Genomic DNA, 57,671 nt, shown 5'->3' on the forward strand with positions numbered 1-57,671 from the left:
ATCCGCCACAGTATTGAACTGCTGCAGGCCTGAATCCTGCTGCATCCCGCATTTATCCGTTTATCTGTGTCTGAAAAGACGTTATGGCCCGCTGCTGGGCCATTTTTTTTATTCTGAAGAACCGTCTGCTGCTGCCTGCGATGCCTGATGCTTCAACAGGCGCAGCGTGCAGAAAAACGCGACACAGACCAGCAGCGCCGTGAGTAGATAGACGCGTGAGACATCCGCATAATTCATGATGAATCCGGCCAGTGGCCCGGTTATCCCCAGCGACAGATCCATAAAGGCGGTATAGGTTGCCAGGGCGCTGCCCTGATTCTGCTGCGGCACCACTTTTACCGCCACCACGCCCAGCGCCGGGAACACCAGAGAAAACCCGGCCCCGGTCAGAAAAGCACCCGCGTTTGCCATCAATGGATTACCCGCGGCGGCGACCAGAAATAGTCCGACCGCTTCAACCGCCAGACAAACGCTGGCGACCCGCAGACCGCCGTGGCGGTTAATCGCATTGGGAAACAGCAGGCGTGCGCCAACAAAAGCCATGCTGAACAGGGAAAGCGCAAAAGCGGCGCCTTGCCATCCTTTATCCTGATAGAACAGGGTAATAAAGGTGGCAATAACGCCAAAACCCGCCGATCCCATCGCCAGAATCGCACCAAAACCGGCGATTTTTCCCAGCACAGCCCGAAACGGCAGCGGTCTGGCGCGGCTGGCTTTTACAGCCGGACGCGGCACGGCGCAGACGATGCCCACGACACAGATGGCAACAATAACCAGTGACAGCCACAGCAAACCGCCTGCCTGAAAGATCACTACGCCGAGCGGTGCGCCAATGGCCATCGCACCATAGGTGACGATCCCGTTCCAGGATATTACCCGACCAATGTGCAGTGAACCCACCCTCGCCACTCCCCACAACGAGGTGCCGGTGCCGGTAAAACTCTGGCCCACGCCCAGAATCAACCGGCCCACGCAGAGCAGGATCAGGCTCCACATCGGTGATGCGATCAGGGCCGCCAGCAGAATACACAATCCGCTGATCAGACAGCCTGCCAGGCCCGTCACCACCACTTTTTTGGGTCCCCAGAGATCGGCATAGCGACCAGCATGTGGCCGGCTCAGCAGCGTCGCAACATATTGCAGGCTGATCACCAGGCCGGCCCAGAACGCGCTGAAGCCCAGCTGGTCATGCACCCAGCCTGGCAATACCGCCAGCGGCAGACCAATGGTGAGATAGCTGGCAAAGTTGTAGGCCACAATAGAGAGGATCAGCAGAGAGATATTCAGGTTGCCATGTGGGGTAGTCGGTTCCGCTGCAGGCTGTTCAGGCATGCGTCCTCACGATCGTATTTAGCTGAATGATAAGGTTTATCCCTTAACTATACCCGCTTTCGCCTCCTGCGCATCACAATGGCACGGTTATCTGGCGAACACGACAGCCCGGAGGTGCTGCAGATAACCGGACGAAAACAGCCACAAGGGAGAGTGGCTGTTCTGTTGCTATAGCTGAGTGCTGTGGCGCTAATACTCTCGCCACTTTGCCGCCGCGCTTTACCGTTTCTCTGATAAATCAGATTGTTAATTTTCTTTCAGCTACACTTTCAACAGCCAATTTACGTTATGAGAGAGAGAATGAGCGAGCTGCAACGGGAAAAGATCGGACAAAATATTCTGATAAAACTGGCGATGCTGGTCATCATCCTCGCCGGGGTTCGGGCAGCGTCCGATATTCTGGTTCCGCTTTTGCTGGCGGCGTTCTTTGCAATTGTACTCAACCCGCTGGTGACGATGCTGATGCGCCGGGGCTTTCGCCGTGGGCTGGCCATTGGCCTGGTCATCACGGTGATCTTCTGCGCCCTTGTGCTGCTGGGCGCCATCATCGCCAGCTCAATGAGCGAGTTTTCCGACCTCTACCCGCAACTGCGCGCCACGATGGAGCAGAAAATGACGGTGCTGCAACATCTGGCGGCAGGCTTTCATATCAATATCTCAACAGATGCGCTGGTTCAGCGTTTCGATCCTAACACTATGATGAACCTGGCAAGCGTGGCGCTGAGCGGCTTTTCCGGTGCGATGACCAATACTGTGCTGCTGGTGCTGACCGTGGTCTTTATGCTGTTTGAGGTTCATCACCTGCCCTATAAAATGCGTAACGCGCTGGTGAACCCTAAAATCCGCATTGCCGGGCTGCATAAAGCACTGAAAGGGGTCACGCACTATCTGGCGCTGAAAACCCTGGTGAGCCTGATCACCGGCATTGCGGTCTGGCTGAGTCTCTATCTGCTGGATGTGAAGTTCGCACTGCTCTGGGGTGTCGTAGCTTTTATCCTCAATTTCATTCCCAATATTGGTCCGATTATCGCCGGTATCCCACCCTTACTTCAGGCGCTGTTACTGAACAGTCTGTTTGATGCCGCGATGGTGGCAGCGCTGTTTACCGCGATTCACATGGTGTTCGGCAATATGCTGGAACCGCGACTGATGGGGCGCGGTCTGGGCTTATCAACGCTGGTGGTGTTCCTGTCGCTGGTGTTCTGGGGCTGGCTGCTCGGGCCGGTCGGCATGCTGCTCTCGGTGCCGCTGACCAGCATTACCAAAATCCTGATGGAAACCACGCCAGGCGGCAGCCGTCTGGCGATTATGCTGGGCACCGGACGACCTAAGCGGGCGCGGGGATTAACCAAGTAGCTGCTGCTGCACGTGCTGCAGATGGTTCTCCATCGCCTGGCGTGCAGCCGCTTCATCGCCCGCCACGATGGCATCGGCGATCTGCTGATGGTCAGCATTCATCTCGCGTGCGAAGCTATTATCAGCATAATGGCGCTCCAGTCGCTGCACATGCGGACTGTGCCGCCGGTTCCATAACTGCTCCAGCAGGTCGCGTAACACATCATTGCCGCTCATCTCGCTGATGAGCAGGTGAAAGCGTTTGTCCTGCTCCAGGAAGGCCGCATCGTTTGCATTGTACTGCTGCAGTTCAGCGGTCAGCGCCAGCAGTGCCGCGCGCTGAACGGCGGTGCCGTTACGTGCGGCAAATCCCGCCAGCATTCCCTCAAAGGCTTCCCGCGCCTGCAGCAGGTCCTGCAGGCTGCAACTCTCCTGCGGAACGGCGGCCTGCGGCAGTGGCTGCGCGACGTAGACGCCGTTGCCCGTGCGGATATCGACCCAGCCGGTCATTTCCAGCGCAATCAATGCTTCACGCACTGACGAGCGGCTGACACCCAGCTGTTTTGCCAGCTCGCGCTCGGGTGGCAGTAAGCCTCCTGCCGCAAAGTCACCGCGCGTGATGCCGGCCATAATGACGTTGGCGATCTGACGATACAGGCGCTCAGTTTTAATAACGGGTAGCGTCATCACCCTCTCCTCTTCGTCCGCTTAAAACCGATCACATCGCTGATGCAGTTTGTGATGCTGCGATCCGGATCACGGCCCTGTTTTGTCCACTATCATACTCTTGGCCCAGCGGCCTGACCACTGGGCCACATCACACTCAGGAGTAATAATGGAACATACATGGCGATGGTACGGCCCGAACGACCCGGTATCACTGGATGATGCGCGTCAGGCGGGTGCGACCGGCATTGTAACGGCGCTGCACCATATCCCTAACGGCGAGGTGTGGCCGGTTGAAGAGATTAAAGCACGCCAGGCCCTAGTGGCTGAAAAAGGTCTGGTCTGGTCGGTGGTCGAAAGTATTCCGGTCCACGAGGCGATCAAAACTCAGCGGGGTGACTACCTTCGCTATATTGCCAATTACCAGCAGTCGATACGCAATCTGGCCGCCTGCGGTATTGATACCGTCTGCTACAACTTCATGCCGGTGCTGGACTGGACGCGCACCGACCTCGCCTGGACGCTGCCAGATGGCGCAAAAGCGCTGCGCTTTGACGCTGACGCGTTTGCTGCCTTTGAGCTTTATCTGCTACAGCGCCCGGGCGCGGAGAAGGATTACAGCGCTGCCGAGCAGCAGGCCGCAGCGCAGCGCTTTTCCACCATGAGCGCAGAAGAGAAAAACACCCTGGTGCGCAATATTATCGCCGGCCTGCCAGGTGCCGAAGAGGGTTACACCCTGGCGCAGTTTCAGGCGCAACTGGCACAGTATGACGGCATTGATAAAGCGAAACTGCGCGAGCATATGGCAACGTTTCTGCGCGCCATCGTGCCGGTTGCGGAAGAAACGGGCGTTAAACTGGCGGTGCATCCGGACGATCCACCGCGTCCTATTCTGGGTCTGCCACGCATTATCTCTACGCAGGAAGATATGCAGTGGCTGAAAGAAACCGTGGACAGTCTGCACAACGGATTCTGCTTCTGTACCGGCTCTTATGGTGTGCGTGCCGATAATGCGCTGGTTGAGATGGCGGAAACCTATGCCGACCGCATCAACTTTGTCCATCTGCGCGCCACGAAGCGCGAAGCTAATCCCGCCAGCTTCCATGAAGCGGCGCATCTGGCGGGCGATGTCGATATGGTCGGCGTGATCAAAGTCATTCTGGCGGAAGAGCAGCGCCGTCGCCGTGCAGGCAACCTGCGGGCAATACCTATGCGTCCCGATCACGGTCATCAGATGCTGGACGACCTGCATAAACGCACGAATCCGGGTTACTCAGCCATTGGACGTCTTAAAGGTCTTGCTGAACTGCGCGGCGTTGAAGTTGCCTTGAAACAGATCTATTTTGCTGATTAAGTCAACGGCTACCCTGTGCCCGATTCTGACGGGCCAGGGTCTCTGCCGGTCGCAATGAGATGTTATCCTCCGCGTTACTTATACCTGCCTGATTTCTGCCGAATACAAATGAAAGCAAAACAACCCCCTCAATTAAGGCTGTGTCGGGTCGATAATTGACCTGAGTCAGTTCTGTTGCTCGCAAAAACGCTAATCTGCCCGACCCGGAGAAATGCTATGCTGCGCAACTGTTCAGCCCCTGCATAAAACGAATAATACTCAGAGGATTCAGCGGTGCCGCTACTGAAACGAAAACGCGACTATGCCAGGCTGGTGATTATTTTCTCCGGTGTGCTGCCTCTGCTTATTGGCCTTTTTTTTACTGCTCTGGATGCGCGCCACACCGTCCAGCAGCAGCAGGTGAATGCAGCCAATACCCTGCTTGCTCAGGCTGAAAGAATGAGCGACAGCGCCTGGGATATGATTAATACGCTGCGCCAGTTTCAGTATCAGCCCTGCAGTCAGATTCAGAATCAGTTACAGCGCATCGGCTCACTGAATCCCTATTTCCGCGCAATCGGTAAAATTGAAGAAAACAGAATTGGCTGTTCGTCAGCGTATGGAACCATGCCGGGTTTACTGAGCGATATGATCATGCGCGATGCGCCAGTCACCGGAAAAGCCTGGTGGAGCCTGTCGATTGCCGGCACCTCTGGTGTACCGGATCGTCCGGCCGTGATTTTTATGCGTGACCTGCCTGATGGCGTGGGATTCTGGGCAGTGGTTGATGGCCAGTATCTGATTGATCTGATGCGCGCTATCAGCAGCACTCACCTTTATCATTTCAGCATGGCATTCAGCGACGGCGCCCCCATCTCGTTTGGTGACCCACAAATTGCTGCATCCGGCTGGTTTGAGCCTCTGATTTATGAGGCCCGTTCAAACCGCTACCCGCTCTCTGTCACTCTGATTGCCTCGCCCACTGAGCTGATCTCTGCCTGGCGTCAGGTGATTTTTATTATCATGCCGATGGCGGCGATATTCTCTGTTCTGCTGATGATGCTGACGGCGAACTGGCTGCAACGGCGCATTTCATGGCGCGATGAGATTCGCCGGGCCATCATCTGCGGCCAGTTCAGGGCGCACTATCAGCCAGTCTATGATAATCGGCTGCAACGCTGTAGCGGTGCAGAGGTGCTGCTCCGCTGGACTACGTCCGACGGTAACGGCGTTCGGCCTGATATTTTTATCGGTGCAGCAGAAGCGGAAGGGATGATTGTGCCGCTGACCCGCCACCTGCTCGATTTGATTGCAGAGGATGTGCAGAGCTGGCAGGTGGATCCCCATTTCCACCTTGCGATTAACGTGGCGGCGGAACATCTGCAGCATCCTGAATTTGTTCGCGATATGCTGCAATTCGCCGACAGGATAAAAGATAAGCAGTTTGTCATCACGCTTGAGCTGACTGAGCGCAGTCTGATTAAAGAGGGTGACGCGGTGGCACGTAAGCTGGAGCAGTTACGCCATGCGGGTATGAAGGTTGCGATTGATGATTTTGGTACCGGCCACTGCTCACTAAGTTACTTACAGACCTTCACGCTGGATTATCTGAAAATCGATCGTGGATTCATTAACGCTATCGAATCGCTGGAAGGCGAGACGCCAGTGCTGGATGCGATCATCAATCTCAGTCACAGTCTGGCGCTAGAAGTGCTGGGTGAAGGTGTGGAAACTGAGCTGCAATTTTGCTATCTCCAACAGCGCGGCGTCGTTTTTATTCAGGGTTTTTATTACGCCCGCCCGATGGATAACACATCGCTGATAGAGTGGCTGGCGCGTCAGGGGGATCAGCGTGTGCTGGCTGACCCGTGTCACGTTTGAACCTCCGCAGCACATCGAAAACCGGGTGACACAGAAACCTAGATTGACAGCCGCGGCTCTTGCGCCAGCCCGTTCACCGAAGAAAAATGTCCAGCCCCGGCCCTCCACACTGAACCGTCGGACAGGGATCCCTCTCCCGTTAAGCGCAAATAAACATCACTTGCGCAAACAATCTGCTGAAAAAAACGGCTGTTGTCACGTAGCGTGATAATTTTTTTGCGGAGCTAAACAGTCATAAAGATTGCCGGAACAGGTCAGCATTAGCTCAAACATGACAGATATCACACAAAAACGGTATACTCTGTCGCTGTTTGCAATAATCACAACAGTAATTATTGTGTTCGCTGGCGCGTAATGAGCGCTTAATTACGGCTATGCTTAAATTTCTCAACGCAGCGGTCTGAACGATTTACCACGGCTCGCGCCGTTGAGGACTTTCGTGTTCCATTACAGGGTAATTCTATGAAATTGCGTAGGAAGCGTGTAAAACCAATTGGGATCAATGATGTCACCATCATTGATGATGCTCGTTTACGTAAAGCCATCACTGCGGCCTCTCTGGGTAACGCAATGGAATGGTTTGACTTCGGTGTGTATGGCTTTGTGGCCTATGCGCTGGGTAAAGTCTTCTTCCCGGATGTATCCCCCAGCATTCAGATGATTGCTGCACTGGCGACGTTCTCTGTGCCCTTCCTGATCCGTCCGTTGGGTGGCCTCTTCTTCGGTATGCTGGGCGACAAATATGGTCGTCAGAAAATCCTCTCCATTACCATTATCATCATGTCGGTCAGTACCTTCTGTATCGGCCTGATACCGTCCTATGCGTCTATCGGCATCTGGGCACCGATTCTGCTGCTGCTTGCGAAGATGGCGCAGGGCTTCTCCGTGGGCGGTGAGTATACCGGCGCCTCAATCTTTGTGGCGGAATATTCGCCTGACCGTAAACGCGGCTTTATGGGAAGCTGGCTCGACTTTGGCTCAATTGCGGGCTTTGTACTCGGTGCGGGCCTGGTCGTGCTGATCTCTTCTGTTATCGGAGAAGCGCGTTTCCTTGAGTGGGGCTGGCGTCTGCCGTTCTTCGTTGCGCTGCCGCTGGGCATTATCGGCCTTTATCTGCGCCATGCGCTGGAGGAGACCCCGGCATTCCAGCAGCATGTGGACAAACTGGAACAGGGTGACCGCGAAGGCCTGCAGGATGGTCCGAAAGTCTCGTTTAAGGAAATTGCAACCAAACACTGGCGCAGCCTGCTTTCCTGTATCGGTCTGGTTATCGCCACCAACGTCACCTACTACATGTTACTGACGTATATGCCGAGTTACCTGTCACATAACCTGCACTACAGCGAAGACCATGGTGTGATGATTATCATCGCTATCATGATTGGTATGCTGTTTGTTCAGCCTGTGATCGGCATGATGAGTGACCGCTTTGGCCGTCGTCCCTTTGTTATCATCGGCAGTATCGCACTGCTGGTCTTCGCCATTCCCGCCTTTATGATGATTAACAGTGGCGTGCTGGGACTGATTTTTGGTGGTCTGCTGCTGATGGCCGTTATTCTTAACTCGTTTACAGGTGTCATGGCCTCGTCGCTGCCTGCGATGTTCCCGACCCATATCCGTTACAGTGCGCTGGCCAGTGCGTTTAACATCTCGGTACTGGTTGCCGGTCTGACACCAACCATAGCTGCCTGGCTGGTTGAAACCACCAATAATCTCTACATGCCAGCCTACTACCTGATGGTGGTAGCGATCATTGGTCTGATTACGGGTCTTTCCATGAAAGAGACGGCAAACAAGCCACTGAAAGGTGCAACACCAGCCGCGTCAGATATGGAAGAAGCGCGCGAAATCCTGCAGGAACATCACGATAACATCGAGAACAAAATCGAAGATATCGATGCAGAGATCGCCCGCCTGGAAGCGAAACGTAAAAACCTGGTGCAGCAGCATCCGGATATCAACGAGTAATCGTTCTGCTCTCCCGCCGCCTGGCGGGAGAGCGCTTTTCCCTCTCTGTTACCGCACACAAACCTTCATCCCTCGCGGTCAAAGGGAGTAAACTGTTGTTACTTTTTTCACCTGCGTAAGAATGAAAATGTCTGATTATTCCCTTATCCAGCGCCCAAGAAGATTGCGCGCCAGCGCCTCAATGCGTGAAATGTTCCAGGAGTCATCCCTGAGCCTGAACGATCTGGCTCTGCCTATCTTTGTTGAAGAAGAAGTCGACGATTACAAAGCGATTCAGGCGATGCCTGGCGTGATGCGTATTCCGGAAAAACGGCTTGCCTATGAGATTGAGCGCATCGCCAAAGCGGGCATCCGCTCGGTGATGACCTTCGGTATTTCTCACCACACTGACGCCACCGGCAGCGATGCCTGGAACGAAAACGGTCTGGTGGCGCGTATGTCGCGCATCTGCAAAGATACCGTACCCGAAATGATTGTGATGTCTGACACCTGCTTCTGTGAATACACCAGCCACGGCCACTGTGGCGTGCTCTGTGATCACGGCGTCGATAACGATGCAACCCTGGCAAACCTGGGCAAGCAGGCCGTTGTTGCCGCCGCAGCCGGTGCAGACTTCATCGCCCCGTCAGCGGCGATGGATGGTCAGGTTGAGGCGATTCGCCGCGCACTTGATGCGGCAGGCTTCACCCAGACCGCCATCATGTCTTATTCCACCAAATTCGCTTCATCGTTTTACGGCCCGTTCCGTGAAGCGGCCGGAACGGCGCTGAAAGGCGACCGTAAAACCTACCAGATGAACCCGATGAACCGTCGGGAAGCGATCCGTGAATCGTTGCTTGATGCGGCGCAGGGCGCGGATTCATTGATGGTGAAACCGGCAGGCGCATATCTGGATATTCTGCGCGATATCCGCGAACGCACCGAATTGCCGCTGGCGGCTTATCAGGTGAGTGGCGAATACGCGATGATTAAATTTGCCGCACAGGCCGGTGCCATTGATGAACGCAATGTGGTGCTGGAAAGCCTCGGTGCGATTAAACGCGCCGGGGCAGACCTCATTTTCAGCTATTTCGCCCTTGATCTCGCCGAACAAAAAGTGCTCTGATCCCCTCCTCATAAAGAGCGTGGTCGCTGTATCACGCTCTTCATCGCTGTTAGGCACACACCAGAACCTGGCTTCAGCTAAAAACCAAAGGGCTCTGTGATGAAAGCACCTGAAATCGCCGCCGACGAGGCACAACGTTTATCGCAGTTGCGTGCGCTGAACATAATGAATACGCCAGCGGAAGAACGATTTGATCGTTTAACTCGCCTGGCGCGCCGCTTGTATGACGTGCCTATCGCGTTAGTCAGTCTGCTGGAAGAAGACCATCAGTGGTTTAAATCTGCACAGGGTTATGCGCCTACCGGATCGCCGCGAAATATCTCGTTTTGCGGCCACGCTATCCTGCAGGATGAAATCATGATCGTTGAAGATGCGTTACAGGATGAACGTTTTCATGATAATCCGCTGGTGACTGGCGAACCACACATTCGCTTTTATGCGGGCTGTCCGCTGCGTGCGCCGGGCGGTGCCAAAATGGGTACGCTCTGTATTATTGGTCGTGAGCCGCGTCAGTTTAATGAAGAGGATCAGGCCACCATGCGCGATCTCGCCGCCATGGCTGAAGCGGAGTTGATCGCCTTTCAGACGGCTACCTGTGATGAACTGACGCAGATTACCAATCGTCGCGGTTTTATGACGCTCGGGCAGATGGTGCTTAATGAGTGCCAGAGGAAAAACCGTCCCGCCTGTCTGACCTTTCTCGATCTCGACAAGTTTAAGCAGATCAATGACACGCTGGGCCATCGCGAAGGCGATCGCGCCCTGATGGACTTTGCCAATGCGATGAAGGTGGCGTTCAAACATTCCGACCTGTTTGCCCGCCTGGGCGGCGATGAGTTTGTGGTGCTGTTTGATGGCCTGCAGCAGCAGCAGAGTAAAGCGCTGCTCATGCAGTTCGACCATTATCTGCACCAGCAGTCAATCAGCCTGAACCGACGTTACCGCCTGCAGTTCTCTTCCGGCGTGGTGGAATTTGACCCAGCCAATCCACAATCGCTGGAACAATTGCTGCACGACAGCGATAAACAGATGTATCTGACTAAAAATCAGAAACGCATTGCCGTGTAAGGTCAGGCGCCGCAGCGCCTGAGGGTTCAGGGACGGGCCAGATCGTCGAGCAGCGTCTGATTAAACTTAGCCGGATCTTCCATTTGTGGTGCATGCCCCATGCCAGGAAATTCAATTAAGCGCGCGCCCGGGATACGTTTAGCCGCCTCTTTTCCCAGCACCGCATAATCACCTAATCGGGCTTTCACCTCCGCCGGTGCGATATCACTGCCAATGGCCGTGGTATCTGACGTACCGATTATCAGAGTGGTCGGCACCCTGAGATCGCCGAACTCATAAAACACCGGTTGAGTGAAGATCATGTCGTAGATTAAGGCGGAGTTCCACGCTACTTTCTGATGGCCCGGCCCGCTGTTTAGTCCGGCCAGCATATCGACCCACTTGTCATATTCGGGTTTCCAGCGCCCGACATAGTAAGTCTGCTGTTCATACTTCTTAATGCCCGCCGCGCTGAGTTTGAGTTCGCGCTGATACCACTGATCCACCGGGCGCCACGGTGCACCTTTGGCTTTCCAGTCCTCCAGCCCTATCGGGTTAACCAGTACCAGCTTCTGCGTCTGCGCCGGGTACATCAACGCATAACGCGTTGCCAGCATCCCGCCGGTTGAATGACCGACAATGACCGCCTTCTCCACTCCCAGCCGAGCAAGCAGCTGATGGGTGTTCTCTGCCAGTTGCTGAAAACTGTATTGATAGCTGGCGGGCTTGGTCGAGCTGCAGAAGCCAATCTGGTCGGGCGCGATAACGCGATATCCCTGCTGACTCAGTGCACGAATCGTCTCTTCCCAGGTCGCGCCACAGAAGTTTTTACCGTGCATCAGCACCACCGTTTTGCCGTTGGCGCGTTGCACCGGTTTGACATCCATAAAGCCCATGCTCAGCGGTTGCTGCTGAGACTGAAAGTCAAAATGCTGCAGAGGATAGGGATATTGAAACCCCTCCAGCTGTTCGCCATACACAGACGCAGCATGGGCAGGTGCATGAGCAAATAAGGCCAGCGAGGTGAGCAAGGCGGCAAGCGGTTTTTTCAGCGCGTATGTCGGGCTCATCCGGGGGTACTCCATGTTAAAGGTGAGTCGTAAGCCTGGCATGTCATTGTGAAAAATCTATTGCCAGGCGGTGCTATCACGTTAATAACACGACGGCTGCCAGGATTCATCAGGAGGTGGTCAGCGGCATAGCGCCTGATTTAATTTTTATCTGCCAGATATCAATCATCTATATTTCCTAACAGATTTATCACAATTCATCTTATTTAATAAAAAACGGCTGTTCAGATGCATAATATCAGGAGATAAAAACTCAAAACCTGAAAATGTTTACGCAAAGAATAAGAACATTAAGGTAGATTTTTCACATTCGTGATGAATTTAACCGTGGAGTCGCTATGAGCGAAAATAAATATAATGAAGGCGTAATCATCTCTGTCACTGAATGGATTAATAATAATCTTGACCAGCGCCTGAGTGTTCATGATATTGCCATAAAGGCAGGTTACTCCAGATGGTATTTACAGAAACTCTTTGCCCGTTACCATAATGAAACACTGGCGCGTTATATTCGTAAGAGAAAACTTAACGCCAGCATTCATGATTTAAAAAACAGCCAGACACCTATTATCACTCTGGCACTGAAATACCACTTCGAAAGCCAGCAATCTTTTACCCGCTCTTTTAAACAGATTATGGGTTGCACGCCGAGCACCTGTCGCAAACGTCAGATGAACGACAAGGCGAAAAAGCAGCTGGCTGAGGTAGCGCATCCCTGTACCTTATGCAGCTTTGTGCGTGCGGAAAGTATAAAGCCGGATGATGGCGTAACAGTCCGGCCTGTTACGCACTTCACGCGCGGATATGCGCAGGCAGAGCCTTTACGCGACAGGGGTTAATCAGCCTTCATCCGGCTGATAATATTGCACGCCAATCTGAATACGCTCACGTCCCTGGGCGACGCGATGACGATTGGTGTCGCGCAGTGAATAGACACAGCCACAATATTCCTGCTGATAAAAACTTTCGCGCTTACTGATTTCAATCATGCGCGAAGACCCACCGCCTTTACGCCAGTTAAAATCCCAGTACATCAGATCCGGATATGCTGACGCGGCGCGGAGACCACAGCTGTTAATCTGCTTCATATCTTTCCAGCGTGAGATCCCCAGGCAACTGGTCATCACCGGGAAGCCGTTCTCATGGGCATAGAGTGCCGTACGCTCAAAACGCATATCAAAGCACATGGTGCAGCGCTCACCCCGTTCCGGCGACCACTCCAGCCCGCGCGCGCGCTCAAACCAGTTATCCCGGTCATAGTCCGCATCCACAAACGGCACACCAAATTTTTCGGCAAAGCGAATATTCTCCTCTTTTCGCAGCTCATACTCTTTGAGCGGGTGAATATTCGGGTTGTAAAAATAGATGGTGTATTCAATACCGGATGCCAGCATCGCTTCCATCACTTCACCCGAACAGGGTGCGCAACAGGAGTGCAGCAGGACTTTTTTATGACCGCCCGGCAGCGGCAGCGGCTGACGCTGGAAAGGTTCAGACATAAGCACCTTCAATCAATGGCTGAAAAGCAGCAGTGTAATGCTGCAAGCAGTCAGTTGCAAAACGGGTCTGATATGCCTCGTTTGGTGTAATCGTGCTTCATCCGCCCTTTTGCCCTGCAGTGCCAACCCGCTGATCTTCGATGTTTTCTTTTTAGCGTAATGCTGTGCAGCACGGGTGATGGCCAGAAGTGTGATCGTCACCACACTGGCATCAGCTATGTTTACATAACATTAACAATATTGACATTGAATCGCCTCAAGGAGACTCGCATGGTCGCGACAAAAAAATCGGGAAGTCAGCAGAACCGCTTTACGTGGTTCGTCTGTTTTATGGCTGCGCTGTCAGGCCTGCTGTTTGGTCTGGATATCGGTGTCATTGCCGGTGCCTTACCGTTTCTGGCAAAGGATTTGCAGATAACTAACCATCAGCAGGAGTGGGTGGTGAGTTCAATGATGTTCGGCGCGGCGCTGGGTGCGCTGGCGGCGGGCTGGATGTCATCAAAGCTGGGACGCAAGAAAAGTATGCTGGCAGGCGCAACGCTGTTTGTGATTGGCTCGCTGTGGTCAGCGTTCTCCCCGGATGTCGAGTCACTGGTCTGCGCCCGCGTGATGCTGGGTCTGGCGGTGGGCATCGCCTCTTATACCGCGCCATTGTACCTGGCAGAGATTGCGCCGGAACGTATTCGTGGTTCGATGATTTCCATGTACCAGCTGATGCTGACCACCGGCATCGTGGTGGCTTATCTCTCTGATACTGCGTTCAGCTACAGCGGCAACTGGCGTGGGATGCTCGGTGTTATCGCCATCCCAGCGGTGATTCTGTTTATCGGCGTGCTGTTCCTGCCTAACAGTCCGCGCTGGCTGGCAGCACATGGGCGTTTTAACGAAGCACAGCGGGTACTGGATCGGTTACGGAACAGCAGCGAACAGGCCCGCGAGGAGCTGGAAGAGATCCGTGAAAGCCTGCAGGTGAAGCAGCGTGGCTGGTCGCTTTTCCGCTCTAACGGTAATTTCCGCCGTGCGGTATGGCTGGGCATGCTGCTGCAGGTGATGCAGCAGTTTACCGGCATGAATGTTGTGATGTATTACGCCCCTAAAATCTTCAATATTGCCGGCTTCTCCAGCACCAGTGAGCAGATGTGGGGTACGGTGATTGTCGGGCTGGTCAACATGCTGGCTACGCTGATTGCGATTTTCTTTGTTGATCGCTGGGGTCGCAAACCGATGCTTACCACCAGTTTTCTGGTGATGGCAGTCGGCATGGGCGTACTGGGCACGCTGCTGCATATTGGCGTTGAAACAGATTTCCGCAAATACTTTGCTATAGCGATGCTGCTGATGTTTATCGTCGGCTTCGCGATGGCGGCCGGACCGGTGATCTGGCTACTCTGCTCAGAAATTCAGCCGCTGAAAGGACGTGACTTCGGCATTACCGCCTCCACCACCACGAACTGGGTCGGTAATATGATTGTGGGTGCGACCTTCCTGACCATGCTTGATCAGCTGGGGAATGCCAATACCTTCTGGCTCTACGGCGCGCTTAATCTGGTGTTTATCGTGCTGACGATGATGCTGGTTCCCGAGACCAAACATGTGACGCTGGAGCACATTGAACGCAATCTGATGAAAGGCAAAGCACTACGTGACATCGGGGCGTAACCGCCCCGTATCAACTTACCATTGCAGCTGCTGGCCGGCGTAATCGACATAGTGATGACCACCACGACCGCGCCAGTGGGTCAGTTGCCGGACGATACCGGCCGCACTCTCTTCTGCTGTCAGTGGCGCACTCTCGCCACCCATATCTGTTTTCACCCAGCCGGGGTGCAGCGTCAGCAGCGTCCCGCTCTGCGCGTCCACTGCCGGAGTCAGTGTACGGCTCAGCATATTCAGGGCGGCTTTGCTGGCCGAATAAATCGGCATCTGCGCCTGCGGGTTTTCATTCAGGCTGCCGAGCTGAGATGAGGTCAGCGCCAGCACGCCTTCCGGCTTCAACAGCGGCAGCAAAATCTCTGCGCTGCGAACCGGCGCTATTGCGTTGGTCAGGAACAGCTGCGCCAGATCCTGATCGTCACTCTGCGACAGCTTCTGGTGTGAAGGCCCGGAAATCCCGGCGTTAATCAGAATCGCATCGAACGTTTTGCCACTGAGCTGGCTGGCAAGCTGCTGAACCACCGATGAGTGCGTCATATCCAGCGCATGCCAGTGAATGTCTGGCTTGTTACCCTGCTCTGGAATGCCACTGCGATGCGTAGCCGTAACCTGCCAGCCCTCACCCGCAAACGCCTGTGCCACCGCCAGCCCGATACCGCGCGAAGCACCAATAATCAGAACCTCTTTTTGCTGAGCCATATTCACTCCTCGTTGATTGTCTCACTACAAGCTTAACGGGTATTCCGCCAGGAGAGCGGCCCGCTGTGCTTTTTAGCCTGGCGACCGCACGGTCGGTAAAAACCTTGCGGCACAACGCTGATGATGGTTTTCCATCATTAAATTGCTTTATCTTTTACTTTTAACCGGTTAGAAGAGATAAATAGTCTGGCAGGCAGCAGTTAATCGCCATTTTTCCCGTGGAGTCTGAATGAAAAAGCTCACCTTAGAGGTGGTGGCAAAAATGGCGGGTGTCGGGATTGCGACGGTCGATCGTGTGCTGAACGAACGCGGCGGCGTGTCACTGGAGACCAGCCGTAAAGTCCTGAAAGCCGCGCGCGAAGTGGGATTGAAGCGTCTGCTGCCAGAAGAGTACCAGCATCCCTGGCAAATTGAGGTGTTCCTCAGTAATAACGGCTCCTCCTTTTTTCAGCAGCTTACTACCCATTTCAGCGAAGTCGCCAGCCAGCTTGGCTATCGTCGCCTGAAACTGCATAAAACTCTGGTGGCCGAGGCACAGCCTGAGCAGCTGGCGCAAAGTATTATCGCCCGCAGCAGCACGCGCGACGGCATCATTGTCTTTGCACATGATTCACCGCCCATCTACCGGGCGCTAGCGCTGTGCCGCAGCCGCAATGTGCCGGTGATTACCATCGTTACCGATCTGCCTGATGCCGACCGCTTATGTCATGTCGGCATTGACCAGTATCAGGCCGGACGCACCGCGGGATTACTGATGAGTAAAACGGTGAATCAGCCCGGCGACATTCTAATGGTCAGTGGCCGCTTCGATTATCGCGCCCACCGTCAGCGCATTGACGGATTCCGGGAGGCCATGGCGCAGCGCGCCCCCCAGCGTCATCTGCGTGAGGTGCTGTCGGGTCAGGATCAGCGGGAGACAATCCGCAGCGTGCTGGCCCGCAACCTGCAACCGTCGCAGATGATTGCAGGGGTCTACAACACTGGCATGGGCAATACTGTTGTCAGCGACACACTACGCGCCCACCAGTTGCTGGGTAAATGCACCTATATCACTCATGAACTTTATGATGTGACACGTAAGCTACTGATAAATGATGAAGTGGCATTCACCCTGGATCAGCATGCTCAACAACATGCCCGGCTGGCGATTGATTTGATGCTAAGTCATCTGGAAACCGGCTCTCAACCGGATGTGTATCAGGCGGGAAAAGTCGCGTTCAGGCTGTTTACGGCGGAAAATATGACGTGAGGGGATCGGTTTCCCCTGATGATGTCACATCATCAGGGGAAACCGATCGAGCTTTTAACCCGCTGCATCGCGGCTTTTATCGTCCGGGCTGTCCGCGTCGTCACTACCCTGACTCTTCTCCACTTCCTGCGGATGCCCCATTGAAAGTGCGGCAGCACTGGCGGGATCAAACAGTGACAGACTCTCGATCTGGTCAACCATGATCACTTTGCGGAATGACATCGCATCTTTGGGTTTCGAGTCGAGCGTGATGTCATGCTCGGCGTACCACTTGCTGTAGTTATGTTCCACCGCCAGCTTCAGTGTTTTGCTGTCGCGGTATCCGCTGAGCATCGGGATCAGCACGATGTTTTTGGTGCTCTCATATTCAAACGTCGAGGCATGAATCATGCCGATGTAAATGCGGCGCGACTTCATCGTAATCCACGCGAGTTCGCCCTCTTCCATGCACTGAAACAGCAGTTGTTCCACGCCGTTGGAGCGTGACAGTTGCTGATAAAGGTCTTTACGGCCCGATACGTTCAGCCGTGCACTGCCCGCCCAGTTTGAGCGATACAGGCAGAGCAGAATGGCAAAAGCGAGCATGATCACAACTGGTGCCTGAATCCCCAGGAAACTCCAGTTCATAAACTCGACCTGCCACTTCAGATGCACGCCGGGGATCATCTGGACGGCATTCGCGATGCCGGAGATACAGAGCAGTACCAACCAGATGATGCCGGTGGCGAAGACACCCTGCAGAACAAAAATACAGCCGTAGAGCGCCACCAGGAAATAGACATCCCAGCCCGACGAGCGACGGATTTTAAAGCGGCTATTTAAATCGCGGCTGGTGTACCAGTAACCACTCACCATTAACACCATAAATATTGCGGTACCCACCTTATACTCCCTTTAAGGTATTCACGTGCCGGGCAAAATCTTCGTGGACTTCCTCGCTCAGCGTGTTGACTGAAATATTGCCGTTCTCATCAATAATGATGCGCTCACCTTCAGCAATTGAGTCGTTGATATCCTGACGGGTCATAATCTGCAGAAACTTATCGGGACTGGCAAAGACCGACTTAATAAATTTGAACATAGCGATCCCATTGTTGGCCTGAAAAGTGAAGTATGTGACCGAATCGACACTCTCGCCTGTTTAATTTCGGGTGAAATTTCTTAAAATCAATAAATTAGCGAAGCGGCAATCGCCTGTTAAAAGCCGATTTCCGCAGAAATCTTCAACGTAACCAGCAGCCTGCCGTCAAAAACATCCTGTTCAGACTCGTCTGGTCTGCAATAACGCTGGCTCACCTCACCGGCGGAAAAGGCTAAGCTCAATGGTTAGCCCTTTTCTGTCACCCTGTCTGAAACGCATCGAGGAAGGTTTGCATGAAACAACGAACACTGGGCCGTACCGGTCAGCGCGTCTCTGAAATTGGCTTTGGCGCATGGGCCATTGGCGGAACCTGGGGAGAAGTGAGCATGGAGGATGCCAAAGCCGCGCTGAATGCTGCGCTGGATGCAGGCATCACCTTTATTGATACCGCCGATGTCTATGGCGATGGCCGCTCCGAAAAAATTATTGCAGAGGTGCTGAATCAGCGCGGCGGTGAACGCCCGTTTGTGGCCACTAAGCTGGGGCGTCGCCTGTCACCGCACGTGGCTGAAGGCTACAACGCCGAAAACCTCAACGCCTTTATCGATCGCTCACGGGAAAATCTGCAGACCGACACGCTGGATCTGGTGCAGCTGCATTGCCCACCGACGGAGGTTTACTACAACCCGGACGTGTTTGCGGTGATGGATGAGATGGTCGCCGCCGGAAAAATCCGTCACTACGGCGTCTCCGTTGAGAAAGTCGAGGAAGGCCTGAAAGCGCTGGCATTTCCAAACGTCTCGTCGATTCAGCTGATCTACAACATTTTCCGTCAGCGTCCGGCGGAACTGCTGTTGCGTGAAGCGAAACGCCGTGATGTGGCGATCATTGCCCGTGTGCCGCTGGCTTCAGGCCTGCTGACCGGCAAAATGCGCGCTGACAGCGTGTTTGCCGCTGACGACCATCGCACCTTTAACCGTAATGGCGAAGCGTTTGATAAAGGCGAGACCTTCTCCGGCGTGCCTTATGAGGTGGCACTGGAGGCGGTAGAGGAGATTCGCCGCTTTGTTACGGGCGACACCACCATGGCGATGTTTGCACTGCGCTGGATCCTGATGAACGAAGATGTCAGCGTGGTCATTCCTGGCGCGAAAAATCGCGAGCAGGCTGAAGCCAATGCCCGCGCCAGCGACGTCGATGCGCTCTCTGAGGATACGATGGCGGCGCTGAAGCAGATCTATCAGGAGAAGATTGCGCCGCACGTGCATCAGCGCTGGTAAACGCGCGTTACAACGCCTGGGCGCACGCCCAGGCGGAACTCCAGGCCCACTGGAAGTTATATCCCCCCAGCCAGCCGGTGACATCGGCCACTTCACCAATAAAGTACAGCCCCGGCACCGCGCGCGCCTCCATGGTTTTCGAGGAGAGCTGCGTGGTGTCTACGCCGCCCAGCGTCACTTCAGCGGTCCGATACCCCTCAGTGCCGTTTGGCTGAATGCGCCAGGCATGCAGCGTCTGCGCCAGTTCAGTTTGCTGTTTGCTGTTGAGCTGTTTCAGGGTGATATCCGGCACCACTTTTAGTGCCTGCAATACTTCCACCAGACGCTTCGGCAGGATTTTCGCCAGACTGTTTTTCAGGCTGAGATTCGGATGCGCTTCACGCTGCGCCGTCAGAAACGCCTCAAGCGGCGTAGCGGGTAACAGATCGATGGTGACAAATTCGCCGGGCAGCCAGTAGCTGGAGATTTGCAATACCGCAGGTCCGGAGAGCCCACGGTGAGTAAACAGCATCGCCTCTTTAAAGCGGGTACCATCCTGCGCATCGATGGTGGTGTCCAGCGCAACGCCTGACAGCGTCTGCAACTGCTCCAGCAGTGGCTTATGCAGCGTAAAGGGCACCAGAGCCGCCCGGGTCGGATACACATTCAGACCAAACTGCTCTGCAATTTTGTAGCCAAACGGCGTGGCACCCAGGCCTGGCATCGACAGACCACCACTGGCAATCACCAGCTTCTTCGCCTGAACCGTACTGCCGTTGAGTTGCAGGGTGTAGCCACTTTCATCGCGCTCAACACTGAGCACTTCACTGCGCAGTCGCAGGGCGACGTTGCCCTTGTCACATTCGGCCAGCAGCAGATCGACAATTTGCTGGGCAGAGTCGTCACAGAAGAGCTGGCCCAGGGTTTTTTCATGCCAGGCGATACCGTGGCGATTAACCAGATCGATAAAATCCCACTGGGTATAACGCGCCAGCGCGGATTTACAGAAATGAGGATTGTGCGACAGATACGCCGCCGGGTCAGTGTAGAGATTGGTGAAGTTGCAGCGGCCACCGCCCGACATCAGAATCTTGCGGCCTGGCTTTTTGCCGTTATCCAGCAGTAACACGCTCAGTCCCCGCTGCCCGGCCTGGGCGGCACAGAACAGCCCTGCGGCTCCGGCACCAATGATGATAACGTCAAACTGTTCCACTGCGTTCACTCACTTAACTGGAAAGGCGCAGATTGTAGTGATCTGCTCACCCGGACGCCAGCGTCAAAAAATTGCCGTAAATGTGTCATATTGTATCTGTCTAATATCTAACCCTTTTTCACTGAGTAACCCTTTCGCTCTGCGAAGAAAGGTTAAATTAGCGCTATATTTTCCTTTCCCATACAGCACGTTGTCGCGGATAATGCGCCGCGTTCATGTCCTCCAAAAATGGCGTAACGTTTATGCTACATCTGTTTGCTGGTCTAGACCTCAGTACTAGCCTGTTATTGGTTCTTGCCCTGCTGTTTGTATTGTTTTACGAAGCAATCAACGGTTTCCACGACACGGCCAACGCAGTTGCGACGGTCATCTATACGCGTGCCATGCGTGCCCAGCTTGCTGTGGTCATGGCGGGTGTATTCAACTTCCTTGGCGTACTACTCGGTGGATTGAGTGTTGCCTACGCTATTGTTCATATGCTTCCCACCGATCTGTTGCTGAATGTTGGATCGGCTCACGGTCTCGCCATGGTGTTTTCTATGCTGCTGGCGGCGATTATCTGGAACCTCGGCACCTGGTATCTCGGTCTGCCGGCCTCCAGCTCCCATACACTGATCGGCGCGATTATCGGTATCGGTCTGACCAACGCCCTGATGAGCGGAACCTCGGTGGTTGATGCACTCAACATTCCGAAAGTCCTGAACATCTTTCTTTCTCTGATCCTGTCGCCGATTGTCGGCCTGGTGATGGCGGGCGGGTTAATCTTTATTCTGCGTCGCTACTGGAGTAATACCAAAAAGCGTGCGCGTATTCATATGACGCCTGCTGACCGCGAAAAGATCGACGGCAAGAAAAAGCCGCCGTTCTGGACCCGTATCGCCCTGATTGTTTCGGCAATTGGCGTGAGCTATTCGCACGGTGCGAATGACGGCCAGAAGGGCATTGGCCTGATCATGCTGGTCCTGATTGGCGTGGCGCCGGCTGGTTTCGTCGTGAATATGAACGCCTCCGGTTATGACATCACGCGCACCCGTGATGCGGTCAACCACCTGGAACAGTATTACCAGCAGCACAACGCCTCGCTGACGCATATCATCCAGATGGCACCGCCTAAGTTGCCAACACCGGAAGAAGTGCCGGCAACCAGCCCGCAGGAGTTTCACTGTGACAGCGCGCGAGCATTGCAGGCAGTACAGCGTGCGCAGGTGTTGCTGAACAATCTGCAGAGCTACGATCAGCTGACAGTTGATCAGCGTGGTCAGATGCGTCGTCTGCTGCTGTGTATCTCAGACACCGCCGATAAAGCGGCCCGTCTGCAGGAAACCACGCCAGATGACAAACGCTTCCTCAATAAGCTGAAAAGCGACCTGCTTGGCACCATCGAGTACGCGCCTATCTGGATTATCATGGCCGTGGCGCTGGCGCTGGGCACCGGTACTATGATTGGCTGGCGTCGTGTTGCCACCACCATCGGTGAGAAGATTGGTAAAAAAGGCATGACCTATGCGCAGGGAATGTCAGCACAGGTGACAGCAGCGCTGTCGATTGGTATTGCCAGCTATACCGGCATGCCCGTCTCTACCACGCATATCCTCTCTTCATCGGTGGCCGGTACCATGCTGGTCGACGGTGGCGGATTGCAGAGCCGAACTATCAAGAATATCGCCATGGCGTGGATCTTCACCCTGCCGGTTTGTATTCTGCTGTCAGGCTCACTCTACTGGATTGCCTTAAAACTGGTGTGATGCCAGCTGACAAAAGGGCGACGCAAGTCGCCCTTTTTTAATGCCAGATCGCCAGCGCCACCAGACTGATAACCACCAGCCCACACAGCGCACTGGTCAGAACAAACTGTCCCCGCACCCGCTCACAGCGCCGGATAAACTCATCGTCATGGTGATCAAGATAGCGTTTTGCCCAGATATAAGTGACCAGCCGCACCTGTTTACTCGGCTGACCGTGAGAGGTGAAAAACCCCGCCCCATCGACATACTGATACAGCAGTGGATCACAACCCCGTAATACCGCCAGTAGCGCACGCAAAGATGAAAAATAGCGCGCCATATTCACGATACACACCACACAAAGAGCCCAGAAAAGCGCAATAGTGCTGATCATATTCCCCCCTCCCAGCTGGAATCGCAGCAACGGACTCAGTGTCTGGCACTGAATCCGCCTGCAGAAAAAACCAGCCACTGAATCTCCGGACTGCGAAAATTTTCGACCCCCTGAGCGGCTGCGAACCGGACCGCCTTTTCTCAGTGTAGGAGAATTCTTTACATTTTTTCCAACGATGATTTTCGTTCAGCGCGAGTAAATCTGGCATAGCCTTGATCTTATTCATAAGCCAGACGGCAACAGCAGCATTTACAATGAGAGAAGGCTATACTCAGACTATAACAACATCATCACCTGCAACGCAGGTTGACACTTTGGTGGCGCTCATCGCCCGCTCGCGCAAGGGACTTCGCTAAGCTGTGACGCGGCAGGGACACCGGATGCCATCCTTAATCTCGTGAAAGGAGTTTTATCATGGCTTATAAACACATCCTGATTGCAGTAGACCTTTCTCCCGAAAGCCAGTTGCTGGTGGATAAGGCTGTCTCGCTGGCGCGTCCCTACGATGCCAGAATTTCTCTGATTCACGTTGATGTGAATTATTCTGACCTCTACACCGGCCTGATTGATGTCAACTTAGGGGATATGCAGAAGCGTATTTCTGAAGAGACGCATGCCGCACTGAAAGGGTTGTCAGATGCGGCGGGCTATCCGATCAGTGAGACACTGAGCGGCAGTGGCGACCTCGGCCAGGTTCTGGTTGATGCGATTAAGAAATATGACGTTGACCTGGTGGTGTGTGGTCATCATCAGGATTTCTGGAGCAAGCTGATGTCCTCAGCCCGTCAGTTGATCAATACCGTGCATATCGACATGCTGATTGTGCCGTTGCGTGATGAAGACGAGGCGTAATTCAGACGCTTAACGAAATGAATAAAGCCGGCGCGACGCCGGCTTTTTTTATACGTTCAAAGCGGTGGGTAGATATCAAAGCGATGGCTTTTGGTGACCACAGCCGCCTGTGTCACGACACCCGCCAGCGGCGGTGCATAGTCTGGTCGTTTGACCACAATGCGTTTCTTCGCCAGTCGACGAGCCGGTTCCAGTAACGCATCCGCATCTTCATCCGGCCCGACAAGCGACTGAAACACCCGCATCTCCTTTTTCACCAGTGCACTTTTCTGGCGATGGGGATACATCGGATCGAGATAGACCACATCTGGCTGCGGCGTAATATCGCCCAGGGCCTGCGCGCTGGCCGCGTGAATCAGCGTCAGGCGTTCGCGCAGCCACGGGCCAATTTCCGCATCCTGATAACCGCGCTGCAGACCATCTTCAAGCAGGGCAGCCACCACCGGATGGCGCTCCAGCATCCGCACCCGGCAGCCGAGTGCGGCCAGCACAAACGCATCACGTCCCAGCCCTGCCGTCGCATCCACCACATCCGGCAGATAACCGCCTTTAATACCGACGGCTTTGGCGACAGCTTCGCCGCGTCCACCGCCGAAACGACGGCGATGCGCCATTGCGCCGGTGACGAAATCAACAAAAATACCGCCCAGCTTAGGCTCATCACGTTTACGCAGTTCCAGGTGCGTTGAGGTCTGCACCAGCGCCAGCAGCGCATCTTCATCGTGCTCCAGCTGCCAGCGCTGCGCTAAACGTGATAAGGCGCCGTCTCCGGCGCCTGATTCATCGAGCAAACAGATTTTCACAAACTGACTTATCCCTGAATGCCGTAATGTTCCAGCATCGCATCGAGCTGCGGTTCACGACCGCGGAAGCGTTTGAACAGCTCCATCGGCTCTTCAGAACCGCCACGCGTCAGGATGTTATCCAGGAAGGATTGACCGGTTTCACGGTTGAAGATCCCCTCTTCTTCGAAGCGGGAATAGGCATCCGCAGCCAGCACGTCTGCCCACAGATAGCTGTAGTAACCCGCCGCATAGCCACCGGCAAAGATGTGGCTGAAGGCGTGCGGGAAACGGCCCCATTCCGGACTCGGAACGACCGCTACGCGGCTTTTCACTTCGCGCAGGGTTTCAAGAATCTGCGCGCCCTTTTCCGGATTAAACTCGGTGTGCAGACGGAAATCGAACAGGCCGAACTCCAGCTGACGCAGGATAAACAGCGCGGCCTGATAATTCTTCGCCGCCAGCATTTTATCCAGCAGTTCTTTCGGCAGCGGTTCGCCAGTCTCAAAGTGACCCGAGATAAACGCCAGCGCATCCGGTTCCCAGCACCAGTTTTCCATAAACTGGCTTGGCAGTTCGACCGCATCCCATGGCACACCGCTGATACCGGAGACGCCAGGCGCTTCAATGCGGGTCAGCATGTGGTGCAGGCCGTGACCAAATTCATGGAACAGAGTAATCACTTCGTCATGGGTGAACAGCGCAGGTTTGCCTTTCACCGGACGGTTAAAGTTACAGGTCAGGTAAGCGACCGGTTTCTGCAGGCTGCCATCGGCTTTACGCATCTGGCCCACGCAGTCATCCATCCACGCCCCGCCACGTTTGTGCTCGCGGGCGTAGAGATCGAGATAGAAGCTGCCGCGCAGTTCGCCGGTTTCATCGAACAGATCGAAGAACTTCACGTCCGGATGGTAAACCTCAACGTCAGTACGCTGCTTCGCGCTGATGCCATAAATGCGCTTCACCACTTCAAACAGACCGGCGACCGCACGCTCTTCCGGGAAGTAAGGACGCAGTTGCTCATCGCTGATGGTATAGAGATGCTGCTTCTGCTTTTCGCCGTAATAGGTGAGATCCCACGGATTCAGTTCAGTGACGCCATGCTCTTTTTGGGCGAAGGCGCGCAGTTGCTCCAGCTCTTTTTCACCCTGCGGACGGGCGCGTTCAGCCAGGTCATTCAGGAAGTCGATCACCTGAGACGGGCTTTGCGCCATTTTGGTCGCCAGTGATTTATCGGCGTAGGAGTCGAAGCCCAGCAGCTGTGCCAGCTCGTGACGCAGCGCCAGCTCTTCCGCCATGATAGGTCCGTTATCCCACTTACCGGCATTCGGACCCTGATCGGAGGCACGCGTTGCATAGGCGCGATACATCTCTTCACGCAGCGCCGCGTTGTCGCAGTAAGTCATGACCGGCAGATAGCTTGGGATATCCAGCGTCAGCAGCCAGCCGTCCTGCTCTTTGGCTTCAGCCTGGGCTTTCGCTGCCGCCATGGCGCTTTCCGGCATACCGGCCAGCTCGCTTTCATCGGTGATCAGCTTGCTCCAGCCCATGGTGGCATCGAGCACATTGTTGCTGTAAGCCGAACCCAGCTCAGAGAGACGCGCGGCGATTTCGCCATAGCGTTGCTGTTTATCTTTTGGCAAGCCAATACCAGAGAGTTCAAAATCACGCAGGGCGTTATCGACCGCTTTCTTCTGCGCCAGATCCAGAGCCGCGTACTGATCACCCTCTTTGAGATTGCGATACGCCTGATAGAGGCCTTCATGCTGACCGACCCAGGTGCTGTATTCAGAGAGCAGCGGCAATGTCTGCTCATAGGCTTCACGCAGTTCCGGGCTGTTTTTTACCGCATTCAGATGGCTGACCGGTGAGAAAATACGGCTCAGACGATCGTCGGTTTCCGCCAGCGGCTGAACCAGATTATCCCAGGTATAGGGCGCACCGTGCGCCACAACTTTTTCGACTTCTGCGCGGCATTGGCTCAGCACTTCCATCACGGCAGGAACAACATGTTCAGGCTGGATGGCAGAAAAAGGGGGAAGCGTAAAAGATGTCAGTAGCGGATTGGTCATAGCGCAGTCCTTTAGAGATGTATGGGGCGCAGCGGGTCGCGCAACGCAATCTAAGTAACATGCGGCTTAGTGTAGCGAAAATCAATGGCAGCCAGGATGAGGTGGGGAAGAAACGCGCGGATCATCGCACGGAAGATGCCTGCTTTTGTCTGATGCCTGAAATCCTGGCGGGCGCGCCGGGCAGATTTTGCGGCCGGTTTACCCGCCCGGAAACCACAAACCCAACTCGTCACCCTGAACCGCACTCTGCAATCCCGATTTGTTATCACGCTTCTGGCCCATCAGCGGGTCATCCCTGATATAATCGCCGATTCTCATGCTTTTCCTGCGTCGGTTGCTGTGCGTCGTTCTGTGGGTAATACGTGGGGTAATAATTGGTATAAATTGATTTTCCATCAATTAAAACCTTATACATTCAACAGGATAAACAATGCTGAGTTATCGCCATAGCTTCCATGCTGGCAACCACGCCGACGTGCTGAAGCACACCGTTCTGAGCCTGATCATCACGGCGCTGAAAGAGAAAGAGAAACCGTTTTTCTACCTGGATACCCATGCAGGCGCAGGTCGCTACCAGCTGAGCGGCGAGCACGCCGAGCGTACCGGTGAATATCTGGAAGGCATCTCCCGTATCTGGCAGCAGCCCGATGCGCCGGAATTGCTGCAGCCCTATTTTGATGCGATTCGTGCGCTGAACCGCAGTGGCACGCTGCGCTACTATCCCGGCTCGCCGCTGATCGCCCGTCATCTGCTGCGTGAAGATGACAAGCTGCAACTCACTGAGCTGCACTCCAGCGACTATCCGCTGCTGCGTAACGAATTCAGCAAAGATAACCGCGCGCGCGTCGATCGTGCCGACGGTTATCAGCAGTTAAAATCGAAACTGCCACCGCCGTCGCGTCGCGGTCTGGTGCTAATTGATCCGCCGTATGAGATGAAAAGCGACTACCAGGCGGTAGTGAAAGGCATTCAGGAAGGCCATAAACGCTTTGGCACCGGCGTCTTTGCACTGTGGTATCCGGTGGTGTTACGCCAGCAGATCAAACACATGCTGCGCGACCTGGAAGCAACCGGCATCCGCAATATTCTGCAGATCGAACTGGCGGCCCGTCCGGACAGCGATCAGCGCGGCATGACGGCCTCTGGCATGATCGTGATTAACCCACCGTGGAAACTGGCCGATCAGATGAATACCCTGTTGCCATGGCTGCACAAGAAACTGGTCCCGACCGGAACGGGTCACTATGCGGTAAATCAGATCGTTCCTGAATAAATCCTCATGTGGATTCTGCTGGCAGGTGCGCTGGGAGCCCTGCAACCCGCCCGGCGGCTGGCGCTATTGCTGTTAGCGCTCGCCGCGCTGCTGGGATTTTATCATCAGGTTCTGACCTGGCCGGTCTTGCCGCTGCTGGGCGGGATCGCCGCACTGGTCGCGCTGCGCCGCTTTGACCCGATCCGTTCCCGCCAGCAAATCCTGAGCGAAGCGCTACTGGTGCTGATTTCGCTGGGCTTGTTTCTCCATCTTTTCCCTGGCTTTAACAATCCCCTCCAGGTCGATGAGGTGCAGACGGGTGCCCGGAGCCTGCCGTTCAGTTTCTCCTTCAACGCCGATAAAGCGCTGATCCCCTTTGTGCTGCTGGCCTGCCTGCCGACACTGTTCCGCGCTCGTGCCTGTCCGCCGCGTTATCCGTGGATTGCCGCACTGACGTTAATCGCTGCCGTGCCGCTGCTGCTGTGTAGCGCCGTGCTGCTGGGTGGCCTGGCTTTCGAGCTTCACAATCCACCGTGGCTGCCCGCGTTTATGCTGGCGAATCTGTTCTTTGTCTCGCTGGCCGAAGAGGCGCTGTTCCGGGGCTATCTGCAACAGCGGCTGAGAGAGGCGCTGGGAGGGATGCCCGCGCTGCTGATCTGCTCGCTGCTGTTTGGGCTGGCACATATCCAGGGCGGCGTGCTGCTGGTGGTATTCGCCTCCCTGGCCGGGCTGATTTACGGTCTGGCGTGGCACTGGAGCGGCCGGTTATGGCTGGCGACCGCCCTGCACTTTGCCCTTAACCTCACCCATCTGCTATTCTTTACCTATCCGGCACTGCATCACTAAACAGTGAATACGGCCAGATCCGAGGCCAGCTCGGTGCGGGGGAAAATCGTCTGGCACTCCGCCAGCAGGCGGCTCATATCCTTTGCCAGATAGCGGGAGCTGAAATGGGTGGCGATCAGTCGCTTTGCCCCGGCGCGTTTTGCCACGTCGGCGGCCTGCAGGGTGGTGGAGTGCCCGCGTCCGTTGGCTTTCTCCATCATCGCCGCCTCCAGCGTGGTTTCATGCACCATCAGGTCAACATCCGCCGCCAGTTGCAACGCGACGTCGGTCGGTGCGGTATCGCCAAAAATAGCCAGCTTTTTGCCGGGTGTCGCCGGGCCAAGGTAGTCAGCGCCGTTGATTACCCGCCCATCTTCCAGCGTCACACATTCCCCCTGTTTCAGCTGCTGGAACCACGGGCCACGGGGCACGCCTTCCGCTTTCAGCCGCGCGGCATCCAGCAGGCCGGGTTTATCGTGCTGTTCAATGCGATAGCCAAAACACGCCACCGGATGGCTCAGCGGCCAGGCACTGATACGAAACTCACCGTCATCCAGCGTCCAGCCCGCCTCAATCTCAACAAGGCTCAGCGGATAGTCGGTGTAGGAGCCACTGATCGACAGCGCCGTCTCAACAAAGGTCTTTAATCCTTTAGGGCCATAGACCGTCATCGGTGAGGTCAGGCCAGCCATCGACCGGCTGGTGAGTAATCCCGGCAACCCGAAAATATGATCGCCATGCAGATGGGTGATAAAAATCTTGTCCAGCTTGCCCGGTTTCAGGCTCGAGCGCATAAACTGTAATTGCGTGCCTTCCCCGCAGTCAAACAGCCAGGTTTCACCACTCAGCGCGCGGGTAAAAGCAATGGAGGTCACGTTACGTTGCAGGCTGGGAGCACCGCCGCCGGTGCCAAGAAAAGTAAGGTGCATGGTATGCTTCCCTGTAAGCGAGTGAAAAAACAGAACCCTATTACAATCATAGGCGCAAACTTTGCGTCATTTCGACCTCCAGCGTTACACTCAACCCCAATTTTTTATGCAACCGGATGGATACTTCAATGACCCGACATTTCGATTATCTCGCCATTGGCGGCGGCAGCGGCGGCATCGCCTCAATTAACCGTGCAGCTATGTATGGCCAGAAATGTGCCCTGATTGAAGCAAAAGAGCTGGGCGGCACCTGCGTAAACGTGGGTTGCGTGCCGAAAAAAATCATGTGGCACGCTGCACAAATCGCCGAAGCTATCCATCTCTACGGGCCGGATTATGGCTTTGACACCACGGTGAATCGCTTCGACTGGGCCACACTGGTGAAAAACCGCAGCGCCTACATCGACCGCATCCATAACTCTTACGACAACGTGCTGGGTAAGAACAAGGTTGAAGTGATCAAAGGTTTTGCCCGCTTTGTCGATGCGCACAGCGTTGAAGTTAACGGCGAGATTATTACGGCTAACCATATTCTGATCGCCACCGGCGGTCGTCCGGTTCACCCCAATATTCCGGGTGCGCAGTACGGCATTGATTCCGATGGCTTCTTCGAACTGGATGCCCTGCCAAAACGCACCGCCGTGATCGGCGCGGGCTACATCGCGGTCGAGCTGGCCGGCGTGGTAAATGCGCTGGGATCGGAAACCCACCTGTTCGTGCGTAAACATGCGCCGCTGCGCAGCTTCGATCCACTGCTCACCGAGACGCTGGTCGAAGTGATGAACACGGAAGGCCCGGCGCTGCACACCGAATCCATTCCAAAAGCTGTGATTAAAAACAGCGATGGCAGCCTGACGCTGCAGCTGGAGAACGGCAGTGAATATACCGTTGATTGCCTGGTCTGGGCGATTGGCCGTGAGCCAGCCAACGATAACCTCAACATCGAAGCTGCGGGCGTGGCGCTGAACGACAAAGGCTATATCAATGTCGACAAGTTCCAGAACACCAATGTGTCAGGCATTTATGCTGTGGGTGATAATACCGGTGCGGTTGAGCTGACACCGGTGGCGGTTGCCGCAGGCCGTCGTCTCTCTGAGCGTCTGTTTAACAACAAACCGGACGAGCATCTGGATTACAGCAATATTCCGACCGTTGTATTCAGCCATCCACCGATTGGTACCGTGGGACTGACTGAGCCACAGGCGCGCGAACAGTATGGCGATGACCAGGTGAAGGTCTACAAATCGTCGTTCACCGCCATGTACACCGCAGTCACCCAGCATCGCCAGCCGTGCCGCATGAAGCTGGTCTGTGTGGGTGCCGATGAGAAGATTGTTGGCATTCACGGCATCGGATTCGGCATGGATGAGATGCTGCAGGGCTTCGCCGTGGCACTGAAAATGGGTGCGACCAAGAAAGACTTCGATAACACCGTGGCGATCCACCCGACCGCAGCGGAAGAATTTGTGACAATGCGCTAGTAACTCACCTCATGCGCATCCGTTACCCGCTGAAACGTTGTTCTGCGGGTAACGGCCTTAATTAAAATAGGTTTCCCGCAACGGCGTCAGTGCCGCGCCCAGTGCCGAACTGTCTCCCTCAATGGTGCTTAGCAGAATATCCGGATATTCCGCAGAAATGTCCCAGCGTTTACCCGAACATGTCCGCGGCATGGCTAAGAACATTTCGCCCAGCTTCCGGGGAATTTCGCCTCCTAAGATAATGGCCGCGGGATCGATCACCGCATTCATGGCATCCATTGCCCGATGCAGGTTTGGCGTTACCTCTTCTACCCACTGTTGCGCAATCGGCCAGGCCGGATCGAATTTATGATTGAGATCGCGAATATCTTTAATTTCAATACCGCCGTGACGTAACCGATCGATCAGGATCCCCAGAGCCGGCCGCAGCTTGCCCTCTTCCGGCGTAAAAATACGGCTGATCTCCCCCGCATTACCAAATGCACCCTGGAACGGTTTACCGTTAATCACGATGCCACCGCCGAATCCATAATTAAAAGAGAGATAACCAAACGTATCGTATTTCAGCCCGGCGCCTAAAAAGGCTTCAGCGTGCGCCGCCGTCGTGGCGTTATTTTCAATCCATACCGGTCGATCAAATAACATGGTAATTTCACGACGCAGATCGATCCCCATCCAGTTTTTTAAAGGTTCAGGCGGATTGAAATACTTTCGGGAATCATAAAGAAAGCCCGCCATGCTGTATCCCACACCACAGACTTTTTCTGGCGAAATACCGTATTGTTTTAAGGTATCCAGATAGTGATGTTTGATATTGAGTAAGGTACGGGCAGGGTCGCGCGGATGCGTATCCAGTACGCAGTATTCTGTAATACCGCCCCGGAAATTAATCAGGCTGGCGGCAACACTGTCTGAGTTAATAGAGATACCGTAACCATAACGTGCATTCGCATTCAGTGATAACGACGGGCTGGGCTTGCCTCTTCCCTGGGACGGCGATTCCCCCAGGCTGAGAAGGCCATTTTCGGTCAGCGTATCAACAATACGGTGAACAGATGACTGATTCAGAATGGTTTGCGAAACCAGTGAGGAGCGGGAAATGCCATCGTTACGGCGGACAAGCTCCAGAATGAGTTTTTCACTGCGATTAAGTTCGACATCATGACCAGCGGAATATCCATGAACCACAGCGTTCTCCTCACCATATTTAATAATGGGTTCTGTTAATACCCTAGCATGCTTTTATGCATGACGAATAGTAAAGGGCCCTGCCTTTACGTTTTCGTAAAATGTGCTGATTTTCAGCCTCTCCTGCCCTGCTTATCGCGATCATAAAAGCATCATAATAGTGAAACATAGCAGAGAGACACTCTAATATCATGCAGTTAGCATTATATTAAAAGCGAGCCTGATGTCCGGATGGGTATTTTCACTGTGCACTGGGTTTTGCCTGCAAACACACGCTTCTTTTTATGCATCAGGTAAACAATGGAAACACGCTTAAAGGTTGCTGAACGTATCGCACAAGAGGCTTCACTTTTGGCTCTGGACTATTTCAGACAGCTGAGTGAATTAGAGGTCTGCGAAAAAAGGCCGCAGGATGTCTTCAGTGAAGCCGATCGGGAAGTGGAAAATCTGATCCGGCAGCGTCTGGAAGATCATTTCCCACAGGATCCTGTTATCGGTGAAGAGCATGGCGGTGAGCTCAGCGCCAGCTACTGGTCTGTAGATCCTATTGATGGGACCAGTAACTTCCTGCGCGGATCGTCATTGTGGGGGATTTCTGTTGGCTATGTGCAGGATGGTGAGCCGGTTATGGGCGTGATCGTCCATCCCGTTTTAAACCTCATGCTGAGCGGTGGCAAAGAGAGAGGTGTTTATCTGAATGGTGAACCCTTTGAACGGCCTGTGATCGCCGGGGGGCTTAAAACCGTGGCGATTGGCGACAGTCCATCATGGGATTTCACCCATCAGCTCTGTATTGAAAAGGCCTATCGGGACGACGGCTGGAATGTTGTGCGCTATCGCTGTGCCACCGTCGGTTTAACCTTTAGCGTGCTGGGTTACGTCGACGGTTATCAGGAATGTTTTAGCAGCATGTGGGACGTTTCTGCGGGCTATGCCCTCTGTAAAGCGGCGGGACTGGATGCGCATCTTGCCGGCACACAGGAAAAAAGCAGCACACATGTGAGTGTCGGCACGCCCGAAATGAACCGCCTTTCCGCCCGGTTTATCCCTTATCCTCGTTTTACGCCTGCCTGACCACGCATTTCCCCGGACTAACCTTATCACTGCATTTCAGGACAGCGTTTCCCCGCTGTCCTGCCCGCTGTGCGCGCTCTGTGAGAGCATCTTAACCCTCTGAACTTAATATTAATCACAATGCATTAAAATAATTAGCGCGTTAAACATACGATTTCAAATAAACCTTACATTAGCCTGTTATATATAGGTTTTAAAAACTTAATAAATTCTTAACCTCTCTGAAATTGCTTCAATTCCCTACGCCAAATTATTATGCATCTCGCATTAATTAAGAAATCCCTGGCATTTTATGACGGAGCAGACCACGTGAACACGCTAGAAATCCACAATGCCATGCTGACATTTGACGATTTTGTCGCGCTGAACGGCATTTCACTGCAGGCCAAAAAAGGGCAATTTGTTTCCCTGCTTGGCCCCTCTGGCTGTGGCAAAACCACGCTGCTTAAAGTCATTGCCGGCTTTTACAGTCTTGATAGTGGCGAAGTACTGATCCACCAGCAGGACATGCATCATGTCAAACCTGAACATCGCGACACGGCGATGTGCTTTCAGTCCTATGCGCTTTTTCCTCACCTATCCGTTGCTGAAAATATCGGTTTTGGCCTCAGGCAGATGAAGATGGCAAAAACGGACATTCACGATCGCGTAGCGCAGACCGCTGCTCAGGTATCACTCAATGCGCATTTGCCTAAACTGCCGGCGCAGTTATCCGGTGGTCAGCAGCAGCGCGTGGCGCTTGCCAGAGCGCTGGCTGTGCGTCCGGAAATCGTGTTGTTTGATGAGCCGCTGTCAAATCTGGATGCCAAATTACGCGACAAGGTACGACTGGAGATCAGACAACTTCAGCGCTCCCATGGATTTACCGCCATTTATGTTACCCATGACCGTGCAGAAGCCCTGTCGATGTCTGACGTTGTGGTGGTCATGAATGCCGGAAAGATCGAACAAATCGGTACGCCGGATGAGATCTATTATTCGCCGGTAAACCGCTTTGTCGCCGGTTTTGTCGGTCAGGCTAACGTGATGGAAGCCCGCGTACTGGACGGAGACAGCAGCAGCGGTATTTATCGTATTGCGTGTGTCATGGGCGAAATGGAAATACACAGTCACCAGCCGCCCGTCTCGGACAAGGTCTATACCTTCTGGCGTCCTGAGGATGCCCTGCTGAGCGAACAGGACACGGGGAAAAACACCCGGGCTTTTGAGATCGGTGCCGTGAGTTTTCTTGGCAATATTTCTGAACTCCAGGTTCATCCGATTGGGCATGAAGAAACAGACTATCAGTGGTGTATCCAGTTGGTCGGCAAAAACCCCATACAGGAAGGTGATCGGGTTAACTTCTCCATTGCGCCAGACAGAATCCGTTTTTTACAGGAAAGCTGTTCATGAAAATGCGCAACCGCAACAGGCTTGGCTGGCTGCTGGTTTTGCCTGCCGTCGCGCCGGTCGTGCTGACGCTGGTGCTGATTGTCATCATGGCGCTGGCGCAGTCCGTTGGCCTGTTTAATTTTGGCGCGCCGGCGCATTTCACACTTCAGTACTGGCAAACCATCCTGAACGACAGTCAGCTTTGGCGCGCGACAGGCTACTCACTCAAAATTGGCGTCATCAGTGCCGTTCTGTCCGTCGCGCTGGCGCTCCCGCTGGCTCTGTGGCTGAGAAAGCCCTTTCCCGGCTCAATGCTGATGGGCGGTTTACTTAAAGCCCCGCTGATGGTGCACGGACTGGTTGCCGCGCTGCTGTTTATCAATCTGATTTCCTGGCAGGGTTTTATTAACCTGGGCTTGCTGAAGCTGGGGATCATCTCTCACCCCATCAGGATGCAAAATGACCGCTGGGGAGCTGGCGTAATTATTTTGCAGGTCTGGAAACAGCTTCCCTATGCGCTGCTGATTATTACCGGCAGCCTGCGCGCGATTGGTGACGAAATTTTTAATGCCGCACGGGATTTGGGTGCCGGCAGAGCTGCCCGGCTGTTACAGATCATTCTGCCTTTATCTATCAAGTCCGTTCAGGTGTCGCTGGTGCTGATTTTCATCGGTGCATTAGGTGACTTTTCATTCCAGGTCGTTGCGGGGCCGACCAGCGTGTTCTCTCTTTCGCAATACATGCTGCGCTTCCCCGAAATCAGCGCCCAGGGCTGGAATCTTGCCGCGGTTGTTGCCGTGATTTTAATGCTGGCGGCTTTTGTCGGTGCAGTCGTACTTGCCGCCCTGGCGAAGTGGCTACAACAAGCCGGAGAACAGCGATCATGAAAGCCAGAGAGACCTTATCCCCGCTGCGAATCGTCATGATGATCATTATCACCGCCCTGTTTATGCTGTGGCTGGTCATTCCCTTTATGTTGACCGTCCTGTGGTCACTGGTCGATAAAACCCATCCGTGGGCATGGCCAGATGCCCTGCCGCCGGTTCTCTCACTGGGCCGTTGGGTGGAAGTATGGACCACGACCGCGTTACCGCAGGCGCTCAGGAACAGCTATTTACTGGCGGCAACCGTCTCCGTCTGCACGCTGATGCTGTCTCTGCCTGCCGCGTGGGCGTTTGGCAGAATGTCGTTTACGGGCAAACATTTTTTACAGAATGCGATCTTATTGCCGCTTATCGTTCCGGGCTTTGTCGTGGCACTGTTTTTTTCCATGTTGCTTAACGTGGCGGGCATCCACAGCCGATTTGGCGGCATTTTGCTGGGGCATATTATTATCCTGATGCCTTATGCCGTGCGCATTCTGACCCTGTCGTTTTCGCAGATACGCCAGGACACGCTTGATGCGGCACGGGATATGGGCGCTTCGCTGATAAACCGTTTTTTAGTCGCCTGCCTGCCTACCATCAGACCGGGAATATTTGCCGCATTAATTATTGTTTTTACGTTATCAATAGAAGAGTTCGCCATAAGTTTCATTGTTGGCTCACCCGATTTTATTACCGTCCCTGCCATTCTCTATTCTTATCTGGGTTATAACTTTATTCGACCCAATGCGGCGGTTATTTCTTTAATGCTGGTTGTGCCAAATGTCATTTTAATGCTGATTGCAGAAAAATTACTGACAAGAAATCCTGTCGCCGCCTTTGCAGGAAAAGGCTGACAGTCTTTAATTCGCGTTATTGGGGAAACATATGTTCAGACTCGTTGCTGCAATATTATTGCTGGCTGGGGCTTATTGTAGCCAGGCTCAGGATTTAACCACGATGAACTGGGAACAGATTGTCGAACAGGCGAAAAAAGAGGGGGAATTAACCTGGTATCAATGGTATTACCAGGACCGTTTAAAAGAGCAGGTCAGCCTGTTTGAAAAACAGTACGGTATTAACGTTACCCTGTCTGAAGGCACACTTCAGGGCAATATTAATAAACTCATGGCAGACCGGGGACGGGATTCGGGTGACATTGATCTGTTTTCGATTGGCGGCGGGGCCTTCGGGACCGTATCACCTCAGAAAACGTTTTTTGGCCCGATTAATACACTGCTGCCGGCAGGCAAAACCCTGAACTACACCATTGAGGGAACGGACAGTAAAGGCTATGGCGTGGCATTTTGGGGCAACCAGACCGGTCTGGCCTACGATTCGCGCCGCCTGAAAGAAAGTGAGTTACCGCGAACACTGCCGCAGATTACGGCCTTTCTGCAGCGTCATCGTCAGGAATTTGGCTTCAACGTTGAAAACGGCGGATCCGGCCCGGCCTTCATTGAATCGGTGACGCGCACACTGGTACCGGGTTTTGATTTCACGAAAGGCGATGCGGATCTAAAAAGCCTGACGGCTCTGCAGCCAGCCTGGAACTGGTTCAAACAGCAGCGCCCCAACTACATCATTACGGCCTCCAATGCCGACAGCGTCACCCGGCTGGTCAGCGGTGAATTCCTGCTGGTCCCCGCCTGGGAAGATTATCTGGTGGGATTAGAAAACCACGGTGAAGTCCCGAAAACGATCCGGCTCTATATCCCCGATTTCGGCATGCCCGGCGGCGGAAATATGGTGGCAATACCTGTAAACGCCCCCCATAAAGCGGCAGCGTTGCTGTTTATCCACTGGCTGACGCTGCCCGCCACCCAACGGCTGTTTCAGCAGGTTTATGGCATTACGCCTCAAAACAAAGACGTAAATCGTGATGCCGGGCTGATCAACAGCAAAGAGCGTATCCATGGCACCCAGTTCATGCCAAAACCGCTGGGTGATGAAGTCAGAACCGAATTTTCTAACCAGGTTTTGCTCAGGTAGACCTGCGATATAACCCTAACAGAAGGTAAAGCCAATAATGTCGACCCAAAAACACCCTGCACGTGTAGTGAACTCCCGTCTGATTGCCCATCGGGGAGCCCCACTGCTGGCACCGGAAAACACGCTACCTTCGTTTCTGGCGGCGGTGGAACACGGCGCAACGTGGATAGAGGTGGATGTCAAACTCACCAAAGATATGCACCCGGTCATTATTCATGACGATTCCGTAAACAGGACAACGAATGGCAAAGGCTATGTGGCGAATCTGACCCTGGATGAGATCCGGTCGCTGGAGGCTGGCGTATGTTACGGCCACCTTTTTAAGGGCGTGAAAGTGCCTACGCTGGCTGAAACAGTCGGCTTTGTACTGGATAAAGGCGTCGGGCTGCAACTGGAAATCAAACCCACCTCCGGGCAGGAAGTGGAGACGGCGGAGATTGCGATCGCTCAGTTGAAATCACTGTGGCCAGCAAGCGAGAAGAAATTATTCATCAGCAGTTTTTCTGAGATTTCGCTGCAGGTTGCCGCAAGGCTTATGCCTGACGTACCGCGCGGGCTGGCGGTTTGCGTCCCGCCGAAAGACCCCGCGGCGCTTCTCGCCAGAACAGGTTGCCAGATTCTGCATTTCCTGGGTGACTTCGCGACGGACGAAGACCTGGCGCGACTGGCCCGTTCAGGTATTGAATTCGCGATTGCCACAATCAATGACCCGGTTCTTGCCCGGAAATATATTGATGCGGGCGCGCAAACCGTATTAAGCGATATACCCGACTTAGTCTTTTAATAAAAGATCACCAGGAAATACGTTACCAGAATGCAATAACACCAGGGAAAGTCATTATAAAAAATGGCCATAACCTTTATGGCCGATATCATCATTTCATGATTTAGCGATTAAACAATACGAATGTGAGATTGAAATAAATACCGTCCTGAGCGGTAACCTCCTCATGCTTCAGCTAACTGAAAAGGGCAGATGATATGCACAATAAAATAAAAACAGCCGTGCCGTATGCAATGTTTTTTATAGTCTCATTCTCTGCATGCTCCGCCGGAATTTATAATAAAGATGGAAATAAGCTCGACCTGTACGGTAAAGTCGATGCGCGCCATGTTTTCTCAGATAATATTGCAGAAGATGGCGACAACTCTTATGCACGCCTGGGTTTTAAAGGTGAGACGCAAATTAATGATCAGCTTACCGGTTATGGTCAATGGGAATACAATTTCCAGCTGAATCACAGTGAAGGCGGTAGCGACGCGCAAACGGGGAATGCCACACGTTTAGGGTTTGCCGGTCTGCAACTGGCTGACTTCGGCTCGTTCGATTATGGCCGTAGCTTTGGGGTACTGTATACCGCCTCCGCCTATACGGATATGGCACCGGTCTTCGGTTCCGGCACCATGACCACCAACGATAACTTCCTGTCAAAACGCTCAACCGGCCTCGCGACCTGGCACTCTCCGGACTGGAGTGGATTAAAGCTAACCCTGCAGTATCAAGGGAAAAATGATCGCGCAACCGCCAGACTGGCTAACGGGGATGGTTACGGTGCTGGCCTGACTTACAACATTACCGATGGACTGAGCCTTGCGGCGGCAGGGATGAAAGCAAAACGGACGCTGACTCAGCAAGCTGACGGTCAGGGAGACGATGCCACCGCCTGGGTAACCTCTGCAAAATATGATGCCAGCCAGGTCTATCTGGCCGCCATGTATGGCGAAGCCAGTGACGTTACGCCTTATGGACAGCTGGCACAGGTCGCTGACAAAACCCATAACGTTGAGGCAATTGCGCAGTACCAGTTCCTGAACGGTTTGCGCCCTTCAGTCGGTTTTGTCACGCAGCGTGGCGAAAACCTGCAGGGCGCAGGAAATTTTGCCGGGGGCAGCCAGACGATGCAGAAATATATTGCGGTGGGCACCTATTACTATTTCAACAAGAACATGCTGACCTACGTGGACTATCGCATTAACCTGCTGAAGGAAAACGACTTTACGCGTGCCACCGGCATTTCGACGAAAGACAGTATCGCGATGGGCCTGACCTATCAGTTTTAATCAGGCGGCCCCTGCCTGCACACAAGCTTTAACCTGTGTCGCTTCAATCCTGAAAATCGCTACTGTCGCGAGGCCGGCGAATGCCGGCTTTTTTTACGTCAGTCGCAAGAGGAAGGGTTACAGGGATGAGGAGTGCATGCCCAGGTATGCAGCCTGACGGAGGTTTTCCAGCCACTTAACATATGCCTGATCCCATAACGCCGCCGGCGTACCCGCCTTGCCAAGACCAAATCCATGTCCGCCTTTGCTGATTTGAATCAGCTCAACCGGCACGCGGTTGCGGCGACAGATGTCGCGCATCAGCTCGGTGTTAAACGGATTTGAGGTGTGATCGTCCTCGGCCTGCGCCAGAAACGTGGGCGGATATTGCCGGGTGACATAGTTCTGCACGGACCAGTTCGCCTCATCCTGCGGCGTGGCATTTTTGCCGACCATCATCAGATGGGTATTGGTGTGCTGATAAGGCGCTTCCAGGGTAATAACCGGATAGATCAGGCCAACACTGTCGACTTTCGGCACCACTTCATCCAGCGGATCGATGGCCGGATACGATGCAAAATCTGGCCGCGCCGCCGCCATTCCCAGCAGATGTCCACCTGCCGAGAAGCCCAGTGCATGCACTTTGCGCTCAAAAGATCGCACCAGCCGGATGGCACGCTGCGCATCCTGCAGCGGTGCCAGCCGTCCCGCCTGCCACTTCTCATGCGGCAACCGGTAGCTGAGCACATAGGCGGTATAGCCACTGGCATTGAGCCAGCGCGCCACCGGCCAGGCTTCGCGGCCCATACCAATCCAGCGATAACCGCCGCCTGCAGCGATTAATACGGCTTCACCATTGGGGTTTTCCGGTTTAAAGCGCTGAATGGCCGGACTGACGATATTTGACCAGGAACCGGTGCTGTTAATATTTAACTGGCCCGATGGGCCGCCGCCGCCGGGCGGATCATCCGGCCAGAGGGGAATAATGTCATCGCGGGCAAATAATTTGCCGGTGGTCATGGAGAGCCCGAGCGCTCCCGTGCCGAGAATAAAGCGTCGACGCGTAATCATAATGCCTGTTGTGTGAAGCCCGAAATGTCAGCAAACCGTTGCGGTAGGCTAAAGAAGTATGAACAAATGCAAGTCTGGTGCACTGGCTGGCGATTATGTACGCAATAGCCCCTGAAAAGCCATAAAAAAACGCGCCCGGCAGGCGCGTTTTTATTTCATTCCGTCTGGTTAATCTTCCTGCTGGAACTGCGCCATCACGGCCTGTTCACACTGCTGTTCGTTGACGCGCAGTTTGGCACGCTCATCGTCCCCCAGTTGCAGCCAGGCACTGGCCACTTCACGCGCAGACTCTTCGTCGAATTCGGGCTGATTCATCGCCGACGGTGACTGGCCGCCCGCCACGGTCGATTTCATCTGCTCAACGTAATGATCTGCAGTGGCGACCTTTTTCTCGCCGCTGACAATGTGGCACAACTGACTGGCGTAAACATTCTGCTCAGTGTCAGTGTCGTCCGCCGCCAGCGCGCTGCCGGTGGCGAGGATACTCAGCAGCACTATCTGAGTTACTTTCATTCTTAACTCCTGTTCGTTCGGGTTAAACCTTGCGCTGAAGGGCTTCGAGGCGCTTCTGACGCCAGTTCAGCAGCGGCGTCACGGTGGTGCCGTGAACCACCACGCTGCAGACCACCAGCGTTAACGCCATATTGGTCATAATTTCCATCTGCGGGCCTTGCATGCCGTGCGTCCAGGCATAGGCGATGTAGTTCAGACTGCCAATCCCCCGGATGCCCAGCCAGCCAATCAGCAGACGCTGCCCCAGCGGCAGTCCGGCCCGCACTGTTACCAGCCAGACGGCCAGCGGTCGCACCACCGCAAACAGCACCAGGCCAATCAGCACGCCGTAGATATTCCAGTGCTGCGCCAGTGTGACGCCCAGCACCACCATCATGCCAGCCGCCAGTAAACGTTCAATAGTATCGCCAAAAGAGAGGGCGTCGCCTACTACAAACCCAATCGATTTGACCATATTCGTGCCGCCCTGATGCGCCAGACGCATGTTGGGATTCACCAGCGCCTCAGAGGGCAATATACGCTCGTCGTCAGAGAGATCGTCCGGCTGATGGCGACGGAATACGCCCAGTTCTGCGCGGCGTAATCCCAGCCCGGCGGCAAAGGCAGCCAGGAAGCCGGAAGCACCCAGCCACTCCACCAGTGAATAACTCAGTGCTATCAGCGCCAGCGCCAGAAAATCATTGGGTGCGACATCACCATTGGCATTGCGCAGTCGGGTCGCCAGCATGCCGATCAGCTGCCCCAGAACAAACCCGATGACAAGACCGCCGCCAATCGCCCAGAGCACTTCGACCGCCCCCCAGTGCGCCAGCATCGCGCCATTCAGGTTTTCGCCATTGAACAGCAGCAGCGCCAGCATCAGCAGTGGTAATGCGGAGCCATCATTCATGCCCGCCTCGCTGGATATTGCCACGCGAAGTGAATCATCATCCTGCGCATCATTGACCGAGATTAAGCTCGCCAGGACAGGATCGGTCGGTGCGACAATCGCCCCAAACGCCAGCGCAATCGGCCAGTCTAATCCCACCAGGAAGTGTGCCAGCAGGGTCATCGCGGCGACGGTGAGCAACATGGCGGGAAAGGCCAGCTTCAGCCCGGTGTGCCAGCAGTTGTTCTGCAGCGGCTGACGCAGCTTGAGACCGGTGATAAACAGCGAGGCTGCCATGGTGATTTCAGTGATGTGGGCCACGGCTTCGGAATGGGTGACGATATCAAGATGGATAACATCAAATCCCCACGGGCCGCACAGCATACCCGCGATCAGAAACAGGCCAAATGAGGTGACTGGCCCCCGGTGAATCCAACCGGAAGCCAGCGACATCAGCAGCAGGAGACCGCCCGTCGCTGCTGTCCAGGCTAAAAAGTTCATAACACTCCAGAATATTTCGGGTTTATTAATAAGCCTGGCACATTTTTTGACGGGCGAGGTGTCAGTTTTTCAGGTGACGACTGGCGAAGCGAACCGCGACAGCGGCTGCACCGGCTAAGGTGGCGAGCGCAACCACGCCATTCCAGCCCCAGTGTGCCAGCGCCAGACTGCCCAGCGCCGCACCGGTAGCCATACCGATAAACACCACGGTAAACAGCAGGGCATTAAGGCGACTACGTGCTTCCGGAGCCAGGCCGTAGACCAGCGTCTGATGCGCCACCAGCGTGGCCTGTACACCTAAATCAAAGCCGATAGTACAGACGACTATCAGCGCCAGCTGTGCTGGCATGGGCAGTAATGGCAGCAGGAACATCAGCGCAAAAGAGATCGTTACCAGCGAGGCACCCGCCTGCGTGACCCTTGCCGGACCAATGCGGTCAGCAAAACTGCCCGCCAGCGGTGCCGCCATGGCGCCCGCTGCACCGGCTAAACCAAAGGCCCCGGCAACGGCACTGTCCAGATGAAAGCGGTCGCTAAGCATTAACGCCAGTGTCGACCAGAAGGCGCTGAAGGCCACTGACAGCAGACCCTGAGCCAGCGCGGCCCGGCGCAGCGTCTGGTGGTGGCGCCACAGATGCACCAGCGACAGCAGCAGGCGCGGGTAGCTTACCGAGGTGCCTGGTGTGAAGCGCGGCAGCACCCGCCACAGCGTCAGCGTAATCAGCAGCACCGCCAGCGCGGCAATCATATACATGGTGCGCCAGCCGAAATACTCCGCCACCACCCCACTGACCACACGCGACAGAAGGATGCCGACCAGCAGCCCGGTCATCACCGTGCCGACCGTTTTACCCCGGCTGCGTTCCGGGGCCAGCGCCGCCGATGCAGGCACAATATCCTGCGCAACCGTAGCCGTCAGGCCGGTGATAAAACTGGCAATCAGCAGCGCGCTGAGCCCACCGGAAAAACCACACAGCAGCAGCGCTGCCACCAGCAGTAAGCCCTTGATAAAGATAATGGTGCGACGGTCATGACGATCGCCCAGTGGCGCCAGCAGCAGAATACCCAGTGCATAGCCCGCCTGAGTCAGCATCGGCACCATACCGACTGCGCCAATGCCTGCGTTAAACTGTTTGCTGATGATATCCAGCATCGGCTGGCTGTAGTAAATCGACGCAACGCTGAGCCCGGCACCCGCGGCCAGGGTAAACACCAGCGGTGTGGAGAGCGATTCATTTTGAGTCTGGGTTGATATGGCTGACATGCTGTAATCCTCTTCATTTCGTACAACCATTAAAGCGCATCGCGGTTATACGCGGTAGACTGATATCAGGCAAAACAGTTATGCGTGGTACGTATGAACAACCCTAACAGCAGCGATCGCATCGACCTGATGCAGACCTTTATCCGTATCGTCGAGAGTGGCAGCTTATCCGCCGCTGCGGCCCAACTGGGTACGACACAACCCACCGTCAGCCGTCGGCTGCAGACCCTTGAGCAGCGGCTGGGGCTGAAGCTGATCCTGCGCACCACGCATGCGCTGAAACTTACCGATGATGGTGAACGCTGCTACGCCCAGGCGCGGCAGCTGCTGGCGACCTGGCATGCGCTGGAAGATGAGCTGACCGGCGCCAGTGCCGATCCGGTCGGTACACTGCGGGTTCGTGCCCCGCACGCCTTTGGTCAGGATCAGCTGATCGCCCCACTGGTGGACTATCTGCATCGCTATCCCCGGCTCAATATTGAGTGGATGCTGAACGATCGCACGCCCGACTTTATGGCCGAGAATGTCGACTGCGCCATTCAGGTCGGTGCGCCAACCGATCCCTCGGTGGTGGCGGTTCTGCTGGCCGAAGTGCCGCGCATTGTGGTGGCGGCCCCGCACCTGCTGGCACAGTATCCGCCCATAGCGCAGATTGAACAGCTGCGTGATCTGCCATGGCTGGCCCTCACCAGTTTTTACCGTAACGAAGTGGCGTTGCAAAAGATTGACGATGGCCAGCCGGTGAATCTGGCGATTACGCCACGGCTGAGTAGCGACAGTTTGTATGCGGTGCGCAAAGCGGCGCTGGCGGGCATGGGTGCGGCCATTGTCTCCTCCTGGGCGGTACAGGAAGATTTAGCCGATGGCGGCCTGGTTCAGCTGATGTCTGCGTGGCAGGCACCGCCGCTGCCGGTGTGGCTGACTTATCCCTGGGCGAGTTACTACCCGGCCAGGCTGCAACACTTTTTTGCGATGATTAAAAAGGTGATGCCGCAGCTGGCGGGCACGCGTCCGGCGTCGCAGCCAGCAGGTCGTTCAGGGAAAACAGATCGGAAAGGATAACGCAGGGGCCCGCGTCAGCGGGCCACCAGGGGGATACTTTACTTTTTATCGTAGCGCGACATTTTGTCCAGCCAGCCCATCACAAAGGCAGAGAGCACAAAGGTCAGGTGGATAATCACGTACCACATGAGTTTGTCGTTTTCGACATTACGCGCTTCCATGAACACCCGCAGCAGGTGAATCGACGAGATGGCAACGATGGAGGCAGCGACTTTGTTTTTCAGCGAGCCGGAGTCCATCTTGCCCAGCCAGCTCAGCTTCTCTTTGTCTTCGTCAATGTCGAGTTTAGAGATGAAGTTCTCATAACCCGACAGCATCACCATCACCAGCAGGCCGCCAACCAGCGTCATGTCTACCAGTGAGAGCAGCAGAAGAATCAGATCGTTTTCCGCAATGCTGAAAATGTTGGGCAGCAGGTGGAAAATTTCCTGGAAAAATTTAATGGTCAGCGCCAGTAATCCCAGCGAAAGTCCAATGTAAACCGGAGCCAGCAACCAGCGCGATGCATACATCAGGTTTTCGGTAAAACGTTCCATACAATCCCACGAATAATCAAACAGGACCGGCAGTATAACTGATTAACTGTGAAGTTATTTCAGCCCTTCGTCAGAAATTTCAGGGGCGGGCGGCAGCGGCAGCGAGAGACGAAATGCCGCGCCACCTTCGGGCCGGTTTTCGGCCCAGATCTGGCCGCCATGGCTCTCGATAATGGTTTTACAGATCGCCAGACCCAGCCCGACGCCCGGCACCGCCGACTCTTTATTGCCGCGCCAGAACTTTTCGAATATCCGGGTTAAATCCTCTTCGGCAATGCCAGGTCCGCCATCCCAGACCGCAATTTCCAGTCGTGATGCTGCACGCCAGGCGCGGATGCCGCGTGGCGCGCTATTACCGGCGTACTTCAGGCTGTTCTCTATCAGGTTAGTGAAAACCCGCTCCAGCAGCGTGCTGTCCCCTTTGATCAGCACGATGTCATCCGGCAGGTCGAGCTGGACCTCATGCCCCTTGAGCGAGGGTGCCATGCTGCTCAGCGCCCCACCAATCACCTCTTCCAGCGCCAGCCACTCTTCCCGCAAATTGAGGCCGCCCGACTGAATGCGCGCCATATCCAGCATGTTGCTTACCAGCCGGATGGTACTGAGCGTCTGCTCGCGAATCTGGCTGGCCTGCGGCACATATTTTGAGTTGTCATTGGCCAGGTCAAGCATCAGCATTTCTGCCTGACCAAACAGTACGGTCAGCGGGGTGCGCAGGTCGTGTGACAGCGCCGACAGCAACGCATTGCGCAGCTGTTCACGCTCCGCTGAGAGACGGGACGCTGCCTCGCTATGTGACAGCGCCATCCGCTCCAGGGCATTGGCGATCAGCACCGTAAAGGTTTCCACCAGCCGCTGCTGCTCAGGAATCATCAGCTGACGCAGGTTCTGCGGCTCCACCACCAGCAATCCCCGGCAGTGCGCGCCGCTTTTCAGCGGCAGGATCTGATAAGGCACTGCCGGTAAGGTATCGGTGCCCGCGCCTGCAGGCTGGCCTTTGCTGTAACTCCATTTAGCAATCGCGCGATCCGGCTCGCTGGCCGGTAACGCATCGCCCACCGCTTTCAGCTCGCCCTGCTCATCGGGCAGCAGCAGCAGGCAGCGCGCCTGTAACGTGGCGTCGAGCACCCGCTGGCTGGTGGCGGCGATATCCTGCGGCGTCAACGCGCTGCCCAGCGATTTCGCCATCTCATAGAGCTGACGCGCCCGCTGCTCACGGTAGCGCGCCACCCGCGCCTGATAGCGCACGCCTGCCGTAAGATTCCCGACTATCACGCCGACCGCCAGCATCACGCCAAAGGTCACCAGGTATTGCAGGTCGGAGACCGCCACCGTGCCGGTGGGGGCCACGAAAAAGAGGTCAAAGGCGACGATATTCATCACCGTGGCAATCACCGACGGCCAGCGGCCATAGCGTAGCGCCACGATCACCACCGCCAGCAGGTAGATCATCACGCAGTTGGCGGGATCGAAATTGATCAGCACCGACTGCCCGGCGGCGGTCACCAGGATGCAGAGCACCAGCGCCATCATCACGCCGCGCAGCTGAATGCGCCATTTTTCGCTGTTAACACGACCATCCGGCAGCGGATGCGGCGCATCCTTCAGTGGCTCATCCAGCGCCACGACCAGCAGATCGAGATCCGGGCCAAGCTGGCCCAGCCGTTCAGCAAAACTGTCACGCCGCCAGCGCCGGAGCGGGCGACGGCCGGTGACGATTTTGCCCAGATTGTGTTCGCGGGCATAACCCAGCACCGCTTCCGCTTCATCCGGTTCAGAAAGGGTGGCGGTTTCCGCACCCAGCTCCTGTGCCAGCTGCAATGTGCGCAGGATGGCCCGTCGCCGTGCTTCCGGCAGCCGGTTGAGCCGGGGCGTTTCAACATAGACCGCGTGCCATTCGCTACCCAGTCGCGCCGCCAGTCGGGCTGCGGTGCGCACCAGCTTTTCACTGCCGCTGTCGTCGCCAATACAGAGCAGAATAGCGTCGCGGGTGTGCCAGACCCGATCCCGGCCCTGCTGATCGCGCCAGGCGCGCATCTGATCGTCTACCCGGTCGGCGGTGCGGCGCAACGCCAGCTCACGTAAGGCAAACAGATTACCTTTGCGGAAAAAGTTTTCGATGGCGCGCTCAGCACGATCGCCAATATAAACTTTGCCCTCTTTCAATCGCTGCCGCAGATCGTCGGGCGGCAGATCGACCAGCACCACTTCGTCGGCACTGTCAAAAAAGGGATCGGGCACGGTTTCACGCACCTGAATGCCGGTGACGCCGCCGACCACATCGTTGAGGCTTTCAAGATGCTGCACGTTGACGGTGGTCAGGACGTCGATACCCGCTTCCAGCAGCTCCTCAATATCCTGCCAGCGCTTGGGATGGCGCGAGCCCTTAACGTTGGTGTGCGCCAGCTCATCCATCAGGATGACGGCAGGATGGCGGGCCAGTGCGGCATCGAGATCAAACTCTGCATGACGCGAACGGCCGGTCGCGCGACGCGGCAGCAGGGTTAATCCTGTCAGCAGCTGTGCGGTTTCCGGCCGTTCATGGGTCTCTACCACGCCAATCAGCACATCCAGACCCTGCGCACGCAGCCGCTGTGCCTCCTGCAGCATGGCGTAGGTTTTGCCGACGCCAGCACAGGCACCAAAGTAAATTTTCAGCTGTCCGCGATGCGTTTCGCGGTTAGCCTGCAGCAGCGCGTCGGGATCGGGACGCTGGGGTTCGTGGTTCATCGCTTCCTTAACACCATTACAGTTCGTTGAGCGCCATATTCAGCTGCAACACGTTGATCGTCGGTGTGCCGAGGAATGGCATCAGTGGACGATGCGTCATCTTTTCAATCAGCGCCTCGACCTGCGCCACCGGCACCTTGCGGCTGGCGGCGACACGCGGCGCCTGCCAGAGCGCGGCCTCTGGCGAAATATCCGGGTCCAGCCCGCTGGCTGAGGCAGTGACCAGCTCGACCGGCACGGCAGCCGGTGCCTGCGGGTTCGCGGCCCGCAGCGCAGCGACGCGGTCGGCTACCGCTTTATCCAGTGCCGGATTACTGGCGGCCAGGTTGCTGCCGCCAGAGGAGAGCGGGTTATAGGGTTTATCGCCTGTGGCTGAAGGACGGCCCCAGAAATAGTTGGGCTGGGTAAAGTTCTGGCCAATCAGTGCTGACCCGCGCGCCACGCCATCTTCCTCCAGCAGCGAGCCGCTGGACTGGGACGGAAACAGCCATTGCGCCAGACCAGTAGTAAGCAAAGGATAAACCACGCCGGTGACAAGCGTAAGCAGCAACAACAGTAAAATTGCCGGACGTAACTGACTCATTTTTCTCTCCTCAGGCCATGCCTGAAAACACTAACAGCAGATCGATCGCTTTGATGCCGACAAACGGCACCAGCAGGCCACCCAGACCATAAATCAGCAGGTTGCGGCGCAGTAGCGCAGCGGCGCTCAGTGGGCGGTAGCTGACGCCTTTCAGGGCCAGCGGGATCAGGAAGACAATCACCAGGGCGTTAAAGATCACCGCCGACAGGATTGCGCTGGCGGGCGAGTGCAGCTGCATCACGTTAAGCATGTTGAGCTGCGGATAGGTCGCCGCAAACGCCGCCGGGATAATGGCGAAATATTTCGCCACGTCGTTGGCGATACTGAAGGTGGTCAGCGAACCGCGCGTCATCAGCATCTGTTTACCGATGTGCACCACTTCCAGCAGCTTGGTCGGGTTAGAGTCGAGGTCGACCATGTTGCCCGCCTCTTTCGCTGCCTGCGTCCCGGAGTTCATCGCCACCGCCACATCCGCCTGCGCCAGTGCTGGCGCATCGTTGGTGCCGTCACCGGTCATCGCCACTAAACGGCCTTCGGCCTGATACTGGCGAATCAGCGCCAGTTTGGCTTCTGGTGTAGCCTCTGACAGGAAGTCATCCACGCCCGCTTCTGCGGCAATCGCTGCGGCGGTCAGTGGGTTATCGCCGGTGATCATCACCGTTTTAATACCCATTTTGCGCAGTTCGGCAAAGCGCTCTTTGATGCCGCCTTTCACGATATCTTTCAGCGCCACCACACCCAGCACATTTGCGCCTTCTGACACCACCAGCGGCGTGCCACCACTGCGAGCCACCTCTTCCACCTGCGCATTCACTTCGGCAGGGAAACGACCATGGTTCGCTTCGATATGACGACGAACGGCATCGACCGCGCCTTTGCGGATCAGCCGGTCCTGCACGTTCACGCCACTCATGCGGGTCTGGGCTGAGAACGGAATAAAGCCGGCGCCCATGCTGCTGAGATCGCGTTCACGCAGATTAAATCGCTGTTTCGCCAGTACCACGATGCTGCGACCTTCCGGCGTCTCATCGGCCAGCGAGGCGAGCTGCGCGGCGTCGGCCAGTTGCTCTTCGCTGACGCCTGGCGCGGGCAGGAACTGGGTCGCCTGACGGTTACCCAGCGTGATGGTGCCGGTTTTGTCCAGCATCAGCACATCCACATCCCCTGCGGCTTCCACCGCACGACCGCTGGTCGCGATGACGTTTGCACCCAGCATCCGGCTCATCCCCGCCACGCCAATCGCCGACAGCAGGCCGCCGATAGTGGTCGGGATCAGACAGACCAGCAGTGCCACCAGTACCGTGATGCTGACCGGCGTGCCGCCCCATGCCGAGAACGGCCAGAGCGTCACGGTCGCCAGCAGGAACACGATGGTCAGTGATACCAGCAGGATGGTCAGGGCGATCTCATTTGGCGTTTTGCGGCGTTTTGCGCCTTCCACCATGGCGATCATCCGGTCAAGGAAGGTTTCGCCCGGGTTGGCGCTACAGGTGATCACCAGCCAGTCAGAGAGAATACGGGTACCGCCCGTCACGGAAGCAAAGTCACCCCCTGACTCACGGATGACCGGTGCAGATTCACCGGTAATGGCGCTCTCATCCACTGAGGCACCGCCCTCCATCACTTCACCGTCACAGGGAATGATATCGCCCGCTTCTACCAGCACCGCGTCGCCTTTGCGCAGCGCATCGGCACTGACCTGCTGCCACCCGGCACCATAGCGCGCCGCTGAGAGTTTTTTGGCAAAGCTGGTCTTTTTGACGCCTTTCAGGCTGCTTGCCTGGGCCTTGCTGCGCCCTTCTGCCAGCGCCTCTGCCAGGTTGGCGAACAGCACGGTGAACCAGAGCCAGACCGCAATCGCCCCGGTAAAGCTGGCGCTGCCGCTGATGCGTCCGGTCAGCATGCCCACCGCCAGCAGCGAGGTGAGGATGCTGCCGAGGTAGACCACGAACATCACCGGGTTACGGAACTGCACCCGAGGATCGAGCTTTTTCACCGCATCCCAGGCCGAGGTACGCAGCAGAGCTGCGTCAAATAACGCCTGTTGTTGACGACTCATGAGGATTGTCCCTGAACAAGTTGCAGATGCTCAGCCACCGGGCCCAGCGCCAGAGCAGGAATAAAGGTCAGTGCACCCACCAGCAGCACGGTGCCGATCAGCAGTGCAATAAACAGCGGACCGTGAGTTGGCAGTGTGCCGTTACCTACCGGCTGCACTTTTTTCACCGCCATCGCACCGGCAATGGCCATCACCGGGATGATGATGCCGAAGCGGCCCAGCAGCATGCAGACAGCCAGTAACAGGTTCCAGAACGGCGTGTTGGCACTCAGTCCGGCAAAGGCACTGCCGTTGTTATTGGAAGCCGAGGAGACCGCGTAGAGCACTTCACTGAAGCCGTGAATGCCCGGGTTTGCCATCGCGCTGCGCCCGGCGTCGGTCATCATCGCCAGTGCGGTGCCAATCAGCACCAGCGCCGGGGTAACCAGAATCGCCAGTGCGGTCATTTTCATTTCCCACACATCGACTTTTTTACCCAGGAACTCCGGGGTACGGCCAATCATCAGTCCGGCAATAAAGACCGCCAGCAGTACAAACAGCAGCATGCCGTAGAGGCCGGCGCCAACACCGCCAAATACCACCTCGCCCAGCTGCATCAGCCACATCGGCACCATGCCGCCCAGCGCGGTAAAGGAGTCATGCATGGCATTCACCGCACCGCAGGAGGCAGAGGTGGTGATGACCGCGAACAGGCTGCTGTTAAGGATGCCAAAGCGCGTCTCTTTGCCTTCCATATTGACGGCGCTGTCGGCTCCCAGCTGGAGGAAGTGCGGGTTGCCCTGCAGTTCGGCCCACATCACGACGGCGGCCGCCGCCACAAACATCAGCGTCATCGCCCACAGCAGCATGTGGCCCTGACGACGGTCACGCACGCTTTCGCCAAACGCGAAGCAGAGCGCTGCCGGGATCAGGAAGATGCTCAGCATCTGCACCAGATTCGTCAGCACCGTCGGGTTCTCAAACGGATGGGCGGAGTTGGCGTTAAAGAAGCCGCCACCATTGGTACCCAGCATTTTGATCGCTTCCTGCGACGCCACCGGTCCCATCGACAGCGTCTGCTGCACGCCTTCCAGCGTGGAGAAGCTGTGATAAGGCGAGAAGTTCTGGATGCTGCCCTGACTGACAAAAAACAGCGCCATCAGCAGGCTGATCGGTAGTAAGACGTAGAGCGTGATGCGGGTCAGGTCTCGCCAGGCGTTACCCAGGGTCGCAGAGCTGCGATTGGCGAAGCCACGGATCAGCGCAAAGGCCACGGCGATACCGGTCGCGGCAGAGAGGAAGTTCTGCACCGTCAGGCCCACCATCTGACTGAAATAGCTCAGGGTGCTCTCGCCACTGTAAGACTGCCAGTTGGTGTTAGTCACGAAGCTCACAGCAGTGTTCAGCGCCAGATGCCAGCTCAGGCCTGGCAGCTGCTGAGGATTCAGCGGCAGCGAGCCCTGCAGCAGCAGCATAGCCAGCAGCACCACGAAACCCAGCGCGTTGAACAGCAGAATCGCCAGCAGGTAGTGCGGCCAGCGCATGTCCGACGCCTGCGCGCCCAGCAGTCGCCACAGTGGCGTTTCCAGGCGGGCAAACACCGGCTTGTCCGCTACTAACGAGGCCAGACCCCGTCCGAGCGGCTGCGCCAGTACCATCAGCAGCACCAGATAAAATGCGATGAGTAAAAAAGCATTGGCCGCCATCAGAAGGCCTCCGCATTTAACAGGGCATAGATCAGATAGCCCAGTAACAACACCACCAGCACAATGCCGGTTATTACGCCCACGCTCACAGGAACCTCCAGAGGATTGGATTTATGGCTTAGCTTGCGCGGAGGCGTATAAAGACGGGGTTAAAATGCAGCGGGCGGGCGTAAAAATAGTGTAAAAATGGCGAAAAATCAGGCGACTTCCAGCGCCCAGATACGATTAAGATCGACGTTACCCCACAGCTTGCTGTCTTCTGCACCTACAATGCTGTCGGTGCAGAAGCTGTCGCCGAGGTCGAGCTCTTCCGGTTTCACTTCACGCTGAGCGTGCAGCGACCAGAAAACGTGCACACAGGGACGCATCAGCGATTTCTCACCCGCTTTCACCACTAACGCCACCCGGCCAGAGGCAAGACGCACCAGCGATCCCACCGGATAGATACCAATGGTTCTGACGAAGGTGTGCAGTAATGCAGGGTCGAAATGCCCGCGCCAGCTCAGCATCTGATGCATCGCCTCTGCTGGCGTCCAGCCGTTACGATAGGAGCGGGTCGAGGTGACGGCATCATAGACATCACACACCGCCGCCATGCGGGCGTAGAACGAAATCGCCTCGCCTTTCAGGCGGTGCGGATAGCCGCTGCCATCATATTTTTCATGATGATGAAGAGCGATATCGAGCAGATCGTCGTCAGCGTTGGCCTCTATCAGCATCTGCGTGCCGACCACCGGATGCTCACGCATCACCCTGAACTCCTCTTCAGTCAGCTTGCCCGCTTTGTTCAGGATCGCCAGTGGCACAGCCGCTTTGCCGACATCATGCAGTAAACCGCCCATGCCCACCCGGCGCAGCTGCTGCTCATCCAGCCCAAGTTTTTTACCCAGCGCAATCATCAGCCCGCAGACCGCCATAGAGTGCAGATAGGTGTAGTCATCATGATTTTTCAGCCGCGCCACGCTCAGCATGGCGGAGGGTTCACGCGTGATCGATCCTGCGATTTCATCCACCAGGTCCATCATATAATCGAGCTTCAGGCCGTTACCCAGCCGCGCTTCGTTGAACATCGCCCGCACTTTCGGCTTGCCCTGCTGAAAGATCTGCTGCGCCTGATCCATTTCCTGAAAAAACGGAGTGCGGCCAATGGTTCTTTTTGCGACCGTGGTGGCGATCGGCGTCTGAACCGATCGATCGAGGTCGATCCAGAGCTGGCGGATCCCTTCGCTGCGTAGCGTGGCAATTTGTCGTGGATCGGTGATCAGCATCTGATTATGAATGCGCTGGTCTTTTATCCACCAGACTTCCAGCTTGTGGATAAACATCCCCGGGCGCAACTCATCAATGGTAATCAGCTTAATCACGCTATCACTCCTTAACATTAACGGTTGGGATAAGGTGATATCGGCAGCCGGGCTGATTTTCTTCAGGCTGTTTTGTGCGAAGCGTGGGGTCGGGAGAGGGATCAGAGGAGAGGCGAACTCTTCAGACAGAACGATAAATCGGTGTTCAGGTCCAGACTGAGCGGGACAACAAATCCATAATCATCCATGGAAGATTATGGATTTTCCCTTAACAGCCAGATCGTTAAACGGATTATTTATGACTTGATGGATCGTCTTGAGTGCAAGAGCAAAGATTCGAACATTCTCAGTCAGTGTGACGAAACCACTCGTAACCCTAAACAGTAGTTTTTGCGTAACTCAATAGAATTATTTATATTTATGACGCATATTTTTTGCTTACCAATGGTACTAATAATAGGATAATAACCCTGTTTTAAATGACGGAGAATGGATGCATGGCGAAGAACTTAGCCCCCGGATATTGTGTAGTGGAACGTCCCGGAACACTTGAATATCAGGCGCGGGAACTGTTCAGAGATACACGTTCACCCGCTACCAGCCTGTTTATGAAACTTAATGCAGATACGCCGTATCTTAAGCCAGGGCAAATCCTGATTGTGGCTGACTCCGATACATCCCCTCAGCTTACAATGCAGATGCTAACAACGCTCCGTCAGGCTAAGAATAAAACTAATGCGGCATTGATTGGTGTGAACGACGATGACGCCAGTTTTATGCAAAAACATTATGGAACGATTGCCGCACTGACAGGTGCTGGAGACAAGATTTTTAGCACTCTAGGAGATGCGGGTGAAAAATATTTTAATGCTATTGAACAAACTCTGAAAAAAATCGAAGTCAGCTACCAGAATCAGTTCCGCACGCAGGGTTCTCTGATAGGCCAGCAGTTCTTTGTTGAACGCAATCAGCTACTACAGCAGCTTAAAGAGCTGGTCAATAAGCCGCTGTTAAAATCCCTTGCACGGTATACTGTAAAATTCCAGCAGTATGACAATATGAAGCGCGCATTAAATCTCTCCAGCCGCTCGATAGTGCATGAATGGTCTACTGTTGGAATAGGTGGCATTCCAGGGTATTCATACTATGTCGGTAATGCAGCCAGAGCTGCGCGTTTTTTAAAGACTGGCGGACTCATCGGGATTGGATTCGCTTTTGCAGGCACGACTAATGATGTGGTTGATGCATGCAGCAAAGGGCGCGAGGATGAATGTGGGAAGATTGCCGTTAAAGACTACTCAAAGTTTGCTCTCACTACAGGTGGAGGGATGTTGGGTGGTGTTTGGGGCAGCTCTGCCGCGTTAGCTGGCTGTGCGGCTATTGGAATAGCAACAGCGGGCGCTGGTGGTGTTGCATGTGCAGTTGTAGGGTCGGTCGCCGGTGGTGTTGCAGGTAGTTCAGGCGTCGAAACTATAATTAATAAAGTTGCAGAATATTATGATAACTAATAAATTGCTGGCTGGTACTTCATTATTTTTTGGTGGGCTGGGATGCGGCCTTCTGATTCTGTCGCTTATAATATATTTAATTAAACGACAGGATTATTATAACCTGGTCTCTTCTTACAGAGAGAAATATAATTTCCCCGGCCCCTGCTCCTTTTATTATACGACTGGCTTCTTCGGAGTTTTTCCGGTTTTACGGTTTTTCATAAAATTAAGTCGCAGGCAGAAAATAAGCTACCTTGCCATCAATGATCCTGGCTATGATTTCTTTGAAAAGAATAAACAGAAGATATCTCCCTGGATGAAGATTTATTCTTTTTTTTGGTTTGCCGCTACCGCATGCTATATCTTATTTGCTATCTTTGGACTGCTTTTACCTTAACAGTTAATGGCCCAACTAAGGGCCTTTCTTTAGATCCCGCCAGCCCAACCGAAACACAGTAAACGTTTTTTCGATATTCTCAATCAGCTGCGGTGGCAGAAATTTCCCTTTGATCAGCACTTTACATTGCTTTAATGCCATCTTCTTTCTCCTGATTGTTAAATGATGCCGGGCGTCCGGTCTCTTCGCCGACACGTTCAATCGGCCCCATCACCAGCAGGAACAGCAGCGCCGCGACTACGCAGTGTGCCGCCACAAACGCCAGTCCAATGCTGTAGCTACCGGTCAGCCCAACGATGATGCCGAACAGCAGCGGCGTGGTGAAACCGGCAATATTGCCGATGCCGTTAAAAATGGACCCCGCCAGACCCACCGCCTCTTTGGGTGCGGTATCACTGATCACCGTCCAGGTGCCTGCGCCAGCCGCGATGCCTTTACCAAAGAAGGCGAAGGACATAATTGCGATGATGCCGCCGTTACCGGGAATAATCGCCGCCAGCACCAGGCTGGACGCCATCAGCATGCCGACGATATAGGGCGTTTTACGCGCCCAGGAGACGCTCCAGCCTCGGGCGATTAACTTGTCTGACAGGTAACCGCCAATGATGCCGCCCAGAAAACCGAACAGCGCTGGCGCAATAGTGGCGAATCCCGCTTCCATGATGTTCATGCCGCGCGCCTGCACCAGATAGATTGGAAACCAGGTAATAAAGAAGTAGCTGAGCGCAATGATGCAGTACTGACCGAGATAGGCGCACCAGAGCATGCGATTGGTGAGCAGCTTTCTGAACATCGCTTTGCTGACCGGTGGTCGTGCTTTCAGCGTCTGCGCCGCATCGATATCCACCAGCGCGCCACCGTCGACAATGTGGCGCAATTCACTTTCCGATACGCCGGGGTGGTTACGTGGCTCGCGCATCCAGGCCGCCCAGACCAGGACCGCCACCAGACCGATGCCGCCCAGCACAAAGAATGGCCATTCCCAGCCAAAGCGCGAGACCAGCCAGCCTGAAAGCGGCGAGAAGATAGCGACAGCAAAATATTGCGCCGAGCTGAACAGCGATGATGCCCGTCCCCGCTCTGCGCCCGGAAACCACATAATGACCACACGTGCATTAGCGGGAAAGCTGGGTGCCTCTATGAGTCCCAGCATAAAGCGCAGTCCAAACATCAGCATCAGCGCGCCGGTCATGCCGCTGGAGAACTCGCCCACAAATCCCATCGCCAGCGTTGAAACTGACCAGAGCGCCAGTGTAGCGCCATACACTTTTTTGGCCCCGAAGCGGTCAAGCAACAGTCCGCCAGGAATCTGACCGATGACATAGGCCCAGCTGAAAGCAGAGAGGATCAATCCCAGCTGGATCGCTGACAGACCGAACTCCTCTTTGATTGCCGACCCGGAGATCGAGAGGATCGAACGGTCGGCGTAAGCCACAACCGACAGAAACAGGATCAGGCAGAGGATCCCGATGCGGACATGGGTCGTCCGTTGAGGCGTTTGTTCTTTAGGCATGAGCTGAATTCCTTAAAAAGCGGCAGGTTGCGCCACGAGGTTTTTTTCAGGAATAACGCTGAGAATTCCCGCTTCTGGAAATATAGATAGGAGGCTAACGATGGGTCACTGTGCAGATGTCAGGATCGTCTGGCCCGATTGAACGGTTTTCTGACAATCCTCACAACCGCCCGTGCGGCACTGCACAAAAGCGCGAAAAGCTGCGGCTCACTACTGCAGAGTGTGCACCAGGTCGGGGATTTCCCCCGCGCTGATCGCTATGACGAGGCGATTTCACGGCAAAATGTGGCGGCGCTAGCAAGAGTGAAAAGGACCGGTTGTCAAACCTGATGGCAGTTTCTAATCTGCAAATGATCCTGCTTTTCCATTTTTATAATAAATGAAAATTCCATTCTATCCGGTAACCTCGGGAGCCTCTAATGAAAAAACATACATGGGCAATACTCTGTCTGCTCTCTCTTTCAACACCGGCGCTGGCTGAGAAGATAGGTGTCTCAATGGCCTATTTCGACCAGAACTTCCTGACCATCATCCGCCAGTCGATTGAGAAAGAGGCTAAAGTGCGCCAGCTGGATGCGCAGTTCGAAGATGCACGTGGCGACGTAGGGCGTCAGACCGACCAGGTGCAGAGCTTTATCAGCGCCGGGGTGGATGCGATTATTGTCGACCCGGTGGACTCTGCCAGCACGCCAGCCCTGACAAAACTGGCGCAGCAGGCTCATATTCCACTGGTCTATGTTAACCGCTCACCGGGCGATAAAACCCTGCCGCCAGGCGTGGTGTTTGTTGGCTCTGACGAACGCGAGTCAGGCACGTTGCAGATGGAAGCGCTGGCAAAGCAGGCCGGTTACCGTGGCAACGTTGCC

51 protein-coding genes (2 of these 51 only partly in view) are annotated in these 57,671 nt (G+C 55.1%); 26 read left to right on the forward strand and 25 right to left on the reverse strand.

The window, feature by feature from the left end; translation table 11 throughout:
• Nucleotides 1-33: the 3' end of a TIM barrel protein gene (locus P2R09_RS15665; protein ID WP_275771086.1), read on the forward strand. Its footprint begins 783 nt before the window's first position; the window shows 33 of its 816 coding nt (coding positions 784-816); the start codon falls outside the window, past its left edge; the stop codon is at nucleotides 31-33.
• Nucleotides 34-108: 75 nt separating this feature from the next.
• Here the strand turns inward: P2R09_RS15665 and P2R09_RS15670 are convergent, their stop codons facing one another.
• Entirely contained in the window at nucleotides 109-1,332 is a 1,224-nt protein-coding gene (locus tag P2R09_RS15670; RefSeq protein WP_275771087.1) for an MFS transporter, read from the reverse strand.
• A 300-nt stretch (nucleotides 1,333-1,632) separates the two neighbouring features.
• Here P2R09_RS15670 and P2R09_RS15675 point away from each other — a divergent pair, with 300 nt between their 5' ends.
• Nucleotides 1,633-2,688 (forward strand): AI-2E family transporter, encoded by a 1,056-nt coding sequence (locus tag P2R09_RS15675; RefSeq protein WP_003852166.1) that lies wholly within the window; start codon nucleotides 1,633-1,635, stop codon nucleotides 2,686-2,688.
• On the opposite strand, the gene P2R09_RS15680 is transcribed toward P2R09_RS15675, so the two are convergent.
• Nucleotides 2,677-3,354 (reverse strand): FadR/GntR family transcriptional regulator, encoded by a 678-nt coding sequence (locus P2R09_RS15680; RefSeq protein WP_275771088.1) that lies wholly within the window; start codon nucleotides 3,352-3,354, stop codon nucleotides 2,677-2,679. The genes P2R09_RS15675 and P2R09_RS15680 overlap by 12 nt on opposite strands.
• 148 nt (nucleotides 3,355-3,502) lie before the next feature.
• Between P2R09_RS15680 and uxuA the strand changes: the two genes are divergently transcribed.
• The 5 genes from uxuA to P2R09_RS15705 all read left to right on the forward strand — a co-directional run bounded on the left by uxuA (nucleotide 3,503) and on the right by P2R09_RS15705 (nucleotide 10,688).
• A complete protein-coding gene (uxuA, locus tag P2R09_RS15685) occupies nucleotides 3,503-4,687 on the forward strand; it encodes a mannonate dehydratase (protein ID WP_275771089.1) in 1,185 nt (394 codons plus the stop codon).
• Between the two features lie 273 nt (nucleotides 4,688-4,960).
• Nucleotides 4,961-6,547: an EAL domain-containing protein gene (locus P2R09_RS15690; RefSeq protein WP_275771090.1), complete on the forward strand. Its 1,587-nt coding sequence runs from the start codon at nucleotides 4,961-4,963 to the stop codon at nucleotides 6,545-6,547.
• 462 nt (nucleotides 6,548-7,009) lie between these two features.
• Nucleotides 7,010-8,515 carry a glycine betaine/L-proline transporter ProP gene (gene proP / locus P2R09_RS15695; protein ID WP_275771092.1) on the forward strand — a complete coding sequence of 502 codons (1,506 nt, stop codon included), beginning with the start codon at nucleotides 7,010-7,012 and terminating at the stop codon, nucleotides 8,513-8,515.
• A 127-nt stretch (nucleotides 8,516-8,642) separates the two neighbouring features.
• Complete coding sequence (gene hemB, locus P2R09_RS15700) at nucleotides 8,643-9,620, forward strand: porphobilinogen synthase (protein ID WP_033734324.1); 978 nt, start codon at nucleotides 8,643-8,645, stop codon at nucleotides 9,618-9,620.
• Nucleotides 9,621-9,719: 99 nt separating this feature from the next.
• Complete coding sequence (locus tag P2R09_RS15705; protein WP_275771094.1) at nucleotides 9,720-10,688, forward strand: sensor domain-containing diguanylate cyclase; 969 nt, start codon at nucleotides 9,720-9,722, stop codon at nucleotides 10,686-10,688.
• Between the two features lie 26 nt (nucleotides 10,689-10,714).
• Here the strand turns inward: P2R09_RS15705 and P2R09_RS15710 are convergent, their stop codons facing one another.
• Nucleotides 10,715-11,737 (reverse strand): alpha/beta hydrolase, encoded by a 1,023-nt coding sequence (locus P2R09_RS15710; RefSeq protein ID WP_275771095.1) that lies wholly within the window; start codon nucleotides 11,735-11,737, stop codon nucleotides 10,715-10,717.
• A gap of 338 nt (nucleotides 11,738-12,075) precedes the next feature.
• On the opposite strand from P2R09_RS15710, the gene P2R09_RS15715 reads away from it, so the two are divergent.
• On the forward strand, nucleotides 12,076-12,576 hold the full coding sequence (locus P2R09_RS15715) for a helix-turn-helix domain-containing protein (RefSeq protein WP_275771096.1): 501 nt from the start codon (nucleotides 12,076-12,078) through the stop codon (nucleotides 12,574-12,576).
• Here P2R09_RS15715 and P2R09_RS15720 read toward each other — a convergent pair whose 3' ends face one another.
• Nucleotides 12,577-13,236 (reverse strand): epoxyqueuosine reductase QueH, encoded by a 660-nt coding sequence (locus P2R09_RS15720; protein WP_275771099.1) that lies wholly within the window; start codon nucleotides 13,234-13,236, stop codon nucleotides 12,577-12,579.
• Between the two features lie 270 nt (nucleotides 13,237-13,506).
• Here P2R09_RS15720 and P2R09_RS15725 point away from each other — a divergent pair, with 270 nt between their 5' ends.
• Nucleotides 13,507-14,895 (forward strand): sugar porter family MFS transporter, encoded by a 1,389-nt coding sequence (locus P2R09_RS15725; protein WP_003852145.1) that lies wholly within the window; start codon nucleotides 13,507-13,509, stop codon nucleotides 14,893-14,895.
• 15 nt (nucleotides 14,896-14,910) lie between these two features.
• On the opposite strand, the gene P2R09_RS15730 is transcribed toward P2R09_RS15725, so the two are convergent.
• Nucleotides 14,911-15,588 (reverse strand): SDR family oxidoreductase, encoded by a 678-nt coding sequence (locus P2R09_RS15730; RefSeq protein WP_275771100.1) that lies wholly within the window; start codon nucleotides 15,586-15,588, stop codon nucleotides 14,911-14,913.
• 229 nt (nucleotides 15,589-15,817) lie between these two features.
• On the opposite strand from P2R09_RS15730, the gene P2R09_RS15735 reads away from it, so the two are divergent.
• Nucleotides 15,818-16,837, forward strand: coding sequence for a LacI family DNA-binding transcriptional regulator (locus P2R09_RS15735; RefSeq protein ID WP_275771101.1), 1,020 nt, complete (start codon nucleotides 15,818-15,820; stop codon nucleotides 16,835-16,837).
• A 54-nt stretch (nucleotides 16,838-16,891) separates the two neighbouring features.
• Here P2R09_RS15735 and P2R09_RS15740 read toward each other — a convergent pair whose 3' ends face one another.
• Nucleotides 16,892-17,719: a hypothetical protein gene (locus tag P2R09_RS15740; RefSeq protein ID WP_275771102.1), complete on the reverse strand. Its 828-nt coding sequence runs from the start codon at nucleotides 17,717-17,719 to the stop codon at nucleotides 16,892-16,894.
• Between the two features lies 1 nt (nucleotide 17,720).
• Nucleotides 17,721-17,918 carry a hypothetical protein gene (locus tag P2R09_RS15745; protein WP_003852137.1) on the reverse strand — a complete coding sequence of 66 codons (198 nt, stop codon included), beginning with the start codon at nucleotides 17,916-17,918 and terminating at the stop codon, nucleotides 17,721-17,723.
• A 293-nt stretch (nucleotides 17,919-18,211) separates the two neighbouring features.
• On the opposite strand from P2R09_RS15745, the gene P2R09_RS15750 reads away from it, so the two are divergent.
• A complete protein-coding gene (locus tag P2R09_RS15750; RefSeq protein WP_003852133.1) occupies nucleotides 18,212-19,198 on the forward strand; it encodes an aldo/keto reductase in 987 nt (328 codons plus the stop codon).
• A gap of 7 nt (nucleotides 19,199-19,205) precedes the next feature.
• Here the strand turns inward: P2R09_RS15750 and P2R09_RS15755 are convergent, their stop codons facing one another.
• Nucleotides 19,206-20,390 (reverse strand): NAD(P)/FAD-dependent oxidoreductase, encoded by a 1,185-nt coding sequence (locus P2R09_RS15755; RefSeq protein WP_275771106.1) that lies wholly within the window; start codon nucleotides 20,388-20,390, stop codon nucleotides 19,206-19,208.
• A gap of 242 nt (nucleotides 20,391-20,632) precedes the next feature.
• Between P2R09_RS15755 and pitA the strand changes: the two genes are divergently transcribed.
• The gene (gene pitA / locus P2R09_RS15760) at nucleotides 20,633-22,135 is read left to right on the forward strand and encodes an inorganic phosphate transporter PitA (RefSeq protein WP_275771225.1); all 1,503 of its coding nucleotides are present in this window, start codon (nucleotides 20,633-20,635) and stop codon (nucleotides 22,133-22,135) included.
• Nucleotides 22,136-22,172: 37 nt separating this feature from the next.
• Here the strand turns inward: pitA and uspB are convergent, their stop codons facing one another.
• Nucleotides 22,173-22,508 carry a universal stress protein UspB gene (gene uspB / locus P2R09_RS15765; protein WP_003852126.1) on the reverse strand — a complete coding sequence of 112 codons (336 nt, stop codon included), beginning with the start codon at nucleotides 22,506-22,508 and terminating at the stop codon, nucleotides 22,173-22,175.
• 414 nt (nucleotides 22,509-22,922) lie between these two features.
• Here uspB and uspA point away from each other — a divergent pair, with 414 nt between their 5' ends.
• Complete coding sequence (gene uspA / locus P2R09_RS15770; protein WP_003852123.1) at nucleotides 22,923-23,360, forward strand: universal stress protein UspA; 438 nt, start codon at nucleotides 22,923-22,925, stop codon at nucleotides 23,358-23,360.
• 56 nt (nucleotides 23,361-23,416) lie between these two features.
• On the opposite strand, the gene rsmJ is transcribed toward uspA, so the two are convergent.
• Both rsmJ and prlC read right to left on the reverse strand, forming a co-directional pair.
• Nucleotides 23,417-24,163, reverse strand: a complete 747-nt coding sequence (gene rsmJ, locus P2R09_RS15775; RefSeq protein WP_275771111.1) for a 16S rRNA (guanine(1516)-N(2))-methyltransferase RsmJ — start codon at nucleotides 24,161-24,163, stop codon at nucleotides 23,417-23,419.
• Nucleotides 24,164-24,171: 8 nt separating this feature from the next.
• Nucleotides 24,172-26,214 carry an oligopeptidase A gene (prlC, locus tag P2R09_RS15780; protein ID WP_275771114.1) on the reverse strand — a complete coding sequence of 681 codons (2,043 nt, stop codon included), beginning with the start codon at nucleotides 26,212-26,214 and terminating at the stop codon, nucleotides 24,172-24,174.
• Nucleotides 26,215-26,644: 430 nt separating this feature from the next.
• Between prlC and P2R09_RS15785 the strand changes: the two genes are divergently transcribed.
• The gene (locus tag P2R09_RS15785) at nucleotides 26,645-27,487 is read left to right on the forward strand and encodes a 23S rRNA (adenine(2030)-N(6))-methyltransferase RlmJ (RefSeq protein ID WP_140916345.1); all 843 of its coding nucleotides are present in this window, start codon (nucleotides 26,645-26,647) and stop codon (nucleotides 27,485-27,487) included.
• Nucleotides 27,488-27,493: 6 nt separating this feature from the next.
• A complete protein-coding gene (locus P2R09_RS15790; protein ID WP_275771118.1) occupies nucleotides 27,494-28,312 on the forward strand; it encodes a CPBP family intramembrane glutamic endopeptidase in 819 nt (272 codons plus the stop codon).
• Here the strand turns inward: P2R09_RS15790 and rnz are convergent.
• Complete coding sequence (rnz, locus tag P2R09_RS15795; RefSeq protein ID WP_008926317.1) at nucleotides 28,309-29,220, reverse strand: ribonuclease Z; 912 nt, start codon at nucleotides 29,218-29,220, stop codon at nucleotides 28,309-28,311. The genes P2R09_RS15790 and rnz overlap by 4 nt on opposite strands.
• 128 nt (nucleotides 29,221-29,348) lie before the next feature.
• Here rnz and gorA point away from each other — a divergent pair, with 128 nt between their 5' ends.
• Nucleotides 29,349-30,701, forward strand: a complete 1,353-nt coding sequence (gene gorA, locus P2R09_RS15800; RefSeq protein WP_275771121.1) for a glutathione-disulfide reductase — start codon at nucleotides 29,349-29,351, stop codon at nucleotides 30,699-30,701.
• Nucleotides 30,702-30,758: 57 nt separating this feature from the next.
• Here gorA and P2R09_RS15805 read toward each other — a convergent pair whose 3' ends face one another.
• Nucleotides 30,759-31,889, reverse strand: coding sequence for an ROK family transcriptional regulator (locus tag P2R09_RS15805; RefSeq protein ID WP_275771123.1), 1,131 nt, complete (start codon nucleotides 31,887-31,889; stop codon nucleotides 30,759-30,761).
• 300 nt (nucleotides 31,890-32,189) lie between these two features.
• On the opposite strand from P2R09_RS15805, the gene P2R09_RS15810 reads away from it, so the two are divergent.
• The 7 genes from P2R09_RS15810 (at nucleotide 32,190) to P2R09_RS15840 (ending at nucleotide 39,250) form a co-directional block, all read left to right on the forward strand.
• On the forward strand, nucleotides 32,190-32,963 hold the full coding sequence (locus tag P2R09_RS15810) for an inositol monophosphatase family protein (protein ID WP_275771125.1): 774 nt from the start codon (nucleotides 32,190-32,192) through the stop codon (nucleotides 32,961-32,963).
• A gap of 255 nt (nucleotides 32,964-33,218) precedes the next feature.
• The gene (locus P2R09_RS15815) at nucleotides 33,219-34,355 is read left to right on the forward strand and encodes an ABC transporter ATP-binding protein (RefSeq protein ID WP_275771127.1); all 1,137 of its coding nucleotides are present in this window, start codon (nucleotides 33,219-33,221) and stop codon (nucleotides 34,353-34,355) included.
• Entirely contained in the window at nucleotides 34,352-35,221 is an 870-nt protein-coding gene (locus P2R09_RS15820; protein WP_275771128.1) for an ABC transporter permease subunit, read from the forward strand. Before P2R09_RS15815 ends, P2R09_RS15820 begins: the two co-directional genes overlap by 4 nt.
• On the forward strand, nucleotides 35,218-36,054 hold the full coding sequence (locus tag P2R09_RS15825; RefSeq protein WP_275771130.1) for an ABC transporter permease: 837 nt from the start codon (nucleotides 35,218-35,220) through the stop codon (nucleotides 36,052-36,054). The genes P2R09_RS15820 and P2R09_RS15825 overlap by 4 nt, the downstream gene beginning before the upstream one ends.
• A gap of 31 nt (nucleotides 36,055-36,085) precedes the next feature.
• The gene (locus P2R09_RS15830; RefSeq protein WP_275771132.1) at nucleotides 36,086-37,189 is read left to right on the forward strand and encodes an extracellular solute-binding protein; all 1,104 of its coding nucleotides are present in this window, start codon (nucleotides 36,086-36,088) and stop codon (nucleotides 37,187-37,189) included.
• 37 nt (nucleotides 37,190-37,226) lie between these two features.
• The gene (locus P2R09_RS15835) at nucleotides 37,227-37,973 is read left to right on the forward strand and encodes a glycerophosphodiester phosphodiesterase family protein (RefSeq protein ID WP_275771134.1); all 747 of its coding nucleotides are present in this window, start codon (nucleotides 37,227-37,229) and stop codon (nucleotides 37,971-37,973) included.
• Nucleotides 37,974-38,170: 197 nt separating this feature from the next.
• On the forward strand, nucleotides 38,171-39,250 hold the full coding sequence (locus P2R09_RS15840) for a porin (protein WP_275771136.1): 1,080 nt from the start codon (nucleotides 38,171-38,173) through the stop codon (nucleotides 39,248-39,250).
• Between the two features lie 117 nt (nucleotides 39,251-39,367).
• Here the strand turns inward: P2R09_RS15840 and P2R09_RS15845 are convergent, their stop codons facing one another.
• The 4 genes from P2R09_RS15845 to P2R09_RS15860 all read right to left on the reverse strand — a co-directional run bounded on the left by P2R09_RS15845 (nucleotide 39,368) and on the right by P2R09_RS15860 (nucleotide 43,446).
• Nucleotides 39,368-40,300, reverse strand: a complete 933-nt coding sequence (locus P2R09_RS15845; protein ID WP_275771138.1) for an alpha/beta hydrolase — start codon at nucleotides 40,298-40,300, stop codon at nucleotides 39,368-39,370.
• A 168-nt stretch (nucleotides 40,301-40,468) separates the two neighbouring features.
• Nucleotides 40,469-40,813 carry a hypothetical protein gene (locus P2R09_RS15850; RefSeq protein ID WP_008926325.1) on the reverse strand — a complete coding sequence of 115 codons (345 nt, stop codon included), beginning with the start codon at nucleotides 40,811-40,813 and terminating at the stop codon, nucleotides 40,469-40,471.
• A 22-nt stretch (nucleotides 40,814-40,835) separates the two neighbouring features.
• Complete coding sequence (locus P2R09_RS15855) at nucleotides 40,836-42,182, reverse strand: cation:proton antiporter (protein ID WP_275771141.1); 1,347 nt, start codon at nucleotides 42,180-42,182, stop codon at nucleotides 40,836-40,838.
• Nucleotides 42,183-42,243: 61 nt separating this feature from the next.
• Nucleotides 42,244-43,446, reverse strand: a complete 1,203-nt coding sequence (locus tag P2R09_RS15860) for an MFS transporter (protein WP_275771143.1) — start codon at nucleotides 43,444-43,446, stop codon at nucleotides 42,244-42,246.
• 93 nt (nucleotides 43,447-43,539) lie between these two features.
• Between P2R09_RS15860 and P2R09_RS15865 the strand changes: the two genes are divergently transcribed.
• On the forward strand, nucleotides 43,540-44,508 hold the full coding sequence (locus P2R09_RS15865; protein ID WP_275771146.1) for a LysR family transcriptional regulator: 969 nt from the start codon (nucleotides 43,540-43,542) through the stop codon (nucleotides 44,506-44,508).
• A 38-nt stretch (nucleotides 44,509-44,546) separates the two neighbouring features.
• Here the strand turns inward: P2R09_RS15865 and P2R09_RS15870 are convergent, their stop codons facing one another.
• From P2R09_RS15870 to P2R09_RS15900, 7 genes are all read right to left on the reverse strand, one after another.
• Nucleotides 44,547-45,044, reverse strand: a complete 498-nt coding sequence (locus P2R09_RS15870; RefSeq protein ID WP_003852093.1) for a TIGR00645 family protein — start codon at nucleotides 45,042-45,044, stop codon at nucleotides 44,547-44,549.
• A gap of 54 nt (nucleotides 45,045-45,098) precedes the next feature.
• Entirely contained in the window at nucleotides 45,099-47,774 is a 2,676-nt protein-coding gene (kdpD, locus tag P2R09_RS15875; RefSeq protein ID WP_275771149.1) for a two-component system sensor histidine kinase KdpD, read from the reverse strand.
• Nucleotides 47,775-47,790: 16 nt separating this feature from the next.
• Nucleotides 47,791-48,357 carry a potassium-transporting ATPase subunit KdpC gene (gene kdpC, locus P2R09_RS15880; RefSeq protein ID WP_275771151.1) on the reverse strand — a complete coding sequence of 189 codons (567 nt, stop codon included), beginning with the start codon at nucleotides 48,355-48,357 and terminating at the stop codon, nucleotides 47,791-47,793.
• Between the two features lie 10 nt (nucleotides 48,358-48,367).
• A complete protein-coding gene (kdpB, locus tag P2R09_RS15885; RefSeq protein ID WP_275771154.1) occupies nucleotides 48,368-50,416 on the reverse strand; it encodes a potassium-transporting ATPase subunit KdpB in 2,049 nt (682 codons plus the stop codon).
• On the reverse strand, nucleotides 50,413-52,101 hold the full coding sequence (gene kdpA, locus P2R09_RS15890) for a potassium-transporting ATPase subunit KdpA (RefSeq protein ID WP_275771156.1): 1,689 nt from the start codon (nucleotides 52,099-52,101) through the stop codon (nucleotides 50,413-50,415). The genes kdpB and kdpA overlap by 4 nt, the downstream gene beginning before the upstream one ends.
• The gene (gene kdpF / locus P2R09_RS15895; RefSeq protein ID WP_010253443.1) at nucleotides 52,101-52,190 is read right to left on the reverse strand and encodes a K(+)-transporting ATPase subunit F; all 90 of its coding nucleotides are present in this window, start codon (nucleotides 52,188-52,190) and stop codon (nucleotides 52,101-52,103) included. Before kdpF ends, kdpA begins: the two co-directional genes overlap by 1 nt.
• Nucleotides 52,191-52,298: 108 nt before the next feature.
• A complete protein-coding gene (locus P2R09_RS15900; RefSeq protein ID WP_275771162.1) occupies nucleotides 52,299-53,465 on the reverse strand; it encodes an HD-GYP domain-containing protein in 1,167 nt (388 codons plus the stop codon).
• A 437-nt stretch (nucleotides 53,466-53,902) separates the two neighbouring features.
• On the opposite strand from P2R09_RS15900, the gene P2R09_RS15905 reads away from it, so the two are divergent.
• A complete protein-coding gene (locus P2R09_RS15905; protein WP_275771164.1) occupies nucleotides 53,903-54,913 on the forward strand; it encodes a hypothetical protein in 1,011 nt (336 codons plus the stop codon).
• Nucleotides 54,914-55,413: 500 nt separating this feature from the next.
• Here P2R09_RS15905 and P2R09_RS15910 read toward each other — a convergent pair whose 3' ends face one another.
• Entirely contained in the window at nucleotides 55,414-56,805 is a 1,392-nt protein-coding gene (locus P2R09_RS15910; protein ID WP_275771166.1) for an MFS transporter, read from the reverse strand.
• Nucleotides 56,806-57,224: 419 nt separating this feature from the next.
• Between P2R09_RS15910 and P2R09_RS15915 the strand changes: the two genes are divergently transcribed.
• On the forward strand, nucleotides 57,225-57,671 hold the 5' portion of the coding sequence (locus P2R09_RS15915) for a sugar ABC transporter substrate-binding protein (protein WP_275771168.1). 471 nt of this gene lie beyond the right edge of the window; only the first 447 of its 918 coding nucleotides appear in the window; it begins with the start codon at nucleotides 57,225-57,227; its stop codon lies off the right edge, out of view.

The organism is Pantoea sp. Cr_R13, from assembly GCF_029222565.1.
GTDB classification, from domain to species: Bacteria; Pseudomonadota; Gammaproteobacteria; order Enterobacterales; family Enterobacteriaceae; genus Pantoea; species Pantoea eucalypti.

Excerpts from the sequence above, each read along its gene's own strand:
- P2R09_RS15670 (WP_275771087.1), bottom strand. The coding sequence starts at position 1,332 with ATGCCTGAACAGCCTGCAGCGGAACCGACTACCCCACATGGCAACCTG.
- P2R09_RS15675 (WP_003852166.1), top strand. The coding sequence starts at position 1,633 with ATGAGCGAGCTGCAACGGGAAAAGATCGGACAAAATATTCTGATAAAA.
- P2R09_RS15680 (WP_275771088.1), bottom strand. The coding sequence starts at position 3,354 with ATGACGCTACCCGTTATTAAAACTGAGCGCCTGTATCGTCAGATCGCC.
- uxuA (WP_275771089.1), top strand. The coding sequence starts at position 3,503 with ATGGAACATACATGGCGATGGTACGGCCCGAACGACCCGGTATCACTG.
- proP (WP_275771092.1), top strand. The coding sequence starts at position 7,010 with ATGAAATTGCGTAGGAAGCGTGTAAAACCAATTGGGATCAATGATGTC.
- hemB (WP_033734324.1), top strand. The coding sequence starts at position 8,643 with ATGTCTGATTATTCCCTTATCCAGCGCCCAAGAAGATTGCGCGCCAGC.
- P2R09_RS15705 (WP_275771094.1), top strand. The coding sequence starts at position 9,720 with ATGAAAGCACCTGAAATCGCCGCCGACGAGGCACAACGTTTATCGCAG.
- P2R09_RS15710 (WP_275771095.1), bottom strand. The coding sequence starts at position 11,737 with ATGAGCCCGACATACGCGCTGAAAAAACCGCTTGCCGCCTTGCTCACC.
- P2R09_RS15715 (WP_275771096.1), top strand. The coding sequence starts at position 12,076 with ATGAGCGAAAATAAATATAATGAAGGCGTAATCATCTCTGTCACTGAA.
- P2R09_RS15720 (WP_275771099.1), bottom strand. The coding sequence starts at position 13,236 with ATGTCTGAACCTTTCCAGCGTCAGCCGCTGCCGCTGCCGGGCGGTCAT.
- P2R09_RS15725 (WP_003852145.1), top strand. The coding sequence starts at position 13,507 with ATGGTCGCGACAAAAAAATCGGGAAGTCAGCAGAACCGCTTTACGTGG.
- P2R09_RS15730 (WP_275771100.1), bottom strand. The coding sequence starts at position 15,588 with ATGGCTCAGCAAAAAGAGGTTCTGATTATTGGTGCTTCGCGCGGTATC.
- P2R09_RS15735 (WP_275771101.1), top strand. The coding sequence starts at position 15,818 with ATGAAAAAGCTCACCTTAGAGGTGGTGGCAAAAATGGCGGGTGTCGGG.
- P2R09_RS15745 (WP_003852137.1), bottom strand. The coding sequence starts at position 17,918 with ATGTTCAAATTTATTAAGTCGGTCTTTGCCAGTCCCGATAAGTTTCTG.
- P2R09_RS15750 (WP_003852133.1), top strand. The coding sequence starts at position 18,212 with ATGAAACAACGAACACTGGGCCGTACCGGTCAGCGCGTCTCTGAAATT.
- pitA (WP_275771225.1), top strand. The coding sequence starts at position 20,633 with ATGCTACATCTGTTTGCTGGTCTAGACCTCAGTACTAGCCTGTTATTG.
- uspB (WP_003852126.1), bottom strand. The coding sequence starts at position 22,508 with ATGATCAGCACTATTGCGCTTTTCTGGGCTCTTTGTGTGGTGTGTATC.
- uspA (WP_003852123.1), top strand. The coding sequence starts at position 22,923 with ATGGCTTATAAACACATCCTGATTGCAGTAGACCTTTCTCCCGAAAGC.
- prlC (WP_275771114.1), bottom strand. The coding sequence starts at position 26,214 with ATGACCAATCCGCTACTGACATCTTTTACGCTTCCCCCTTTTTCTGCC.
- P2R09_RS15785 (WP_140916345.1), top strand. The coding sequence starts at position 26,645 with ATGCTGAGTTATCGCCATAGCTTCCATGCTGGCAACCACGCCGACGTG.
- P2R09_RS15790 (WP_275771118.1), top strand. The coding sequence starts at position 27,494 with ATGTGGATTCTGCTGGCAGGTGCGCTGGGAGCCCTGCAACCCGCCCGG.
- rnz (WP_008926317.1), bottom strand. The coding sequence starts at position 29,220 with ATGCACCTTACTTTTCTTGGCACCGGCGGCGGTGCTCCCAGCCTGCAA.
- gorA (WP_275771121.1), top strand. The coding sequence starts at position 29,349 with ATGACCCGACATTTCGATTATCTCGCCATTGGCGGCGGCAGCGGCGGC.
- P2R09_RS15810 (WP_275771125.1), top strand. The coding sequence starts at position 32,190 with ATGGAAACACGCTTAAAGGTTGCTGAACGTATCGCACAAGAGGCTTCA.
- P2R09_RS15815 (WP_275771127.1), top strand. The coding sequence starts at position 33,219 with ATGCATCTCGCATTAATTAAGAAATCCCTGGCATTTTATGACGGAGCA.
- P2R09_RS15820 (WP_275771128.1), top strand. The coding sequence starts at position 34,352 with ATGAAAATGCGCAACCGCAACAGGCTTGGCTGGCTGCTGGTTTTGCCT.
- P2R09_RS15825 (WP_275771130.1), top strand. The coding sequence starts at position 35,218 with ATGAAAGCCAGAGAGACCTTATCCCCGCTGCGAATCGTCATGATGATC.
- P2R09_RS15830 (WP_275771132.1), top strand. The coding sequence starts at position 36,086 with ATGTTCAGACTCGTTGCTGCAATATTATTGCTGGCTGGGGCTTATTGT.
- P2R09_RS15835 (WP_275771134.1), top strand. The coding sequence starts at position 37,227 with ATGTCGACCCAAAAACACCCTGCACGTGTAGTGAACTCCCGTCTGATT.
- P2R09_RS15840 (WP_275771136.1), top strand. The coding sequence starts at position 38,171 with ATGCACAATAAAATAAAAACAGCCGTGCCGTATGCAATGTTTTTTATA.
- P2R09_RS15845 (WP_275771138.1), bottom strand. The coding sequence starts at position 40,300 with ATGATTACGCGTCGACGCTTTATTCTCGGCACGGGAGCGCTCGGGCTC.
- P2R09_RS15850 (WP_008926325.1), bottom strand. The coding sequence starts at position 40,813 with ATGAAAGTAACTCAGATAGTGCTGCTGAGTATCCTCGCCACCGGCAGC.
- P2R09_RS15855 (WP_275771141.1), bottom strand. The coding sequence starts at position 42,182 with ATGAACTTTTTAGCCTGGACAGCAGCGACGGGCGGTCTCCTGCTGCTG.
- P2R09_RS15860 (WP_275771143.1), bottom strand. The coding sequence starts at position 43,446 with ATGTCAGCCATATCAACCCAGACTCAAAATGAATCGCTCTCCACACCG.
- P2R09_RS15865 (WP_275771146.1), top strand. The coding sequence starts at position 43,540 with ATGAACAACCCTAACAGCAGCGATCGCATCGACCTGATGCAGACCTTT.
- P2R09_RS15870 (WP_003852093.1), bottom strand. The coding sequence starts at position 45,044 with ATGGAACGTTTTACCGAAAACCTGATGTATGCATCGCGCTGGTTGCTG.
- kdpD (WP_275771149.1), bottom strand. The coding sequence starts at position 47,774 with ATGAACCACGAACCCCAGCGTCCCGATCCCGACGCGCTGCTGCAGGCT.
- kdpC (WP_275771151.1), bottom strand. The coding sequence starts at position 48,357 with ATGAGTCAGTTACGTCCGGCAATTTTACTGTTGTTGCTGCTTACGCTT.
- kdpB (WP_275771154.1), bottom strand. The coding sequence starts at position 50,416 with ATGAGTCGTCAACAACAGGCGTTATTTGACGCAGCTCTGCTGCGTACC.
- kdpA (WP_275771156.1), bottom strand. The coding sequence starts at position 52,101 with ATGGCGGCCAATGCTTTTTTACTCATCGCATTTTATCTGGTGCTGCTG.
- P2R09_RS15905 (WP_275771164.1), top strand. The coding sequence starts at position 53,903 with ATGGCGAAGAACTTAGCCCCCGGATATTGTGTAGTGGAACGTCCCGGA.
- P2R09_RS15910 (WP_275771166.1), bottom strand. The coding sequence starts at position 56,805 with ATGCCTAAAGAACAAACGCCTCAACGGACGACCCATGTCCGCATCGGG.